This is a genomic window from Gemmatimonadota bacterium, from assembly GCA_016714015.1.
Classification (GTDB): Bacteria; Gemmatimonadota; Gemmatimonadetes; order Gemmatimonadales; family Gemmatimonadaceae; genus Pseudogemmatithrix.
On the sequence record JADJNZ010000010.1, the window covers coordinates 1 to 56,932 of the forward strand.

The 56,932-nt window shown below is 68.7% G+C and carries 51 protein-coding genes and 1 tRNA gene (1 of these 52 cut by a window edge); 30 read left to right on the top strand and 22 right to left on the bottom strand.

Features of this window, described 5'->3' with window-relative positions; genetic code table 11:
• From IPJ78_17350 to IPJ78_17360, 3 genes are all read right to left on the bottom strand, one after another.
• On the bottom strand, positions 1–1,132 hold a 1,132-nt coding region (locus IPJ78_17350), incomplete at its 3' end, for a class I SAM-dependent DNA methyltransferase (GenBank protein MBK7908309.1).
• A gap of 170 nt (positions 1,133–1,302) precedes the next feature.
• Positions 1,303–2,439, bottom strand: coding sequence for a site-specific integrase (locus tag IPJ78_17355; GenBank protein MBK7908310.1), 1,137 nt, complete (start codon positions 2,437–2,439; stop codon positions 1,303–1,305).
• Positions 2,440–3,068: 629 nt separating this feature from the next.
• Positions 3,069–4,004 (bottom strand): DUF1738 domain-containing protein, encoded by a 936-nt coding sequence (locus IPJ78_17360; protein ID MBK7908311.1) that lies wholly within the window; start codon positions 4,002–4,004, stop codon positions 3,069–3,071.
• A 606-nt stretch (positions 4,005–4,610) separates the two neighbouring features.
• Here IPJ78_17360 and IPJ78_17365 point away from each other — a divergent pair.
• From IPJ78_17365 to IPJ78_17385, 5 genes are all read left to right on the top strand, one after another.
• Complete coding sequence (locus IPJ78_17365; protein ID MBK7908312.1) at positions 4,611–5,072, top strand: hypothetical protein; 462 nt, start codon at positions 4,611–4,613, stop codon at positions 5,070–5,072.
• A 357-nt stretch (positions 5,073–5,429) separates the two neighbouring features.
• The gene (locus IPJ78_17370; protein MBK7908313.1) at positions 5,430–6,248 is read left to right on the top strand and encodes a hypothetical protein; all 819 of its coding nucleotides are present in this window, start codon (positions 5,430–5,432) and stop codon (positions 6,246–6,248) included.
• A 54-nt stretch (positions 6,249–6,302) separates the two neighbouring features.
• Complete coding sequence (locus tag IPJ78_17375) at positions 6,303–6,590, top strand: hypothetical protein (GenBank protein MBK7908314.1); 288 nt, start codon at positions 6,303–6,305, stop codon at positions 6,588–6,590.
• Between the two features lie 30 nt (positions 6,591–6,620).
• Positions 6,621–6,959, top strand: coding sequence for a type II toxin-antitoxin system PemK/MazF family toxin (locus IPJ78_17380; protein MBK7908315.1), 339 nt, complete (start codon positions 6,621–6,623; stop codon positions 6,957–6,959).
• Positions 6,960–7,662: 703 nt separating this feature from the next.
• Positions 7,663–7,736, top strand: a tRNA-Pro gene (locus tag IPJ78_17385).
• A 173-nt stretch (positions 7,737–7,909) separates the two neighbouring features.
• On the opposite strand, the gene IPJ78_17390 is transcribed toward IPJ78_17385, so the two are convergent.
• Entirely contained in the window at positions 7,910–8,644 is a 735-nt protein-coding gene (locus IPJ78_17390) for a hypothetical protein (protein ID MBK7908316.1), read from the bottom strand.
• Here IPJ78_17390 and IPJ78_17395 point away from each other — a divergent pair.
• The 4 genes from IPJ78_17395 to IPJ78_17410 all read left to right on the top strand — a co-directional run bounded on the left by IPJ78_17395 (position 8,643) and on the right by IPJ78_17410 (position 12,550).
• On the top strand, positions 8,643–9,500 hold the full coding sequence (locus IPJ78_17395; GenBank protein MBK7908317.1) for a metallophosphoesterase: 858 nt from the start codon (positions 8,643–8,645) through the stop codon (positions 9,498–9,500). The genes IPJ78_17390 and IPJ78_17395 overlap by 2 nt on opposite strands.
• Positions 9,501–9,594: 94 nt before the next feature.
• Positions 9,595–9,948, top strand: coding sequence for a bacillithiol system redox-active protein YtxJ (gene ytxJ, locus IPJ78_17400; protein MBK7908318.1), 354 nt, complete (start codon positions 9,595–9,597; stop codon positions 9,946–9,948).
• Between the two features lie 105 nt (positions 9,949–10,053).
• Positions 10,054–11,883 (top strand): NAD(P)/FAD-dependent oxidoreductase, encoded by a 1,830-nt coding sequence (locus IPJ78_17405; GenBank protein MBK7908319.1) that lies wholly within the window; start codon positions 10,054–10,056, stop codon positions 11,881–11,883.
• Between the two features lie 94 nt (positions 11,884–11,977).
• On the top strand, positions 11,978–12,550 hold the full coding sequence (locus IPJ78_17410) for an MFS transporter (GenBank protein MBK7908320.1): 573 nt from the start codon (positions 11,978–11,980) through the stop codon (positions 12,548–12,550).
• Between the two features lie 12 nt (positions 12,551–12,562).
• Here the strand turns inward: IPJ78_17410 and IPJ78_17415 are convergent, their stop codons facing one another.
• A complete protein-coding gene (locus IPJ78_17415) occupies positions 12,563–14,044 on the bottom strand; it encodes an aminotransferase class V-fold PLP-dependent enzyme (protein ID MBK7908321.1) in 1,482 nt (493 codons plus the stop codon).
• A gap of 48 nt (positions 14,045–14,092) precedes the next feature.
• Positions 14,093–14,806 carry a hypothetical protein gene (locus tag IPJ78_17420; protein ID MBK7908322.1) on the bottom strand — a complete coding sequence of 238 codons (714 nt, stop codon included), beginning with the start codon at positions 14,804–14,806 and terminating at the stop codon, positions 14,093–14,095.
• A 67-nt stretch (positions 14,807–14,873) separates the two neighbouring features.
• Here IPJ78_17420 and IPJ78_17425 point away from each other — a divergent pair, with 67 nt between their 5' ends.
• On the top strand, positions 14,874–15,293 hold the full coding sequence (locus IPJ78_17425; protein ID MBK7908323.1) for an SET domain-containing protein-lysine N-methyltransferase: 420 nt from the start codon (positions 14,874–14,876) through the stop codon (positions 15,291–15,293).
• Here the strand turns inward: IPJ78_17425 and IPJ78_17430 are convergent.
• From IPJ78_17430 to IPJ78_17440, 3 genes are read right to left on the bottom strand one after another with little or no spacing between them, the layout of a single operon-like run.
• Positions 15,263–15,802, bottom strand: a complete 540-nt coding sequence (locus IPJ78_17430) for a DUF2878 domain-containing protein (protein ID MBK7908324.1) — start codon at positions 15,800–15,802, stop codon at positions 15,263–15,265. The genes IPJ78_17425 and IPJ78_17430 overlap by 31 nt on opposite strands.
• A gap of 7 nt (positions 15,803–15,809) precedes the next feature.
• Entirely contained in the window at positions 15,810–16,286 is a 477-nt protein-coding gene (locus tag IPJ78_17435) for a cupin domain-containing protein (GenBank protein MBK7908325.1), read from the bottom strand.
• Between the two features lie 21 nt (positions 16,287–16,307).
• Positions 16,308–17,165 carry a sterol desaturase family protein gene (locus tag IPJ78_17440; protein MBK7908326.1) on the bottom strand — a complete coding sequence of 286 codons (858 nt, stop codon included), beginning with the start codon at positions 17,163–17,165 and terminating at the stop codon, positions 16,308–16,310.
• Between the two features lie 42 nt (positions 17,166–17,207).
• Here IPJ78_17440 and IPJ78_17445 point away from each other — a divergent pair, with 42 nt between their 5' ends.
• On the top strand, positions 17,208–18,515 hold the full coding sequence (locus IPJ78_17445) for an APC family permease (GenBank protein ID MBK7908327.1): 1,308 nt from the start codon (positions 17,208–17,210) through the stop codon (positions 18,513–18,515).
• Positions 18,516–18,521: 6 nt separating this feature from the next.
• Here the strand turns inward: IPJ78_17445 and IPJ78_17450 are convergent, their stop codons facing one another.
• The gene (locus tag IPJ78_17450; protein MBK7908328.1) at positions 18,522–19,157 is read right to left on the bottom strand and encodes an NADPH-dependent F420 reductase; all 636 of its coding nucleotides are present in this window, start codon (positions 19,155–19,157) and stop codon (positions 18,522–18,524) included.
• 43 nt (positions 19,158–19,200) lie between these two features.
• A complete protein-coding gene (locus IPJ78_17455; GenBank protein ID MBK7908329.1) occupies positions 19,201–19,746 on the bottom strand; it encodes an arsenate reductase ArsC in 546 nt (181 codons plus the stop codon).
• 76 nt (positions 19,747–19,822) lie between these two features.
• Between IPJ78_17455 and argG the strand changes: the two genes are divergently transcribed.
• Positions 19,823–21,157 (top strand): argininosuccinate synthase, encoded by a 1,335-nt coding sequence (argG, locus tag IPJ78_17460; protein ID MBK7908330.1) that lies wholly within the window; start codon positions 19,823–19,825, stop codon positions 21,155–21,157.
• A 5-nt stretch (positions 21,158–21,162) separates the two neighbouring features.
• Here argG and IPJ78_17465 read toward each other — a convergent pair whose 3' ends face one another.
• Entirely contained in the window at positions 21,163–21,645 is a 483-nt protein-coding gene (locus IPJ78_17465; GenBank protein ID MBK7908331.1) for a hypothetical protein, read from the bottom strand.
• A gap of 257 nt (positions 21,646–21,902) precedes the next feature.
• Here IPJ78_17465 and IPJ78_17470 point away from each other — a divergent pair, with 257 nt between their 5' ends.
• Complete coding sequence (locus IPJ78_17470) at positions 21,903–22,187, top strand: rhodanese-like domain-containing protein (protein MBK7908332.1); 285 nt, start codon at positions 21,903–21,905, stop codon at positions 22,185–22,187.
• Between the two features lie 59 nt (positions 22,188–22,246).
• Complete coding sequence (locus IPJ78_17475; GenBank protein ID MBK7908333.1) at positions 22,247–22,849, top strand: hypothetical protein; 603 nt, start codon at positions 22,247–22,249, stop codon at positions 22,847–22,849.
• Between the two features lie 134 nt (positions 22,850–22,983).
• On the opposite strand, the gene IPJ78_17480 is transcribed toward IPJ78_17475, so the two are convergent.
• Together IPJ78_17480 and IPJ78_17485 are read right to left on the bottom strand one after the other, a co-directional pair.
• Positions 22,984–23,997, bottom strand: a complete 1,014-nt coding sequence (locus tag IPJ78_17480) for a hypothetical protein (GenBank protein ID MBK7908334.1) — start codon at positions 23,995–23,997, stop codon at positions 22,984–22,986.
• Between the two features lie 80 nt (positions 23,998–24,077).
• Entirely contained in the window at positions 24,078–25,904 is a 1,827-nt protein-coding gene (locus IPJ78_17485) for a hypothetical protein (GenBank protein ID MBK7908335.1), read from the bottom strand.
• Positions 25,905–25,980: 76 nt separating this feature from the next.
• Between IPJ78_17485 and dut the strand changes: the two genes are divergently transcribed.
• Genes dut through IPJ78_17500 form a run of 3 tightly spaced genes read left to right on the top strand, consistent with a single transcriptional unit; the run spans position 25,981 to position 29,992 of the window.
• A complete protein-coding gene (dut, locus tag IPJ78_17490; protein ID MBK7908336.1) occupies positions 25,981–26,484 on the top strand; it encodes a dUTP diphosphatase in 504 nt (167 codons plus the stop codon).
• A 44-nt stretch (positions 26,485–26,528) separates the two neighbouring features.
• Positions 26,529–27,881, top strand: a complete 1,353-nt coding sequence (locus IPJ78_17495; GenBank protein MBK7908337.1) for an insulinase family protein — start codon at positions 26,529–26,531, stop codon at positions 27,879–27,881.
• A complete protein-coding gene (locus IPJ78_17500) occupies positions 27,878–29,992 on the top strand; it encodes an insulinase family protein (GenBank protein MBK7908338.1) in 2,115 nt (704 codons plus the stop codon). Before IPJ78_17495 ends, IPJ78_17500 begins: the two co-directional genes overlap by 4 nt.
• 125 nt (positions 29,993–30,117) lie before the next feature.
• Here IPJ78_17500 and IPJ78_17505 read toward each other — a convergent pair whose 3' ends face one another.
• Together IPJ78_17505 and IPJ78_17510 are read right to left on the bottom strand one after the other, a co-directional pair.
• Positions 30,118–32,724, bottom strand: a complete 2,607-nt coding sequence (locus IPJ78_17505) for a zinc-dependent metalloprotease (protein ID MBK7908339.1) — start codon at positions 32,722–32,724, stop codon at positions 30,118–30,120.
• Between the two features lie 85 nt (positions 32,725–32,809).
• Positions 32,810–34,027 carry a DNA polymerase IV gene (locus IPJ78_17510; protein MBK7908340.1) on the bottom strand — a complete coding sequence of 406 codons (1,218 nt, stop codon included), beginning with the start codon at positions 34,025–34,027 and terminating at the stop codon, positions 32,810–32,812.
• Positions 34,028–34,097: 70 nt separating this feature from the next.
• Here IPJ78_17510 and IPJ78_17515 point away from each other — a divergent pair, with 70 nt between their 5' ends.
• From IPJ78_17515 to IPJ78_17530, 4 genes are all read left to right on the top strand, one after another.
• Positions 34,098–36,164, top strand: a complete 2,067-nt coding sequence (locus tag IPJ78_17515; GenBank protein MBK7908341.1) for an acetoacetate--CoA ligase — start codon at positions 34,098–34,100, stop codon at positions 36,162–36,164.
• Between the two features lie 290 nt (positions 36,165–36,454).
• A complete protein-coding gene (hppD, locus tag IPJ78_17520) occupies positions 36,455–37,579 on the top strand; it encodes a 4-hydroxyphenylpyruvate dioxygenase (protein MBK7908342.1) in 1,125 nt (374 codons plus the stop codon).
• Positions 37,579–38,769, top strand: a complete 1,191-nt coding sequence (locus IPJ78_17525; protein MBK7908343.1) for a homogentisate 1,2-dioxygenase — start codon at positions 37,579–37,581, stop codon at positions 38,767–38,769. Before hppD ends, IPJ78_17525 begins: the two co-directional genes overlap by 1 nt.
• A complete protein-coding gene (locus IPJ78_17530; GenBank protein ID MBK7908344.1) occupies positions 38,769–39,440 on the top strand; it encodes a flavin reductase family protein in 672 nt (223 codons plus the stop codon). Before IPJ78_17525 ends, IPJ78_17530 begins: the two co-directional genes overlap by 1 nt.
• A 425-nt stretch (positions 39,441–39,865) precedes the next feature.
• Here the strand turns inward: IPJ78_17530 and IPJ78_17535 are convergent, their stop codons facing one another.
• Positions 39,866–40,255 carry a carboxypeptidase regulatory-like domain-containing protein gene (locus IPJ78_17535; GenBank protein ID MBK7908345.1) on the bottom strand — a complete coding sequence of 130 codons (390 nt, stop codon included), beginning with the start codon at positions 40,253–40,255 and terminating at the stop codon, positions 39,866–39,868.
• 181 nt (positions 40,256–40,436) lie between these two features.
• Here IPJ78_17535 and IPJ78_17540 point away from each other — a divergent pair, with 181 nt between their 5' ends.
• The 5 genes from IPJ78_17540 (at position 40,437) to IPJ78_17560 (ending at position 45,893) form a co-directional block, all read left to right on the top strand.
• Positions 40,437–41,615: an aminotransferase class I/II-fold pyridoxal phosphate-dependent enzyme gene (locus tag IPJ78_17540; protein MBK7908346.1), complete on the top strand. Its 1,179-nt coding sequence runs from the start codon at positions 40,437–40,439 to the stop codon at positions 41,613–41,615.
• Positions 41,615–42,244, top strand: a complete 630-nt coding sequence (locus IPJ78_17545) for a hypothetical protein (GenBank protein MBK7908347.1) — start codon at positions 41,615–41,617, stop codon at positions 42,242–42,244. Before IPJ78_17540 ends, IPJ78_17545 begins: the two co-directional genes overlap by 1 nt.
• Positions 42,244–42,900 (top strand): hypothetical protein, encoded by a 657-nt coding sequence (locus IPJ78_17550; protein ID MBK7908348.1) that lies wholly within the window; start codon positions 42,244–42,246, stop codon positions 42,898–42,900. Before IPJ78_17545 ends, IPJ78_17550 begins: the two co-directional genes overlap by 1 nt.
• A 58-nt stretch (positions 42,901–42,958) precedes the next feature.
• Positions 42,959–43,648, top strand: coding sequence for a hypothetical protein (locus IPJ78_17555; GenBank protein ID MBK7908349.1), 690 nt, complete (start codon positions 42,959–42,961; stop codon positions 43,646–43,648).
• A 115-nt stretch (positions 43,649–43,763) separates the two neighbouring features.
• Entirely contained in the window at positions 43,764–45,893 is a 2,130-nt protein-coding gene (locus IPJ78_17560; GenBank protein MBK7908350.1) for a S9 family peptidase, read from the top strand.
• Between the two features lie 18 nt (positions 45,894–45,911).
• Here the strand turns inward: IPJ78_17560 and IPJ78_17565 are convergent, their stop codons facing one another.
• Both IPJ78_17565 and IPJ78_17570 read right to left on the bottom strand, forming a co-directional pair.
• Positions 45,912–47,210 (bottom strand): amidohydrolase family protein, encoded by a 1,299-nt coding sequence (locus tag IPJ78_17565; protein ID MBK7908351.1) that lies wholly within the window; start codon positions 47,208–47,210, stop codon positions 45,912–45,914.
• Between the two features lie 14 nt (positions 47,211–47,224).
• Positions 47,225–47,860: a DUF502 domain-containing protein gene (locus IPJ78_17570; GenBank protein MBK7908352.1), complete on the bottom strand. Its 636-nt coding sequence runs from the start codon at positions 47,858–47,860 to the stop codon at positions 47,225–47,227.
• 4 nt (positions 47,861–47,864) lie between these two features.
• Between IPJ78_17570 and IPJ78_17575 the strand changes: the two genes are divergently transcribed.
• Positions 47,865–50,741, top strand: a complete 2,877-nt coding sequence (locus IPJ78_17575) for a S9 family peptidase (GenBank protein ID MBK7908353.1) — start codon at positions 47,865–47,867, stop codon at positions 50,739–50,741.
• A 27-nt stretch (positions 50,742–50,768) separates the two neighbouring features.
• On the opposite strand, the gene IPJ78_17580 is transcribed toward IPJ78_17575, so the two are convergent.
• The gene (locus tag IPJ78_17580; GenBank protein MBK7908354.1) at positions 50,769–51,671 is read right to left on the bottom strand and encodes a c-type cytochrome; all 903 of its coding nucleotides are present in this window, start codon (positions 51,669–51,671) and stop codon (positions 50,769–50,771) included.
• A 130-nt stretch (positions 51,672–51,801) separates the two neighbouring features.
• Here IPJ78_17580 and speA point away from each other — a divergent pair, with 130 nt between their 5' ends.
• The gene (gene speA / locus IPJ78_17585) at positions 51,802–53,790 is read left to right on the top strand and encodes a biosynthetic arginine decarboxylase (GenBank protein ID MBK7908355.1); all 1,989 of its coding nucleotides are present in this window, start codon (positions 51,802–51,804) and stop codon (positions 53,788–53,790) included.
• Between the two features lie 195 nt (positions 53,791–53,985).
• On the opposite strand, the gene IPJ78_17590 is transcribed toward speA, so the two are convergent.
• Together IPJ78_17590 and IPJ78_17595 are read right to left on the bottom strand one after the other, a co-directional pair.
• Positions 53,986–54,594, bottom strand: coding sequence for a superoxide dismutase (locus tag IPJ78_17590; GenBank protein ID MBK7908356.1), 609 nt, complete (start codon positions 54,592–54,594; stop codon positions 53,986–53,988).
• 98 nt (positions 54,595–54,692) lie between these two features.
• Positions 54,693–55,322, bottom strand: a complete 630-nt coding sequence (locus tag IPJ78_17595) for a VTT domain-containing protein (GenBank protein MBK7908357.1) — start codon at positions 55,320–55,322, stop codon at positions 54,693–54,695.
• A gap of 37 nt (positions 55,323–55,359) precedes the next feature.
• Between IPJ78_17595 and IPJ78_17600 the strand changes: the two genes are divergently transcribed.
• Both IPJ78_17600 and IPJ78_17605 read left to right on the top strand, forming a co-directional pair.
• Complete coding sequence (locus IPJ78_17600; GenBank protein MBK7908358.1) at positions 55,360–56,115, top strand: tRNA (cytosine(32)/uridine(32)-2'-O)-methyltransferase TrmJ; 756 nt, start codon at positions 55,360–55,362, stop codon at positions 56,113–56,115.
• Between the two features lie 125 nt (positions 56,116–56,240).
• A protein-coding gene (locus IPJ78_17605) for a cytochrome c3 family protein (GenBank protein ID MBK7908359.1) crosses the window boundary here: on the top strand, positions 56,241–56,932 show its 5' portion. Its footprint extends 34 nt past the window's final position; only the first 692 of its 726 coding nucleotides appear in the window; it begins with the start codon at positions 56,241–56,243; its stop codon lies beyond the right edge, outside the window.

The following is a 56,932-nucleotide window of genomic DNA, read 5'->3' on the forward strand; positions in this document are numbered from 1 at the left end:
CGCGGCGTGCGTTGAGCTCTGCTTCCAGTTGACGCATTTGTTTGTACGCGATCACCAGAAAATTGCCGCTTCCACACGCAGGGTCGAAAACTCGCACCCGGGCAAGGCGCTTCCGAAGGTTCAGTAACTTCACCTTGTTCTCGCCAGCGGTCTCGAGCTGGGCTCGCAGATCGTCAAGAAATAGCGGGTTCAAGACCTTCAAGATGTTCGGGACGCTCGTGTAGTGCATGCCAAGCGCACCGCGCTCTTCGTCGTCGGCCACAGCTTGGATCATTGAACCGAAGATGTCCGGATTGATTGACCGCCAGTTGAGCTGTCCCGCCTGGAAGAGGTATGAGCGCGCGGAGCGCGTAAAGCGCGGGACCTCAATGCCGTTTCCAAACAGGCCACCGTTCACGTAAGGAAAAGCCTCGGCCCAGCGTGGAAGCCCGGCAGCCTTCCGATCGTCGCTTCTGAGGTTCATCGCCCTAAAAAGGACGGAAAGCACGTCGTGAACATTTGAGCCATCGCGCTCGCTCAGCTGGTCAATCGTGCGCGTAAAGAGGCCGTCGCCTGCAAAGATGTCAGTGTCTTCGGCGAAGAAGCAGAAGATGAGGCGAGCCATGAAGTGATTCATGTCCGCGCGCCGATCCGGATGCGCCCAGTCCGGGTTCTCACGGAGCAACTCTATGTAGAGTTTGTTCAACCGACCTGTGGCTCGAACGTCGATCGGGTTGTCTTTGATCTCCGTTACTGTAGAGATCCCCGCGAGCGGCAGAAAGAAGCCGAAGTGATCTGGGAAGCTCGAATACTCACAGGCAAGCACCTCGCCGCCGGACAGCTCTTCCGCCTCGAACGTGGCGCCGTCTGTGGCGACAATGAACTTGGCCTTGGCTTGGGCCGTGCGGTGACTATTCCGGAGAGCGGTGAGAGTATCACCGACCATTCCCGCATCGGCTACGCCGATGTGAATGTGGTTTCGCTGGAGGACTGCCCGGGGAACGTCAGACGCGTTCGTGTCTCCCTGTCGCAGTCGCCTAAGCGTGGTCTCCTTGTTCCCAAACGCGGAGAGGAAGGCGAAGGGGAACTCCTGTGAGTCGAAGGGCTGCAGCGCGAGGTCGGAAAGCGCTTCTTCAATCTCGACGGCATTCATGCGAATGGGTGTCTCTTGGAGGTTGAGGGGGAAGTTAAGGTCCGTCCGCACACCGCAGAAGGGCGACCGGTGGGTCGTAGCGCCTCGTTTCCGGCGTGTTCGCCTTCGAGCGCGGATATCGGTGTCGGCATTCCATCGGCCGACTCGGGTTCGTGCGACACCGGCATCACTCACTCAGCGGGACTCGCCGGAGCCGTCGTCGCAGGCTGAACCGTGCCGAGCAAGTGAGACAGCGCTCCTGTCGTGGCCTCCTGCTGATTCGGGAGCACGTGCGTGTACGTGTCGATCAGGTACGCTGCGTCTTTGTGACCCAGCCGCTCCTTGAGCGCCGTCACCGTCGCGCCGGAGAGCAAGAGCAGGGTGGTGCCGGTATGCCGGAGGTCGTACAGCCGGATCTCAGGCAGCCCAAGCCGTTTGAGCATCCTCGGAAACCGACGACGGCTCAAGACCTTCTGGTTGAGAGGGCCACCACTCGCGTTGCAGAACACGAGGTGCGGAGGCTCCTTGAATGGCGATCGCTGCCAGTGCGCCTGCAGCAGCCTCCGGACAAATGGGTCAATCGGAATGGACCGGTAGCCCTGCTCGGTCTTCGGCTTGTCGATGATGGGGCCGGTGGAACCCCACGTAAGCGAGCGACGCACATGGACCTTCCCGTCTGCAACGTCATCCCAAGTCAGCGCGAGCGCTTCAGAGGGGCGCAGCGCGGCCGTCAGAAGGAGCCCCCAGAGCGCGCCGAGAGGTTCAGCGGGGAGCGCGGCCAGAAGCACCTTCGCCTGGTCGACGGTCAGGGGTGTGATGTTGGGCCGACGAACCTTCGGCTTCTTCACGCCAGTGCACGGATTGGCGGCCAGACGTTCGTTCGTGACGAGGGACGCCATGGCCCCATTCAGCACCGAGAAGACGTGCCGAATGGTACCGGCGCTGAGCTTCCGCTCGCGCAGGTGCGTCACCCAGCGCTCGACATCGGCGCGAGAGATGTCTTGGACCGCGTGTTCGGCGAAGAACGGGTAGATGTAGCGCTTGGCAAGATCGCGATAGGTATCAAGCGTGCGCTGCCTCACGGTGGCTGCAACGACTCCCGTGAGCCACTCGTCGAGCCACTCGCTCACGGTGAGGGACACGGGGCTGAGAAGCGTGCCGCGATCCCGCTCGACAAGTAGCCTCCGCATTTCCTTCCGGGCGTGTGCTGCCGTGCAGTTGAGAGTGATGGCGTATGTACGACGTGCGAACTGCTTGCCGCGGAGCGCAATCCGAATCTGGTACTTCCCGGGCCCCTTCTTGATGATCTGGCCTTCGTTGCGTGGCATTCTGGACTCCAATCGGATGCTCGAGGGCTCACGAGCAGCCGCCCGTGAGCCCCCGAAAGGGTTTTGGGTTGTTTGGGCTACTTGACCGCTACGCCGAAGCGTGTTTGCACACGGGAGGCGCTACGGGCCCGCGCAGGATGAGCTGCGGGCAGTCGCACATGCGGAGGCGACGAGGTGTCAGGCTGGATCGTGCTACTGGCGATGAATGCTTGGACATCCGCGAGCCGCCAGCGAATCCGATTCTTGCTGATCCTGACTTTGGCAATCGGAAGTGCGTAGACCTTCTTGCCGTTGATGCGCAGTATCTGAGCGACCTCCTTCGCAGTGAGGAGTCGCTCGAGCGTGGAATCCACTGCTCAGCCGGTTACGGAGGGCCGAGCGTTGGAGGAAGGAACCGTGTCAGCATACTTGCGCTACCTCGTGACGAAGTGGTGCGCCGGATGGACAAGGGCGGTCGTGCCGCACCTCGGCGCATGAGTGTTCTGGTCCGCCCGTAACGCCTGGACGCCACCAGCCACGCGCAACCAGAGGTGCGCGGCGGGAATGGCTCAGGTGTTGTGGAGTGCCTTCAGGCAGAAGCGCCCGCGGCTCAGGCTGGAGTAGCCGGGCGGGCGTGCAGGCAGAACAACTCAGGCAAGGCTGACAAGCTCGGGATGTCGGGCTGCGTCCTCGACTCCAAGTTCGGTCGCAGGCACAACGTCGGGGACCCACTCACCAAGCAGATAGTCTGCAGCCAATTGACCTTCGCGGGCAGCGACGTAGATCGCTCGGCAGTCGCCCTCCAAGAGGCGGAGCCAGCCCTCTAGATAGCTAGCTGAGGACCCGATGGTATTCAAGCCCAGCTCCGAGCAGAGGAATGCCGAGGCCAGTTCGGCGATCAGTTCCTCGGCAGCGTACTGCGGCTCCCCGAACCGGCCGTCGAAGGACCGGTTGAGACGCGACTGGTGGCCGGTCCAGTGCGCCAGCTCGTGCATGGCCGTGGCGTAGAAGCCCTCGGCGTCCCTGAACTTGGCACGGGGCGGCAGGTAGACCGTGTCCTCCTCCGGGGCGTAGCAGGCGCGGTCGCCCGCGTAGACGATGTGGGCACCGGAACGGGTCAGCACCTCCTCGGCTCGCTCGAGTGGCGGCTGGGCAGAAAAGAGCCCCGCGAGCGATGCTCGCAGGGCGCCGAGGCCTTCAATCTGGTCCAACGCGAAGAGGAAGTGGTGCCGAGCGAGGTACACGTACTCGTGGTCGACTTCCTGATCCCAGCTCGCTGCCTCGGTCCCTCGCTTCGGCCTTCGCTCGAAGTAGATGATGAGCGTGCCAGTCTCGCCTCTGCGGACGTGCCCTCCGAGCCGCCGAGCGGCGTTGAATGTCAGCCAGCCGGATGATTCGTATCCCCGCTGGAGCGCCGTGAGTTCGAGCAGCACACGATTGATGCCACGGTACCTCCTTCCCGATTCTGCATTCCTTGGTGCTCCTGAGATCCATGGACGCTCCCACGGCACGACGCCGTTGTTGAGGGATTCGAGGATGCGGTCCGTGATCTCCAGATACCGGGGTCCATCTGTCTTCCTGGGCATGGTGCCCTCCAGCGATGGGTGGAAACGAAAACGGCCCCCAGCAATCGCTGGGGGCCGCAGGGACCCGCCTTCTTGGTGAGGCGGGGTAGGGGGGCTTCCGAGAGAACTCATTCGTCCGGAAGCCGTCAGGATGGGTAGCCCCGTCCGAAAACGGAGCTCGAGAGCGTTAGGCGCAGGGGAGGGATCTCCGAGAGAGTGGAGGGGATGAAATCGTGCCCCTCCTGTGATCCGTCTGGGGACGAGGGGGATCCAACGGGCAGGAATCGCGCTCACGTCGGCGGATTGGCCTCAGGGGGGACTCGGCAGACGCAAGCCATTGGTTTGGGTATCGCGACAAATGGGAGCGTTCCCTCGGCGTCACCCTGGGTCCCTAAGCGTCACGAATTCAGGCCGACTTTGCGTTTGAGAGCTGCTCGCGACGACTCCTTAGTGCAGGCACATCGAGGAGGAATCGGGAAATGGCTCCTAGCGGCCTTGTATCACGGGTTTGCCCGTAGGTCAGCTGGCCTTAGGGATCGGCAGAACCCGCTGGAGTTCTCTCCGCCCCCTGCAGGCGGCTGATAGTCTCCTCCGAACACACAACGGCCGACGAGGAGGGCAATAGCGATGGAACGTGCGACTGCGAACAAGTACCCGGTGCTGGGAGAGGAACGCCAACGGGATGAGTTGGCGCGCTGGTTCGACGGCTACGAATGGCAGTACTTCGTGACATTCACATACCGCTTCCCGAGCGATGGGGAGAGGGCGTTCAAGTCTTGGGCGCGCAAGGTAGAAAAGCTCACGGGACGACCGGTGAACTTCGCAGTCTTCACGGAGCGGTCAACGTCGGGGATGGTGCATCACCACGCACTCGTTGCTGGCGTCGAGGCCCTGTCCGTCACGGCGCTCCGGGGCGCGTGGTCACATGGGCATAGTGACGCGCAGCGGTACGATCCGGGTAAGGGCGCCGCGCACTACGTCAGCAAAGGCTATGGGAGCACTCGGCTGGTGTCCTGGGACGTGAGCGAGAGGTTGCCGCCAGAGGCTTCGGAGCTTACGGAGGCGCACGCCGCTCATCCGCGTTCATGACTTGCGGTCTCAAGGCGCACCCGACACCCGGCCGTGTTCTGCGCCTGAAGCCCGCACGCGGAACCGGTCGAGGGACTCGGGCCTGACGATGTCGGGGGCGGTGCGAACCCGGCCGTCCCCGAGCATTCGTCTTCCCGTTGGCGGCTCCGGGATCCGGGGTCACCGGTACTGGACGAGCGGTGCGTAGTCTGTTAAGTGGTTTATTTGAAACGACTTATGGGATCATGTGAGAGCGCGAGCTGATTGCCCCTAGCGGCCCGCGTCGCCCGGTGACACCTTCGCTCGTCATTAGGTAGCTCTGCGGGTAGTAACCTTGACTGGCCCGCGATCGGTCCTTTGTGATAATCTTCACAAGCCATGAACTCTGAGTCGCTTCAAGTCCGCCGAACAGCAATCGCGTACGTCTTCCCAAGCGCCGTGCGGCTCGAGCGCAGGGACAATCTCGCGTTCTACGACGACGTCACCGGGAGCGGGGTCGAGCTGCCCGAGCTTCAGCAGTTGCCGCAGGAGCTCGTAATGCTCCATCGCAAGGCTCCCGAGTACCTGCTCGAGGTGCGGGTTGGTGCGATGAACGTTCCCCTGCAGCCGCCGGCGGCAGGAGGACTGCCCTTCCGCTTCTTGGTGGCCGAAGCGGGTTCAGGGAAGCCGGTCAAGTTGTTCAATGACTTGGCCGATTCTTGCTACGGTGCCTTCGAGAAGGTCTGGGGAGCGCGACACGGCACGGCGCAGATGGTCGAGGTTTCCATCATGAGCACGCTGTCGTTTGATACCGCTGGTGGTGCCCGCGGCTTCCTCCGCGAGAAGCTGCTGCGCAACAGCGACTCCCTCCGAAACCACCTCGGACGCGACGTGTCAGAGTTCGCGTTCAAGTTTGGATCGGGAATGATTCTCGCCGGTGACCCGAACTCGCCTGTGCCAATGGCGAATGCGCAGCTGGATCTCGTTCTTGAGACCGTGCCTCAGGACCAGCGAATCCTCGTAGTGAACCTCACCGCCAAATGGCACGGGGTTCAGATCCCTGTGGCGGAGCTGCCTGAACCTGCCCGGGCCAGTCTTGGGGGGCGGCAGATGCTTGAAGTCAACAGGAAGTCGCGGCAACCGAGTGAGTACGTCGATGAGACGTATGGGTACCTGACACGGCAGGTGATCGCTTTTCTCTCTGACGTTGCCCGATAGATGAGCCACATGATGCTAGAAACGTTAGACCCCCTCTCGCAGTCGAGTCTAGACATGGCGAATCTCACCTTGTCCCCCACGACGCGCACCCTAAGCGCGTCTGCCCTGACGTGCCTGCTTTCCATTCCGGGTGTGTCGGCGACGCAGTCGAACCTCTTCATCCCTGCTGGCAGCGAGGCACGGGCGCGGTACGCCATCTGCGTCGAGATGTCGGAGTCACTGACTCGTGGCGCCGGAGAGTTCACGGATGAGCAGATTCAAGCGGCGCGGCGCGACATCGAGGCGATGAGCGAGAGTGCGACTGCTTCTTTCTTTGCCTTCGAACGCTCGCTCGAAGGGTGATTGGCTCTGCGACGCGGCGATGTTGTTTGGGTGAATTTCCCGCCGCCGAGCGCTGAACGCGGAAGCGTGCAGAGCGGACGACGGCCGGCAGTCGTCGTCAGCGCGAATGAGACGCTCCTGTCGGTTCCGGTGGCGCTCGTCGTGCCTGGAACGACGAAGCTCGCGGCGACGAGGTTTCCTCACACAGTTCGCGTGGACCCGTCGGCGACCAACGGCCTCACGCAGCCGTCTGTATTCATCGCGTTCCAGCTACAGGCAGTGAACCCGAGCCTGATCGACGCCCGCCCGGTTGGGGTGCTGGATGAGGCCGAGCTGCGTCAGCTTGAGGATGCGGTGTTAGGTGCGCTCGGGTTCGATCCCCCCGAGTAGGAGCCGCTGGCCCGCTGTGTCCACTGCATTGGCGTGGCAAACCACGACCTACGCTGAGGCGCGTGGGATGCGTCGTCGCATCGACGTGCTCATCGAACGCGATGACGGGTCGACGTTCGACACCTCGAACCCCGCAGCCGGTACGTACCTCCTATCCGCAAAGTTCGTCGAGCCCGGCATGTCGGAGGCGCGAGCACTGGACATTTGCTTCGAAGTCCTCGACACGACTCGAGCTCTCTCGCAAACGATGTTTGCGGAGCCGTGGGCACGCGGATTCGGGGTTCCGGAAGCTTGCCTGATCGTGATTCGTCGTTTTGTCGGAAGACCGCTTTACAGCTCATGCAACGACTCGAGAGAGTGGTGGCTCCGCTCCGAGTTGATCACACCTGCTGCGCTCAAGGTGTGGAGCAGACTTGTAGCTCGTGGAATCGCAGCCCCAGTTGGATCTTCTCAACGGATCAGAATCCCGTAGTAGACCAGCAGCTCTGTGTGCGAGTCGTGTGCGAACTGCGAGAAACCGACGGGTACCAGCGGAGATTGCGGGCCTCGTTGGGAATGGATCGGGAAGACCCGTCCCATGTTCCGGGCACCTGGACGCTGACCTCTCCGCCCGCACAAGACGTTGTCCGACTAGGAGATAGGGGGCTTGGCATTTCGGCGGGCGATCGACTACCTTCTTCGTCTGTCCGTGCAGTACAACGGACGGGACGTAGCGCAGCCCGGTAGCGCACCTGAATGGGGTTCAGGGGGTCGCGGGTTCGAATCCCGCCGTCCCGATGAGTGCCAATGCGGCCCACGAGCGAGACGCGCTCGTGGGCCGCGTTGTTCGCGTGCGGTACCGAGCTCCGGATCCTCCGGTTCGTGGGCCATCCCCCGATGGTGCTTCCCGCGGATGCGCACGCTCGGCCAGCTGATCGAGCGCCTCGTCGCGTCCGCGATGATCGAGCGCATCAGCCGGCGTTCGCGTGGAGTGCGGTCATCCATGTGCCTCGGCGGACCGCTCCCTGCACCACCGTGCCGACCATTCCACGAAGAGGATCCGCCGGTGCGAGACGCGTGACCGCGGCTGCGACAAGCGTGACCGCGGCTGCGACAAGCGTGACCGCGGCTGCGACAAGCGTGACCGCGGCTGCGACAAGCGTGACCGCGGCTGCGACAAGCGTGACCGCGGCTGCGACAAGCGTGACCGCGGCTGCGACAAGCGTGACCGCGGCTGCGACAAGCGTGACCGCGGCTGCGACAAGCGTGACCGCGGCTGCGACAAGCGTGACCGCGGCTGCGACAAGCGTGACCGCGGCTGCGACAAGCGTGACCGCGGCTGCGACAAGCGTGACCGCGGCTGCGACAAGCGTGACCGCGGCTGCGACAAGCGTGACCGCGGCTGCGACAGGCGTGACCGCGGCTGCGACAAGCGTGACCGCGGCTGCGACAAGCGTGACCGCGGCTGCGACAAGCGTGACCGCGGCTGCGACGAGCGTGACCGCGGCTGCGACAAGCGTGACCGCGGCTGCGACGAGCGTGACCGCGGCTGCGACAAGCGTGACCGCGACTGCGGCAAGCGTGACCGCGGCTGCGACAAGCGCGACCGCGACTGCGAGAAGCGTGACCGCGTAGGCTCGACCGACGCCGAGTCGAGACGAGCCCCCCTCTGGCGCGCGTCCGCGATGCGCCAGATTGTCTCCCATGGACCGCCGCCGCTTCCTCCAGCTCTCCGCCCTCGCCACCGCCGCGTCCGCGGGCGCGGGGACCGTGGGATATACATTGGGCGTCGAGCCCCACTGGCTGGAGATCACCACCCGCGACCTGCCCGTCGCGAACCTCCCGGCCGCGCTCGACGGCGCCCGCCTCGCGCACCTGAGCGACCTGCACATCGGTCCGCAGGTCGACGACGCCTACCTCATCGCGTCGTTCGACCGCCTCCGCGCGCTCGCGCCCGACATCGTGGCCATCACCGGCGACTTCGTCAGCCATCGCCCCGAGCGCGGCGAATCGCAGTTCGTGCAGCTCCGCGAGGTCCTCTCGCACCTCCCCCGCGGTCGCCTCGCCACCGTCGGGATCCTCGGGAACCACGACTACGGTGTCGCGTGGCGGCAACCCGAGGTCGCCGCGCGCGTGGTGAGTGAGGCCGAGCGCGCCGGCGTCCGCATGCTGCGCAACGAGACGCAGTCCGTCGCCGGCCTCGACATCATCGGCGTCGACGATCTCTGGGCGCGCCGCGGCGATCCGGCGCGGGCGCTCCACGCCCGCACCAGCGATGCCGCCCTCGTCCTCGTCCACAACCCCGACGCTGCCGACCAGCAGCGATGGCCCGGCTACACGGGGTGGATGCTCGCCGGCCACACGCACGGCGGGCAGTGCAAGGCGCCCTTCCTGCCGCCGCCGCTCCTGCCCGTGCAGAACAAGGACTACGTCTCGGGCGCGATCCCCGTCAGCGGCGATCCGGCCCGTGCGCTGTACATCAGCCGCGGGGTGGGACATCTCATCAAGGCCCGGTTCAACGTGCGCCCGGAGATCGCGGTGCTCACGCTGCGGCGGGGGTAGGGACCTCCGGCGCGGGGCGCATCGGAACCCGTGCGCCCCGCGCCGTGTTGGTCACCCGGACGTCTCCGACATCTCCCGCCGCACCGATCCTCCCATGCCCATCCTCCCGCTCGCCGTCGAGAACGCCGACGAACTCGCCCGGCGCCCCGGACGCACCATCGTCTTCAAGGACAGCCTCACCTGCGATCTCTCGCAGTGGGCGGCCCTCCAGATGGCCCGGCTGACGGAGCGGTACGAGGACATCACGCTCTACCGCGTGGACGTGCGCGCGCAACGGCCGCTCTCGCAGGACCTCGCGGCGCACTTCGGCGTGCGCCATGAGTCGCCGCAGATCCTCATCATCGAGGACGGCAAGGTCGTCTGGCACGCATCGCACCGTGCCGTGTCGGCCGATCGGGTGCGGGCGGCGTTGGACGGGGCGGGCGAGCAGGTCGGCGCGCGGATGTGAGCGGGCGGATCGGCGCTCGCTCCGCCGCGGGAACGGCGCTATCGTCCGTGGACCGCTGGCCGAGCCGAGGCCCGCGCTGCCGATCCCGCTGCTGGAGGAAGGTCCATGTCCGACGGCGTCACGAGAAGGGACTTCCTGAACGGGGCCAGCGTCGCCCTCGGCGCCTCGTTGCTCGCGCCCTGGGCCGATCTGCTGGCCCAGGGATGGGACTCCGGTGCGGACTACTATCCGCCGGCCAGGACCGGGCTCCGCGGCACGCATGACGGCGCGTGGGAGACGATGCATGCCCGCGTCGCCGGACGCACCTGGCGCGCCGGGCCTCCCGAGGAGCGGTACGACCTCGTCGTCGTCGGTGCCGGCATCAGCGGACTCGCCGCGGCCCACCTCTACCGCGAGCGAAGGCCGAACGCGCGGATCCTCATCCTCGACAACCACGACGACTTCGGCGGCCACGCCAAGCGCAACGAGTTCTCCATCGACGGCACCACGCGCATCGGGTACGGTGGCACCGAGTCCATCGACACGCCGTCGGCGTACTCGGACGTGGCCAAGCAGCTCCTCAAGGACATCGGGATCGACACGGCGAAGTTCTACGAGGCGTTCGACCAGACGCTCTACGCCAGGCTCGGGCTCGCGAAGTCGATCGTGTTCGACCAGGACAACTTCGGCGTGCGGAAGCTCGTGACGGGGTACGGCCAGAAGTCGTGGGAGGCGTTCGCCGCCGAGGCGCCGCTCAACGAACGGGCGCGACGCGACCTCATCCGCGTGCAGACCGAGACGCGCGACTACCTCCCGGGGCTCTCCCGCGAAGCGAAGTACGAGGTGCTGCACCGGACGAGCTACGAAGCGTGGTTGCGCGACACCTGCCAGGTGGACCCGCAGCTCCTCGAGCTCTATCGGAAGTGGGGGATCAGCTTCTGGTGCGTGGGGATCGACGAGATCCCGGCCAGTGCCGTGCTCGATTACGACGGCGGGATGCCCGGCCTCGATCACACGATGCCACGCTTCGGCTCGCGCGGCGACGAGCCGTACATCTTCCATTTCCCGGACGGCAACGCCTCGGTCGCACGCCTGCTCGTCCGGAAACTCCTCCCGGCCGCCATCCCCGGCACGACCATGGAGGATGTGGTGACCGCTCGCGCCGACTACGGCGCGCTCGACCGTCGCGGCTCGGCCGTGCGCATCCGGCTCAACAGCACGGCGGTGCACGTCGCGCACACCGGCGGTGACCGGGCGGTCGACGTGACCTACGTGAACGGCAGCACCGCGCACACCGTGCGCGGCGCCAACGTGATCATGGCCTGCTACAACATGGCCATCCCGTACCTCGTGCCCGATCTGCCGGCGGCGCAGCAGAAGGGCCTCAGCTACGGCGTGAAGGTCCCGCTCACCTACACCAAGGTGCTCATTCCCCACTGGCGGGCCTTCGCGCAACTCGGCACCGACTTCGTCTACTACACGAAGGACTTCTTCAAGCAGGTGGAGCTCGACTACCCGGTGTCGATCGGTGACTACAAGCGCTCGCAGACGCCGGACGAGCCGATGGTGCTGCACATGTGCCATGTGCACCATGACGGCGTGACCAAGGGCCCGGAACAATGGCGGGAGGGTCGCCGCCGACTGATGACCACGTCGTTCGCGCAGTTCGAGGGGCACGTCCGCGACCAGCTCGATGCGGCCCTGGGCGGCGCCGGCTTCGACGCGGGCCGCGACATCAGGGCCATCACGGTCAACCGGTGGCCGCATGGCTACGCCTACTCGCCGCACCTCCTGTGGGAGCCGACGTATGCCACGCCGGCGGACCAGCCGTGGGTGATCGGGCGCCGGAGGTTCGGACGCATCGCGATCGCGAATGCCGACTCGGACGCGAGCGCCGACACGAATACGGCGATCACGCAGGCGGCGCGCGCCGTGGCGGAGACGCTCGGCGACTGAGGCGCCGCTATCGGCCGTTGGGGATCCGCCGGAGCCGCGGGGGAGGCGGCGAACGATCGGCCGGGCCCGGCGTCCAATGGATGGAGGCCCCACCATGCCGCGCCGCATCCCGCTCCTGCTCCTGTCGTCGAGTCTCTGGTACTTCAGCGAAGGCCTGCTCGGGCCTCTCTTCGCCGTCTTCAGCGAACAGGTCGGCGGCGACCTGCTCGACATCACCGCCGCCTGGGCCACCTACCTCATCGTCAGCGGGATCGCGTATCCCGTCGTCGGCCGACTCCTGAACGGCACGCGGTGGAAGTTCCGCATGATCACCATCGGGTACGCGCTCAACACGCTCTTCACCTTCGCGTACCTGCTCGTCTCGAACACCACCGAGCTGCTGCTCGTGCAAGTGGGACTCGGCATCGCCGAGGCGGTCTCGACGCCCTCGTGGGACGCCTACTACGCCTCGCAGCTCCGCGACAGCGACAGCACCGACGACACCTTCTTCTGGGGCATCGCCAGCGGGCACACGCAGTTCATTTCCGGCGTCGCGATCGCCGTCGGCGGGCTCATCGCCAACTTCGTCTCGTTCCAGGCGCTCTTCGTCACCATGGGCGTGCTGAACCTCCTCGCGACGCTCGTGCAGGCGCGGGTCACGTGGCTCGATGAGCGCGTGCCGGCCTGACGCGGCCGCGCGTCACCCCAGCGCCCCCGCATACCACTCCGCCACCCGCGCACCGAGCGCTGCATCCCCCGCACGGTGCGCGTACTCGTTGCTCGTCGGCGAGTACACGTAGTCCTCGGCCCACGTCGCGCCATGCCGCACGACCTGCTCCACCGCATCGAGCGCGTGCAGCAGCTCCGCCTGCGTCGTCGTGGGATGGAACGAGAGCCGCACCCACCCCGGCTTCTCCGAGAGGTCGCCGCGGTCGATCCGGTCGGTGATCGCCTTCGACCGCGACGGGTCCACGTGCAGCAGGTAGTGCCCGTACGTCCCCGCGCAGGAACAGCCGCCGCGCGCCTGCACGCCGAACCGGTCGTTGAGCAGCCGCACGACGAGGTTGTAATGCAGCCCTTCCACCCAGAACGAGAGCATCGCCAACCGGTGCCGCACCGCGGGCGCGAGCAGGTGCACCCCGGCGATCGCGTTCAGGCGGTCCATCGCGAGCGGTACCAGTTCCTCCTCCCGCGCGCGCATCGCCTCCACCGTCATCGCATCCTTGAGCGAGATCGCCAGCGCCGCCTTGATCGCCTGCAGGAAACCCGGCGTCCCCGCATCCTCGCGTGCCTCGATGTCCTCGAGGAACGCGTACTGCCCCCAGGGATTGGTCCACGCCACCGTCCCGCCGCCCGCCTCGTCCGGCGCCGAGTTGTGGTAGAGCGCGCGATTGAACACGAGCACGCCGGACGCGCCGGGGCCGCCGAGGAACTTGTGCGGCGAGAAGAGCACCGCGTCGAGCGCCGCCTCGGGATCGCCGGCCGGATGCATGTCGATCGCCACGTACGGGGCCGAGGCCGCGAAGTCGATGATGCTGATCCCGCCCGCGCGGCGCACCAGTCGCGCCATCTCGTGATACGGCGTGAACACGCCCGTGACGTTGGAGCACGCGCTGAACGCACCGATCTTGAACGGCCGGTCGCGATGCGCGTGCAGCTGCTCCTCGAGCGCCGCGAGGCTCACGACCCCCTGCGCGTCGGGGGGCACCACCACCACGTCGGCGATCGTCTCGTACCAGCTCGTGTGGTTGGAGTGATGCTCGAGGTGCGTGACGAAGACCACGGGCCGCTCGGTGGCCGGCATCACCAGATGCCGGCGCAGTCCCTCCGGCGCCTTGAGCCCGAGGATGCGCTGCAACTTGTTCACCGCCGCCGTCATCCCCGCGCCCGGCGTGAGCACGACGTCGTCCGGACCCGCGTTCACGTGCCGCCGGATCCGCGCGTGCGCCTCGTGGTACGCGATCGTCATCGTCGACCCCGTCACCGACGACTCGCTGTGCGTGTTCCCCACGTACGGCCCGAAGCGCTCGGCGAGCGTCGCCTCGATCGGCCGGTAGAGGCGGCCGCTCGCCGTCCAGTCGGCGTAGACCAGCCGTTGCTCGCCGTAGGGTGTGTGGAACGTGAGGTCGTGCCCGATGGTCCGGGCGCGGAAGGGGGCGAAGTGCCGTTCGTGGTCTGCCATCCCCGAAACCTGCGCCCGTTCGGGCACGCGGAAAAGGGCCGCGGTGCGCTAGGGCGTGCCGCAGCGCCGGTCGAACACGAAGACGTGCGCCGCCACGTCGTCCCATCGCATCCGCGCGCCGGAGAATCCCTCCACCATCGTTGGGCAACTGCCGTACAGCTCGGTGAAGTTGTCGGCGTAGCTCGACTTCTTCACGAGCACCGTCCGATCGTCGGGGAGCACGAAGAGGAACGACTTGTCCTCGCCGCCGGCCAGCCGCACCCCGCCGAGCGAGAGGCCCAACGTCTTCCTGGCATTGGGGTCGGCGAAGACCTTGATGCGCCCATCGAACCCCGGGTTGAGGAGCTGCATGAGACGAATCGTCCCGGCGCGGTTGGTGCGGCGGGCGGGCTCGAAGATGATGAACTCGCGCTTCGCGATCTCCTCGAAATCCGCCCCGGCGATCTCACGGATGGAGTTCGCGGAATTGGCGGTCATCTCGAGCCGGGCGAGCGTCGACGGACGGATCGAGAGGCGCGCGATCTCCTCCGGCTTGATCCGGAGCACCTTGCCGCTGTCCGTGCGGAACACGACGGTCCCCATGTAGCCGTCGGTGAGTCCGGCGCCCTCGAACCGGCCGATGAGTGAGTCGCCGGTGGCGAGTAGCACGATCGCCGGCCGTCGCGAGAGCATCGTCAGGTCGTCGACCGACGCGATGAACCCTTGGCCGTGCGCCTGTGATGCGCAGGCGACCAAGGCAACGGAGAGAAGGAAGGGTCGCATACGCTCGAAGATGTGGTCCGGTCACGCGATGTGCCAGCCACCCAGACCTCGCTAACTTTCCCGCATCATGCCGCATTCGAGACTGCTCGACGAGCTCCGCCACAAGACCTACGTCGCGATCCGCCCCTCGACCGTCGCCGGTATCGGCGTCTTCGCCGTCCGCCCCATCCCCAAGGGTTGCCGCGAGATCTTCTCGCCGCCGCGCGGCGGCACCGAGGGCTTCATCGCCGTGCCGCGCGCCGAGATCGACGCCCTCCCCGACCACGCGCGCCACCTCGTCGAGACCTACTGCCTCTACGACGAGACGCACTACCATCTCCCCGAGGACGGCTTCAAGAAGATGGACCTCGTCCACTTCCTGAACCACGCCGAGCAGCCGAACGTCCGCTCGATCGACGACGGCGCCTGGTTCGAGGCGCTCCGCGACATCGCCGTGGGCGAGGAGCTGTTCGTGGACTACGGGACGCTGGTCGACGGCGACGACTGACGCCGCGCGATCTCCGCGCAGGCCCAGAGGGCGATCCCCCACGTGAGCCCGAGCCGCAGGTAGGCGGCCCAGAGCGGCGCCGCCAGCGTCACGGCGCCGAGTCGCTCACCGGCCCAGAACGCGATGGGCCCGCCGGCCGCGCCGAACAGCGCCGCACGCACCGGCCGCAGCATGATCCCGCGCAGGCTCCACCGGAACGTCGTCGCGAACTGCGCCCACATGAGCAGCAGCCAGGGCGGCGACATCCACGCCACCACGCTCCCCGACGTGAACGCCGCGTAGGTCCCGCGTTGCGCCTGGTAGCCCTCGACGACCAGGCCGAATGCGAGGGCGACGCCGATCAGCCGCAGTTCCGTCGCCCGCTCCGGCGCGAGCAGCACGTGCACCGCGATGAGTGCCGTCGCGATCGCCGCCCCCATCCACGGCCAGCCCCACGCCGCGCCGAGGATGCAGGCGAACCATCCGACCTGGTAGAGCGCGTAGTTGAGACCGCGCGAGTAGGCGTTCACCCGCGGCTCAGATGAGCGCGGCCAGCGCCGGGAAACGCGCACGGACGAGCGCCTGATCCTCCGCGCCGTCCATGAACGTGAAGTCGGCGAAGTCGAACCCCGGGCCCACCATGCAGCTGCAGAGCGAGAACGCCCCCACGGGGCGCGCGGCCTGCCACCACTCCGCCGGCACCGTGTGGAAGGGCACGTGCCCCTCCTCCAGCCGCCCGAGGGTGATCGTCACCGCTTCGCCGAGGTCGGGGGTGAGCAGCAGCAGCTCCATCGGCGCGCCTGATGAGAAATGCCAGACCTCGTCCGAGCGCACGCGATGCCAGCGCGACTGCTCTCCCGCCGCGAGGAGGAAGTGGATCGCGGTCAGCGCGGCGCGCGCCGCGCGTCCGTCGGCGGGGTGCACGGCGAGGGTGCTGCGGAACACCTCGCGATAGTGCCCGCCCTCCGGGTGCGGCGTGAGTCCCAGCCTCGCGATGAGGTCGGTGGCGTCCATCAGGTGTCCCTCACATGTCCCTCAATCGATCGGCAGGTGCTTCTCGTGCCCGAGCACCGTCTCGGCGCGGCGGGACCGGAAGAGCGGGAAGAACATCTGGTGATACCAGCGCTCCGGGCCATGGCGCCGGTCGTCGTTCAATCCGTAGGCCGGCGGGTACTGCCGCGTGATGCGCGCCGTGCCGAAGAGCACGTCCCAGAGGAACAGCAGGTTGCCGTAGTTCCCCATGTAGTGCCCGATGCCGTCGTCCTGCGTGAGCGCGTGGTGCGCGAAGTGCGTGGCCGGCGTGCTGATGGTCCGCTCCAGCACCCACGCCAGCGGCCGCAGCGGACGGTACCGGTAGAGCCACTGGTCCCAGCGCACCGCCGAGTGCGCGCCGATGATCACCGCGAGCTTCACGACGCTGTAGCCGACGAAGACCCAGCCGAAGCCGAGGTAGAGCAGGGCGCCGCTGAACCAGAGGCCGGGCATGAGCGCGTAGTAGAACGCGTTGTTGCGATAGACCACGCGCACGCTCATGTACGCCGCCGAGTGATGCGCCCGGTGCAGCGGCCACATCACCGACGTATGCGAGAGCCGATGCCACCAGTACTGCGTCAGGTCGTCGGCGACGAGGAGCACGAGGACCATCTGCCACCACGGCCAGTCCGCCCAGGCGTCGCGCATCTCGGGCATCAGCACGGCGCAGAGCGCCTTGGAGCCGGCGAACACCGCCCCGGAGATGACGGGGAACGTGACGCCAACGGCGACGTCCAGCCGATTGTCCTCGGCCGAGGCGGCGTGCGGGAAGAAATGCCCCAGCGCGAGCTCCGCCACGGCGAAGAGCGCGAAGATGACCGTGACGGCGAGAAGCTGGGCGTTCTGGAGATCGATCGGCATGGGGCCTGACGGGAGGGAGGCGACGGACTAGAATATGCGCCAATGCTCCGGCGCTCGCTCACGACGCTCTCGCTCGTCTTCATCATCTTCTTCAACGTCTCCGGGGGCGCGTTCACCCTCGAGGGACTCGTCGCCGGCACGGGCCCGGGGCTCGCGCTCGCGATCCTGCTCGTGATCCCGCTCGTCTGGTCGCTCCCCGAGATCCTCATCATCGGGGAACTCGCGAGCATGCTCCCGCAGGAAGGCGGCTACTACCGCTGGGTGCGCCGGGCCTTCGGCGATTTCTGGGCCTTCCAGAACGGCTGGTACACCTGGCTCTACTCGCTCGTGGACATGGCGATCTATCCCGCCCTGTTCAACCAGTATCTCGCGTACTTCGTCCCGGAGATGTCGCAGGGGACCCGCTGGATCGTGGCGCTCGCCGTGATCTGGGGCGCGACGGGGATCAACCTCCGCGGGGCGCTCCCCGTCGGCCGCGTCTCGGTCGCCATCGGCACGTTCGTGCTCGGCACCTTCGCGCTCGTCGCGCTCTTCGCGATCCCCAACATCACCCATGCGCCTTGGGCGCCGTTCTCCAAGCCGTCGCAGGGGATCAGCACCGGGCTCGTCGTGGGCCTGAGCACCGCGCTCTGGAACTACTTCGGCTGGGACAACGCCTCCACCGTCGGCGAGGAGGTCGTGGACGCGAGTCGCACCTACCCGCGCGCGCTCGCCTTCGCGTTGCCGGTCGTCGCGCTCGGCTACTTCATCCCGCTGCTCCCGGCGCTCGGTGCCACCGACTGGACCACCTGGCAGGAGGGCGGTTGGCCGGCGATCGCCGAGGCCGCGACGGGCTCGATGGGCGTCATCCTCGCCCCGATGCTCGCCCTCGCGGGCATGGCGAGTGCGCTCGCGCTGTTCAATGCGCTGCTCCTCGTCTACACGCGCATCCCGCTCGCGATGTCGCTCGACGGCCTGCTCCCCAAGGTCTTCGGTCGCACCGACGACCGCGGCACGCCCTGGGTCGCCGTGCTGCTCGGGGCCTCGATCTACTCCGTGTTCGCGTTGCTGCCCTTCGGGAACCTCATCGTCGCCGACGCGATCTTCTACGCGGCGGCGCTCATGCTCGAGTTCGCCGCGCTCGTCTGGTTCCGCGCGAAGGAGCCCGCGCTGCGCGGCCCCTTCCGCATCCCCCTCGGCACCGTGGGCGTGGCGGTGCTGGCCTTCATCCCGTTCGTGGTGTTCTGCACCGTGATCGCCATCTCGTTCCTCGATGGCGAATACGGCAAGGCCTCCGCCGGGGCGGCGATCGGCGCGATGCTGTTCGGGGTGCCGTGGTACTTCGTCGTGCGCCGGGTCAGCGCGCGCTGATCGCCGTCAGCGCGCGAGGCGCGCCCAGGTGAGGTGTGGCGACTGCTTCCCGGCGCGCACCATCCGCACCCACAGCAGCGTCATGTGCTCCAGGTGCAGCGCCTGTACGAGCCCGCCCACATCCACGGGCTCCCATCCGAGCGCGGCGATGAGGCCGCCGACCGTCGCCTTCGCGTCGGCGTCGTCGCCGCAGAAGAGCATCGCCGGCCTGACGTTGGCCGCGGGGAATCGGTTGTCCTCGAAGTTCTCGTAGCCGTAGATGCTGAACGCCTTCACCACGCGCGTCGCCGGGAGCAGGGCCTGGATGGTCTCGCTTCCCGAGCGCTTGCTCTCGAGGCCGTGCGTGAGGCCTGGACCCACCGGATTCACGCAGTCGATGAGCGTCTTCCCCGCGAGCGCGTCACGGAGCGGCGCGAGCGTCGATTCGAGCGCCTTGAACGGGATGGCGACCACCACCACGTCGGCCGACCCGATCGCATCGGCCGGCGCGGCGATGCGCAGCCCCGGATTGCGCGCGACCAGGGCGCGCGCCGTCTCCGAGTCGGGGTTCGCCGTCGCGAGGGTGACGTCATGTCCGAGCCGCTGCCACTGGTCGGCGAGCGGGCCGCCGACGTTGCCGTAGCCGAGGAAGGCGATGCGCATGGTCACTCCGAGACGCGTGAGGGGGACAGCGGCGAGGACGTGCTCACGACGGCCGCCGCAGCCGCGCCGACGAGCGGCGCGCCGGTGCCGTCAGGGTGTCATGGATCGCCTGCGCCTCGACGGTCAGCTTCACCGCATCCATCTCCTCCAACGGGAGCCGCAGGAGGCGATTGACGCGCTGGAACAGCGCCTCGTAGGTCTGCGCGAAGGCCGCGCGTGCCGTCGCCGGGGAGATATGCTCCGCCGGGTCGGTGAGGCCCCAGTGCACCTGCGCCTTCGCGCCGGCGAAGAAGGGGCAGGCGTCGCGCGCGTGGTCGCAGACCGTGATCACCAGGTCGAACTGCTGCCCGGCGAGCGAGTCGATGGACTTCGGGGTGCGGCCCCGCCATTCGATGCCGTGGTTCTGCAGCGCGACGATCGCATACTCGTTGACCTTGGCCGCGGGCTTGGATCCGGCGCTCTCGGCGACGACCTGGCCCAGCGGGCGCTTCAGGCCGCGCGTCGCGATGATCGCCTCGGCGATCTGGCTGCGCGCGGAGTTGCCGGTGCAGAGCACCAGGATGCGGAAGGGCGGGCGGGCGTCGGACATGCGCCGGAAACTATGGGAGTGCGCCCGGACCGACTAGCTTTCGCCGCGACCAAACCGCCCGCGTCGGAGAGACAGAGTGGCCACCATCCTGCAGCGCCTTCCCGAAGGACAGAACGTCGGCATCGCCTTCTCGGGCGGGCTCGACACCAGCGCCGCGCTCCACTGGATGCGCGCCAACGGGGCGGTCCCCTACGCGTACACCGCGAACCTCGGACAGCCGGACGAGTCCGACTACGAGGAGATCCCGCGCAAGGCGATGGGCTACGGCGCCGAGAAGGCCCGCCTGATCGATTGCCGGCACCAGCTCGTCGCCGAGGGGATCGCGGCGATCCAGAGCGGCGCCTTCCACATCTCCACCGGCGGCCAGACCTACTTCAACACCACGCCGCTCGGCCGCGCCGTGACCGGGACGATGCTCGTCGCCGCCATGCGCGAGGACGACGTCCACATCTGGGGCGACGGCTCGACCTTCAAGGGGAACGACATCGAGCGGTTCTACCGCTACGGGTTGCTCACCAACCCCAACCTGAAGGTCTACAAGCCCTGGCTCGACCAGCGCTTCATCGACGAGCTCGGCGGCCGCAAGGAGATGAGCGAGTACCTCATCGCCAACGGCTTCGCGTACAAGATGAGCACCGAGAAGGCCTACTCGACCGACTCCAACCTCCTCGGCGCGACGCACGAGGCGAAGGACCTGGAGTTCCTCGACAAGGGGATGCACATCGTCCAGCCCATCATGGGCGTGGCCTTCTGGAAGGACGAGGTGGCCATCAAGCGGGAGACCGTCAGCATCCGCTTCGAGGAAGGCGTGCCCGTCGCGCTCAACGGCCGGACCTTCGCGAGCGCCCTCGAGCTGTTCCTCGAGGCGAACGTGATCGGCGGGCGGCACGGGCTCGGGATGACCGACCAGATCGAGAACCGCATCATCGAGGCGAAGAGCCGCGGGATCTACGAGGCGCCGGGGATGGCGCTGCTGTTCATCGCCTACGAGCGGCTCGTCACCGGCATCCATAACGAGGACACCATCGAGCAGTACCGGCTCAACGGCCGGAAGCTCGGGCGGCTGCTGTATCAGGGGCGCTGGCTCGACAGCCAGGCGCTCATGCTGCGCGAGAGCGCGCAGCGGTGGGTCGCGCGCGCGGTCACGGGCGAGGTCACCCTCGAGCTCCGGCGCGGCAACGACTACTCCATCATGGACACGACGAGCCGCAACCTGACCTACAAGCCGGAGCGGCTGACGATGGAGCGGGGCGAGGCGTTCTTCACGCCGCTCGACCGGATCGGGCAGCTCACGATGCGGAACCTCGACATCATGGACACGCGCGACAAGCTGGTCGAGTACACGCGCACCGGGCTGCTGCGGCAGGCGTCGGAGACGTCCGTGCCGCAGCTCCCGGCCGCGAGCGACTGAACCGACTAGAAGCGGAGCCCGATCCCGAGGCCGAACCAGTTGGCCTTGGGGTCGGAGTTCACGATCGTGTACGAGCCCATGATGTCGAGCTTGCCGAGCCCGATCGAGACGCTCGGCACGATGCCCATCTTCTCGAAGTTGCTGAAGTAGCCGAACTCGAGCCCGGCGTCCACGAGCGGCAGCGAGAGGTGCGGACCGACCGCGATGCCGAGCACCGACTCGTCATCGAGACCGACCGGCGTGCCGAGGATGTCGACCGTCTTGCCCGGCAGCATCGTGTAGGTCAGGGTGCCCATGAGCTTGATCATGCCGAGCGGGATGCCGACGCGGCCGTACGCCCCGTAGCCACCCTTGTAGAGGTCGGCGAGGTCGCCGGTGGGCATGACGGCCTGCGCCCCGACACGGATGTCGAGCACGGGGATCTGCGCGGCAGCGGGAGCGGCGAGCACGGTCGCGAGGCCGAGGGCGAGCGCGAAACGACGGATCATCGGGAATCTCCGGGATGTGGAAAGTCGCCCGGCCACTCGGCCGGGAGTCCTCGTGAGATGACGCCCCGTTCGCGAGGCGGGTCACCGTCGAGGGCGGGGGACGATGACGAAATGCCCCCGAGTCTCATACCCCGTTCGCGCGTTCCGGGGCGCTCGTGCCGCGGTGGTTGCGGGTCGATCGGCGAGCGTCTATATTCCCGTATAGTTATCGACCGTTCCGACGGTCCGTGCGCCCATGTCCTCGCCCTGGAGCCTCAATGGCCCGTTTCCGGAATCTCCCCGTCGATCACGTCATCGATGTCCGCTCGAAGCTCGAGTTCTGGCTCGGCCACCTGCCCGGGGCCGTGAATGTGCCGCTCGATGCGCTCCCGAACGGCCTCGAGGACGTCGACGGGCTCACCACCAAGAGCAGGATCCTCGTCTATTGCGCGAGCGGCATGCGGTCGGCCCAAGCGGCCGCCCTCCTCGGCCGCGCCGGGTACGCCCGGGTCACGGACGGCGGCGGGATCTCCCAGGCCAAGGCGGAGTTCGAGGCGGCCTGAGCCGTCACGGAGTGCGCGCAACCCGTTGAAACGGCGAGGTTTCGGCGTTCTATTTCACCATGCTCTGCGCTGCCTGCAACAAGGAGAGCAATAACCGGCGAGTCTGCCCCTATTGCTTCACGCCGTACCCGCCGGAGGGCGCGCAGTCGCGCCAGTCGACCTCGATGGGCCGCGCCTCGGTCTCGATGTCGGCCAAGTCGGCCAAGTCGGCCAAGTCGGCACCGGGCGTCTCGCTCGGCCCGCTCGAGCCGGTGCGTGACTGGTTCACCAAACAGTCACCGATCGTGAAGTGGAGCTCCGCCGGCATCGTCATCGTCGGACTCATCTGGCTCTTCACCGGCGGTGAGGACCCTGTGCGTCCCGGCCCCGCGACCACCCCAGCCGGTGTCGAAGCGCCGGCGATGTCACGCGAGGAAGCCGTCGCGATCCTCAAGCGGACGCGCGAGAGCGCCCTCGTCGAGGAACAGTCCGACGAGGTGAGCGTCAGCTATCCCGCGGCGACCTTCCCGGTGCAGCCCGAGGGGCAGGTGATGCTCGCGATGCAGTTCGCCCGTGCCGACGAGGTGGTGAACAACCGCAAGCGGCGGATCTTCTTCCATACGCCGAGCGGCCGGATGTTCGCGCAGTCGGATGGGGTGACGGGGCTGACCGTCGTGAAGTGAGCGCGAGGCGTGAGATCAGGCGGATGAAGGCGGGAGGGTGAAGGGTGAAGGGTGAACGACGAAGGCAGCCCCCCGAATCCGGGAGGCTGCCTTCACTTTCATCCTTCACCCTTCCGCCTTCATCGCTGCTCAGGTCACTGGTACTGGATGTACAGCACCTTGGGATTCAGCCGCAGGATCTCCGCGATCGTCGTCCGCGGGTTGTCGTTCCGGCTCTTGTAGAACTGCTTCCAGCCCACGAACTGCACCGGCTCCGCCTTGATGAACGAGCGGAACGTGCTCCGCTTGAGCGTCGGCGAGCCGAAGCCGTCCATGTGCATCACGATCTGCACTTCCGGCCGGAGCGTGATGTTCCGGTAGTTCGTCACGCCACGGCGCGTGAACCGGTGCACCACCAGCACCTTCGGCGGGATCTTGTGGTTCTGCACGAGCCCCTGCAGGAACTCCGTCGCGTAGTTCACGTCGGCCGCGTCGAAGGTGCCGATCCGCTGGCCGGGGAGCCCGCCGTTCTTCATCGAGAACTCGGGGTCGATGCCCAGATGGAAGTTCGGCCGCGCGAGGAAGCTCGCGAGCCGCGGCAACTCCGCCTGCAGCGTCGAGAGCCCCACTTGCACGTCGAGGAACACGAGCGCGTTCCGCGTGGCGGCCCAGGTCGCCACGCGCTCGATCAGCGAGTCCGTCATGCGGAGACGGTACTTCCCGTCGCGGCCCGCCGAGCCCTGCGCGACCACCGCGATGAGGTGAAGCGCCGGCTGGACCGGCGTCGACGGGTCCGCCTTCTCCCACGCCTCCACCTCGGCGTCGAGCATCTTCAGCATCTGGTCCGACGGATACTCGCCGAGCACGCCCATCCGCTGGCTCAGCGGGTTCCCGTAGTAGGCGATGATCCGCTTCTCGGGGAGGATCGCGCCCGGGAGCGGCTCCGGTCCCTGCACGGGCCAGAGCGCATCGAGCGCCGAATCGCGCGAGGCGAGAGTGCGCTCCTCGGCGGTGCGCGCCGGCCGGCCGGCGGAGTCGCGACGGGCGGTGCTGTCGCGGCGGGGGCGGAGCGTGTCCTGCGCCGGCCGGGCGATGGTCGTGGCGCGGAAGGGACGGGCAGGGGAGGCCTGTCGCACCACGAGCGGAGCGACGAGAAGGGAGGCGGTGATGGCGAGCGCGAGACGCACGTGGGGGGAGCTACAGGGGGAATGCGCCCGCGCCTACACGGCGCGGGCGACCGGCAATCTAGTCAGCGAGAAGGGACGACCGTGATGCGCCGGTCGGCACGGATCACGTACTGGCCGGCGACGTCCACCTCGAGTTGGACGAGGTAGTCCCCCGGCGTCAGCGTCGAGATGTCGAGCTGCACCGCGCGCGGTGACGTCTTCGCCCCCCGGACCGACTGGTCGTTGATCGTCACGCTCACCGGCGATGTCCCCCGCGCCAGCCGCAGCGCACGCGCCGCTCGGGTCATCCGGCCCGGCTCCTCGTCGTTGTCGGGCGCGACGACGAGCGAGATCGTCATCCGCTCGCCGGCCGGATTGGTGTTGTACGCCTCCCAGTAGACGCCCAGCGGCTGGTCTGCCCGCACCTTCTGCGTCGAGAGCATGTGCGGGAGCACCTCCTCCACGCTCGCCGGGAACCCCTCGTACGGCGTGTAGAACAGCAGGTCGGAGAGCGAGACGCGCGCGCCGATGGCGAACGGCGGCCGTATGCCGTACCGCGCCCGCACCAGCGTCGACGCCGAGTCCGCGGCGATCTCGGCGCTCATGAGGAGCGGGCCCCAGGGCGCCCGCACGGTGATCGTGCCCTTGGGTGGCGCGTTCCGCACGCGCGTCCCGGTCCCGCTGGGCGTCGTCCCCGGCGTCACCACGAGGGCCGCCTCGAGGTTCGCGCCGTTCATGCCCCGGACCTTGGTCACGTCGTAGGCGAGCACGATGATCGCGGTGTCGCCCCGACGGAACAGCCCCTGCTGGTGCTCCAACATGAGCAGGCGCGAGGCATAGATCGGGTGGTATCGCGCGACCACCGGCGGCAGCTGCACCGCCCAGTCGAGCGAGTCGGAGCTCGCCGGGCTCGTCAGCACGTCGGCGGGCGGGATGAACCGATGGGCCGGCGTCGCCTCCTGGCCGATCACGTTGACCATCATCGAGCGGTCCATCGTCGGCTGGCTGCCGTCGGGATTGGCGCGCATGTAGTCGCCCGGCGGCGGACGTTGCTCGCCGTGCTGCGCCCACTGCCGCGACCACCCGAAGCGGATGAGCATCTCGCGTTCCGACTCGTCGAAGGCGCGCACGTAGGCCGAGGCCGCGTCGCGGAGGATCTCGACGTACACGAGGCGCGAGAAGTGCTCGGTGCGCGAATCGTTGCCGGGCATGCCGTAGCGCGTACGGGCGAACCACCAGGCGCGGGCCTCGAATGCCGCCCGCTCGGGGGTGCCGCACTGGTACCGGATGTACTGGCGCCGCGTGTCCTCGTCGAGGTACGGCGTCATGTCGAGCCAACTGCACCGTTCGCGCGGCGCCATCTGGGCGAGGACCTTCTCGAATCGCGCCTCGGCGTCGGCGTACCGCCCCATCTCGTGCAACGCCAGACCGGCGAGGCCGTCGCACCACCAGCCGAACGACCGGCAACGCTCGACGACCTTCAGGCCGTCGGCGGGGCGGCCGGCCTCGATCAGGTACCGCACCTGCTGGCCGCTGATCCAATTGTCGCCGGGGTTCTCGCGGCCGAGGGTGTCGAGGAGGGCGAGGAGTTGCTCGCGCGCCGCGCGCACGGTGTCGCGCTCGGGCTCGAGCTTGGAGTCCTCGTCGTACCAGTAGCACCAGTTCAGTCCCACCGGCTCCGGGCACTGCCGTCCGGACGGCACGCGCCCGCGATACGGCGGCAGGTTGAGCCGCCGGAAGCGCTCGAACGCGGCCTGCGCGTTCTGCGCGATGAGCCGCGGGTCGCGTGGGGGTGCGGCGGGGATCGCCTCGACGATCGGCTCGGCGCGGGTGGTGTCCTGGGCGCTGGCCGGGGAGGTGGCGAGGGAGAGGAGGGCCGCGAGGCCGAGGGGGCGGAGGAGACGGGTCACGCGAGGATGATACACGCCCCGGGGCCGGAAGTGTCGACCACCCACCTTCCCCGGTGAGAGATTAGCTTTCCCGCCCATGCCCCAGATCATCTTCGAGCCGCTCCATGGCGGGGTGGACATCCCGGCGCGCGCGACCGCGGCCAGCGCGGGCCACGATCTCGCGCTCTGCCTGAAGGGTGGGACGGTCCGAGTCTACGTCGGCGGGCAGGTCGAGGAACGCGCGGTCGAGCGGACCGACGGCGGCATGAGCATCACCCTCGCCCCTGGCGAGAAGGCGTTGCTCCCACTCGGCTTCCGGGCGCGACTCCCCGAAGGATACGAGGCGCAGGTGCGGCCCCGCTCAGGCACGTCCCTCAAGACCGATCTCGTGATCGTGAACAGCCCGGGGACGATCGACGCGGATTACCCCGACGAGTGGTGTGTCCCGGCGAAGAACGGCGGGACCGCCCCGCTCACCGTGCGACACGGCGAGCGGATCGCACAGATGGTGCTGGCGAGGTTCGAGACGCTCCCCTTCATCCTTGGCACGGTCCAGCGCACGACGGACCGCGCCGGGGGCTTCGGTTCCACCGGCCGCTGAGCGGCCGTCCCTTCCTGTCGGACCCCACACCCCGGAGTCACGCGATGCGCTCGCGCGGTACGATCCCCGGTCTCCTCCTCACGCTCGCCCTTGCCGCGGCCACGCCGATCGCGGCGCAGGCGCCGAGTCCCGTGAAGGTCGAGTCGTTCACGCTGCCCAATGGCCTCAAGGTCCATCTCGTCGAGGACCACTCGGCGCAGGTCGTCGCCGTCAACGTCTGGTACGACGTCGGCTCGCGCAACGAACGCGCCGGCCGCACCGGCTTCGCCCACCTCTTCGAGCACATGATGTTCCAGGGCTCGGCGAACGTGAAGAAGACGGAGCACAACGCGTACATCGAGCGCGCCGGCGGCTATCTCAACGGCTCCACGCAGCCCGACAAGACGGACTACTACGAGGCGTTGCCCTCCAACCGGCTCAACCTCGCCCTCTGGCTCGAGGCCGATCGCATGCGCTCGCTCGCGATCAACCCCGAGAACCTGCGCAACCAGCAGGAGGCGGTGAAGGAGGAGCGGCGGCTCCGCTTCGACAACGCGCCGTACACCGGCTCGTTCGTCGACTCGCTGCCCACGATGTTCGACCGCGAGACCTGCTTCGCGTACGCGCACTCGATCATCGGCTCGATGGACGACCTGAACGCGGCGACGGTGACCGACGTGAAGGCCTTCTTCGACCTCTATTACGCGCCCAACAACGCGACGCTGGTGATCGCGGGCGACTTCCGCCCCGCGACCGCTCGCCAGCTCGTGCGCGACTATTTCGGCGGGATCCCGCGAGGCCAGACGCCGCCGCCGGTGCAGTGCGCGCCGCAGGCCGCGACCGGGCGCGAGCAGGTGAAGCGCGTCACCGACAAGAACGCCAACCTGCCCGCGGTGCTGCTCGCCTATCGCTCGGTGCCGCCGGCCCATGCCGACTATCCCGCGCTCGAGCTCCTCTCCACCATCCTCGGCGCCGGCGAGAGCTCGCGCCTCAACCGCGCGCTCGTCCGCGAGAGCAAGGTCGCGGTGGTCGCGCAGGCGCTCTACAATCCCTTCGGTGCGATGCGTGGCGCGGGGATCTTCGGCGCGCTCGCGATCGCCAATCAGGGAGTCGACGCGGACACCCTCCGCGCGCAGCTCATGCGCCAGATGGCGACGGCCGCGAACGGCATCACCATGGAGGAGCTCACCAAGGCGAAGAACTCGCGCCGGTCGAGCACCATCTTCGGACGGCAGACGGCCATGGCCACCACCGAGGCCGTGCACTTCGCCGCGATGTACCTCGGCGGCCCCGAGGCGGTCAACACCGACGCCGCGCGCTACGAGGCGGTCTCCCTCGCCGACCTGCGCCGCGTCGCCGGCACCTACCTGCGACCCGACAACTCGCTCACGCTCGTGATCGTCCCGGAGGCCAAGTGATCCGCTCCCTCGTCCGCGTGTCCGCGCGCACGGTCGCCGCGGCCGGCATGCTCGGCCTCGTCGCGCTCCCGCTCGCGGCCCAGGCCGCCCCGGCGGCCCCGTTCCCCACGCGTCCGCCCGCGCCGCTCCCGCTCGAGCCCGCGCAGTTCCCGCCCTTCGCCGAGACCATCCTGGCCAACGGCATGCGCGTGATCGTCGTCGCGAGCCAGAAGCAGCCGGTGCTCTCGCTCACCCTCGCCGTGCCTGGCGGCTCGTTCTACGATCCCGCCGGCCGCAGCGGGACCGCGGAGATGGTCGCCGGGCTCCTCACCAAGGGAGCGGGCAGCCGCACGGCGGACCAGATCTCCGCCACCATCGAGGGCGTCGGCGGCTCGCTCGGCGCGTCGGCGGGCGATGACTTCCTGACCGTCAGCACCGCGGTCCTCACCAACGACAAGCGCGTGGCGTTCGAGCTCCTCGCCGACGCCGCGCTCCGCCCCACGTTCCCGACGACCGAGCTCGAGCTCCTGCGCACGCAGACGCTCTCGGCGCTCGCGCTCGCCAAGTCGCAGCCGGCCAGCATCGCCGAACGCGCCTTCGCCAAGGGGATCTACGGCGATCACCCGTACGGGCGGTCGTCCGACGAGACCAGCGTGAAGGCGATCTCGCGAGACGACCTGCTGGCGTTCCATCAGGCGCGCATGCGCCCCAACCAGGCGCTGCTCGTCATCGCCGGGGCGATCGACACCGCCGAGGCGCGCGCGCTCGCCGAGGAGACGTTCAGTGCGTGGGGCGGCGTCGGCGCCGGCGCGCCGGTCACCCGCGCCGCACCGCAGCGCGCCCGCACGGAGATCCTGCTCGTGCATCGCGCAGGCTCCGTGCAGTCCAACATCGTCGTCGGCAACACCACCTGGATGGCCACGGATGCGCGCGGCTATGCGCTGTCGATCGCCAACCAGGTGCTCGGCGGCGCGAGCGACTCGCGGCTGTTCACCATCCTCCGCGAGCAGAAGGGGTGGACCTACGGCGCCTATTCCGGCGTCGACCGCCGGCGCGGACTCGGCTCGTTCAGCGCGACCGCCGAGGTGCGCACCGAGGTGACCGACTCGGCGCTCGTCGAGCTGCTCGCGCAGGTGCGCCGCATGGGTGGCGAGGCGATCCCGACCGACGAGTTCGAGCGGCAGAAGCAGACGATCGTCGGCCGCTTCCCGCTCCAGGTCGAGACGGCGGACGCCGTGGCGGCGCAGGTGGCCAACGCCCGTCTGCTCGGGCTGGCCAACGATTACGTGCAGACGTATCGCCAGCGCGTCTCGGCGGTGACGGCCACGCAGGCGCAGGCCGCGGCTCGACAGGGCATGCGCGCCGATGCGGCGCTCATCGTGGTGGTCGGCGACGCGACGAAGATCGCCGAGAAGCTGAAGGCGATCGCCCCGGTGTCGATCGTGGACCTGGACGGCAAGCCGGTCTCGCTCGACGACCTCGGCCCCAAGGCGATCGCCCTCGACCTCGATCGCGCGCGCCTCGCGCCCGCGTCCGATTCGTTCGCCGTGCTCGTGCAGGGGAACAACTTCGGCTATCAGGTGGCGTCGCTGGCGCGCGAGGGCGACGGGTGGGTCTACCGCGAGCGCTCGCAGTTGGCGACGGTCATCTCGCAGCAGAGCGAGGTGCGGCTCGGCGCCGACTTGGCGTTCCGCGGCACCACACAGACGGGCAAGTTCCAGGGCCAGGACATGCGCCTCACGGTCACCGTCGCCGGCGGCAAGGCGACCGGCGAAGGCATGACGCCGGGGCCGCAGGGCATGACGCCGGTGAAGTACGAGGGCGTGGAGCTCCCGGCCGGCACGGTCGACGACAACGTGATGCAGGGGCTGCTCCCCTACTTCAAGTGGGCGCCGGGCGCGAAGGTCCAGGTGTCCGTGCTGCAGACCGGGAAGGGGACCGTCGCCGTCTACACGTATGAGGTGGTGGGCGAGGAATCGATCACCGTGCCGATGGGGACGGTGGAGACGTACAAGGTCTCCTTCACGGGGGGCGAGGCGCCGGGGACGTACTGGATCGAGAAGGCGCCGGCGCACCGGGTCATGAAGTTCGGGCCGGCGGGGCAGCCGGTGGAGTTCGCCAGAGTACGATGAAGGTCGAAGGTGGAAGGACGAAGGCGGGACCGCGGTGAACGGCGATGCGGGCTGCGAGGAACACCTCGCAGCCCGCATCGTCGTTCACCCCTTCGACCTCCATCCTTCAGCCTTCATCCGTGACGCTACTTCGGCTCCAGCGCCTGCTTGATCTGGAACCTCGCCTCCGCGATGTGCGCGCGGGTCACCGCATCCGCGGCCTTCGCCGCCGCCGACGCCAGCTGCCCGTCGAGCGTGCGGAGTTCCTGCCGCACGAGCGCCTTCACGTCGGTGCTCGGCCGCGCGGCCGCCGTGTAGACCTGGCCCGTCTGCGCGCTGCTGGAGATGCGCGGGGTGGCCGACGGCGTCGCGTTGAGCTTCGCGATCGTCGCCTCGAGATAGATGCGCTGCAGGCCGCGGCGGTACGCATCCACGCGCACCGAGCCGGCGCCGAGCTCGCTCCAGATGCCCGTGCGGATGTCGGCGAGGTACTCCGACAGCGCGTAGGTGCCGCTCGCGCCCGGCAACGCCTCGTACTCCATGAGGCGGGCCATGCGCTCGTCGTTCATCAGGGTGACGAGGATGCCGCGCTGCGCGTTGTTGATGCGCGCCACCGCGCCCTCCGGCTCGAGCCGGCGCAGCAGCGCGGGGTCCAGCAGCCAGGTCGGCGTGGTGAAGAGCTGGTCCTGGACGAACTTCACCGCGGCCTTCTGCTGCGCACGCGGCATCGGCGTGAAGCGCGGGCCCGGCTGCGACCCGTACTTCTCCTGGCCGGTCGACGAACCGGGGATGGTCGCCACGTGGCGCATCTCGGTCACGAACTGGCCGACGAGGCGATTGTACGCCTCTTTCGTGAACGAGATGTCCTCCGTCGCCTGGGTCGTCGCCGGGAGGATCATCGGCACGAGGCGCTTGAGGTTCCGGATGCCGAGCTCGGTGCTCTTCACCGCATCGGCGTCACCCACCGCCTCGGAGTACGCGGTGAAGGGGATCGCGCCGAAGTCATCGGGGATGCCGTAGCGGAGCCACGGCGTGCTGTCCTGCTCGCGCGCGATCGCGTCGAGCGCCGCGCGCTCGTCATCGGGCGTGCGGGCGCCGGGGATCGGCATGTAGCCCCACCGGATGGCGTACTTGTCGTGCACGCCCACGGTCGGGATGAGCTTGTCCACCGGGATGTTGTCCTCGGGCTGCGCGACGTAGTTGAAGCGCGCGTAGTCCATGATCGTCGGCGAGTGCCCCATCCGCTCCACCCACGTGCGCGAGCGCACCGAGTCGGCCGGGTACTGGCTCGAGGCGAACTGGTTGTGCGGGAGGCCGAGCGTGTGGCCGACCTCATGCGCCACGACGAACTGCACCAGGCGCCCCTGCAGCGAGTCGGGCAGCGGGAGCCGGGCGGCACGCGCATCGAGCGGGCCGACCTGCGTCCAGTACCACCACGTCTGCAGGTTCATGATGTTGTGGTACATGTTGACGTCGGCGTTGAGGATCTCGCCGCTGCGCGGGTCGGTGTCGCTCGGCCCGTTCGCGTTCTCGATCGTCGACGGCAGCCACCGGATGCTGGAGTAGCGCGCATCCTCGAGCGAGAAATCGGGGTCGTCCTTCGGGACCTCGCGCGCCACGATCGCATTGCGGAAGCCCGCGGCCTCGAACGCCGCCTGCCATTCCTCGACGCCCTTCTTCACGAACGGCACGAGCCAGGTCGGCGTCGCCGGGTCGATGTAATAGACGATCGGCTTCACCGGTTCCGAGATCGCGGCGTTCGGGTCCTTCTTCTCCAGGCGATAGCGGGCGATGAAGTTGCGCTGCTGCGCGCGCTGCTCCGGACGGCTGAAATCGATCGTGCTCGTGTAGAAGTAGCCGATGCGCGAGTCCCGGAGCCGCGGCATCATCGGCCGCTCGGGGAGCTTCACCATCGACCAGTGCACGACGACCGACTTGGTCGACGTCGGCGTGCCCGGCGCCGGCTGGGCCGGCGGGAGCCCGGGGAAGAACGACTGCGCCTGCGGCTGCGCATTGATCGTGAGCGCGGCCTCGACCTCGATGTTGGTCGGGTAGGCGGCGACGCGCTCCATGAAGCTCCGCGCCGCGTCGAGCTGCCCGCGGATCGCCTGGATCGCGCTCACCTCGTTGGGCGGCGACGTGTAGAGCCGCGTCACGTCGATCACCGGCGCCGAGTCGGGGCCGTAGGCCGCGACGGGGAAGACGGCGAGGATCGCGTCGAAGTTGGAGTTCCGCACCGCCTCGGCGATCGGCGCCGACGGGTCGGACATGATCGCGTACGAGACGTTCCGGAAGAGCACGCGGTTGCCGCGACGTTCCCAGCGCACGACGCGCGTGTCGATCGGCTCGCCGCCGTAACCATCACCCTCGTTGTTCTTCGCGATCTGCGTGACGAGCAGCATGTCCTTGCCGAACTCGCCGGCCGGGATCTCGTAGTAGAGCGAGCTCCCGATCATGTGCGTCTTGAAGAGTCCGGACTTGGTCTTGACGTCGCCGCGGATGACCTGCGCGTACGCACGCGGCGCGGGCTCGGCCGCGGCGGCACCGGGGCCGCCGCCCTGCGCATTCGCGCCGGGGCCGCCCGGCGCGCCGGGAGCCGGAGCGCCCGGCGTGGTCGGGGTCGGGGCACTGGGAGCCGGGGTGCCCGCAGGGGCGGGCGTCGGCGCCGGCGTCGTGGTGGGGGCGGCGGGCTGGCACGCGAGGGCCAGCACGGCGAGCCCCGCCGCGATCGTGATCGGACGAGTGGGCTTCATTGGTGATGATGGGTTGAGGAACGACGGACTGGGACGGTGGGAGCGTCGCGGAAAAGATGGGCCGCGCGCGGCCGTACCGCCACGGCTACGCGCGCGGCGCCGCGCCCGTCCGGATGGCCTCGGAGCCGAACCGCTCCCGGACCCGGTCCACCGCGCGCGACACCGCGCGGTCCTGCGGCCGCTCCACCGCCGTCGCCGGCGAGGCGAACAGCCCGAGCTGCTCCGCATCGCGTGCCGCGACCAGGTTGCCGAGCGCCACGCCCACCAGGCGCGCCGAGACGGGGCGCGCCGCGCGCAACTTGCCGAGCAGTCCCACGGCGACATCCGCCACGGCGCGATCGCTCTCGAGCGGCTCCGGCAGCGTGCGGCTCGCCAGGCGCGTCGTGAAGTCGGCGTCCTTGAGCTTCACGGTCACCGTACGTGCCGCCAGCTTGTCGCCGCGCATCGACGCGGCCGTCTTCGCCGCGAGCCCGCGCAGGATCGCCGCGATCGCCGCCGTGTCCTGCACGTCGCGGCTGAACGTCGTCTCGTGGCTGATCTGCTTGGCGCTCGCGCGCGCCTCGACCGGCGTCGTGTGGATCCCGCGCACCCGCGCCCAGAGCCACTCCGCCGGTCGGCGACCGATCCACCGCGCGAGCGTCGTGCGGTCGTGCGGCAACACGTCGTCCACACGCACCATCCCCAGCGAGGCGAGCTTCGACTGCAGCTTCGGCCCCACGCCCGGCAGCTCGGCGAGCGCGAACCCCCGCAGGAACTCGGCCTCGCCGCCGTCCGGAACGATCCGCACCCCTGTCGCGCCGGTGCCCGGCCGTGGCTTCGCGCGCTCGGCCGCGAGCTTCGCGACGAGCTTCGACGGGCCGCCGCCGATCGAGAGCCACATCCCCGTCTCCTTGTGGACGGCCTCACGGATGCGGCGCGCGGACGCCTCGAGCGGTTCGTGCTCGTACAGCGCCTCCGTGCCCGTGAGGTCGAGGTACCACTCGTCGATGCTCGCCCCCTCCACCACCGGGGTGTATCGCGCGAGGACGGCCCCGATCGCCCGTGACGTCGTTCCGCACGCTTGCCGGGGCACCGGGACGCACATCGCCTGCGGGCAGAGCCGCAGTGCCTGCGCGATCGGCATCGCCGATCGCACGCCGAAGGCCCGCGTCTCCCACGAGGCGGAGCATACCACGCCCCGAGATCCCGGACGCCCGCCCACGATGAGCAACGTCGCCTTGCCGGCCCCTTCGGGATCCGCCATGCGCGCCACCGCCACGAAGAAGGCGTCGGCGTCGGCGTGGAGGATGCGGCGGGCGGTCATGCGTGGAACGTATCTCGCGCCGTGCCGCGCGGCGAGCGTCCCCGGCGACGGCTCCCTATAATTCCGCCCCATGACGCCGGAACGCGCCTTTCCCCTCTGGTTGCCCGATCCCGAACGCGCGGCCGACAGCGTGATGCAGCGGTTCTTCCGCTCCGCGAGCACCCGGCCGGGCGCGCCCGCGCCCGATGCGCCCTACACTGCCTGGCACGCCTGGTCCGTCGCGCACCCCGAGCACTTCTGGCGGGCGCTCTACCACTTCGGGCAGGTCCAGGGCGAGCACTATCGGCCCGAGACACCGAGCGAGCGTATCAGCAGTGCCGACTTCGGGCCCGAGGACATCCTCGAGCGCGGGGACCTCATGGCGCCTCCCGCCGCCGCCGGGCGCCCGGGGCCCCGCTGGTTCCGCCGCACCCACCTCAACTATGCCGAACGCGTCATCAGCGCGGATGGCGACACGCTCGCGATCGTGGCCCGCGACGAGACGGGGCGGCGGCGCCAGCTCACGCGCACGGAGTTGTCGGACGCGGTGCGCCGCTGCGCGGGCGCGTTTCGCGCCGCCGGTGTGGAGCGCGGGGACCGCGTCGTCGGGTTCCTCCCCAACATCCCCGAGGCGGTCGTCGCCGCGCTCGCCGCCGCGAGCATCGGGGCCGTCTGGTCCTCCTGCTCCCCCGACTTCGGTGTCGGTGGCGTGCTCGACCGCTTCGGGCAGATCGCACCCAAGGTGCTGATCGTCGCCGACGGATATCGCTACGGGGGCAAGCGCATCGATTGCATCGCGCGCACCGCCGAGATCGTCGCGGCGCTCCCGTCGGTCGAGCAGCTCGTGGTCGTCCCGTTCCTCGGCGACGCCGCAGCGACCGCCGCGCGCGCGGAGCGCCTCCCGACGAGCACCACGTGGGATGCCTTCCTCGAGCGAGGCACGGACGCGCCGCTCGTCTTCGAGCGCGTGCCCTTCGATCATCCGCTGTTCATCATGTACAGCTCCGGCACCACCGGACTGCCCAAGTGCATGGTCCATGGGCACGGCGGCACGATCCTCCAGCATCTGAAGGAGCATCTCCTCCACGGGGACCTGCAGTTGGGTGAGCGCATCTTCTACTTCACCACCTGCGGATGGATGATGTGGAACTGGCTCCTCTCCGCGCTCGCGGCCTACGCGACGATCATCCTCTACGACGGGGCGCCGCTCCCCGACGCGAACCCGGCGATCCTCTGGGACCTCGCGGCCGAGGAAGAGGTCGCGGTCTTCGGCACGAGCGCGAAGTTCCTCGCGATGTCGGAGAAGCTCGGCCTCGCACCGGCGCGCACGCATGACCTGCGCGCGCTGCGCATGATCCTCTCCACGGGAAGCCCGCTCGCCGAGCATTCGTACGACTACGTCGTGCACGACGTGAAGCCGGGCGTGCACCTCGCGAGCATCTCCGGCGGCACCGATCTCATCTCCTGCTTCGCGCTCGGCAACCCGCTGCTGCCGGTCTGGCGCGGCGAGCTCCAGTGCCTGGGACTCGGGATGGCCGTCGAGGTCCTCGACTCGGATGGCGATCCGGTGCGCGGCGAGGCCGGCGAGCTGGTCTGCACGCGGCCCTTCCCGTCGATGCCCGTCGCGTTCTGGAACGATCCCGATGGCGCGAAGTACCGCGCGGCGTACTTCGACGTCTTCCCCGGCGTGTGGCGGCACGGCGACTGGGCCGAGATCACCGCGCACGACGGGCTCATCATCCACGGCCGGAGCGACGCGACGCTCAATCCCGGCGGCGTGCGCATCGGCACGGCGGAGATCTACCGGCAGGTCGAGCAGCTTCCCGAGGTACTCGAGAGCGTCGTGATCGGGCAGGACGTGGGGAGCGGGACGGAGAAGGATGTGCGCATCGTGCTCTTCGTCCGGCTGCGCGACGACCTCCTCCTCGACGACGCGCTCCGCGCGCGCATCAGGGCCGCGATCCGCGAGGCGACGAGCCCGCACCACGTGCCCAAGGTCATCGAGCAGGTCGCCGACATCCCGCGCACGATCAGCGGCAAGATCTCCGAGATCGCGGTGCGTGACGTGGTGCACGGTCGGCCGGTGAAGAACACCGACGCGCTGGCGAATCCCGGTTCGCTCGCGCTCTTCCGGGACCTGCCGGCGCTGGTGGTCTGACCGGGCGTGCGCGGGCCGGCATGACCGACCTGCTGGACGCCCCGCCGCCGGCGCAGGGTATATTTGGGTGATGACCGGACCCGTCCCCTGCGCGGAGCATCGCATGCGAGTGCCAGACTGGTCGACCCACAGCGTCTGGGGACGCTGGTGGACGAGCGCCCGCACGGGCGCGCGCGCGAACTGAGTCGAGGATGAAGGGAGAAGGAGGAAGGGTGAAGGACCGGCCTTCTTCCTTCCTCCTTCTCCCTGCTCCCTTCGCTCGCCTTCCTCCTTCAGCCTCCATCCGTCCCATGGCCACCGCCACCAAGCCGTCCGCCGAGTCCGCCCACGACACGTTCCCCATCAACGGCACCGACTACATCGAGTTCTGGGTCGGCAACGCCAAGCAGTCGATGCTCTTCTACCGCGCCGCCTTCGGTTTCCAACTCAAGGCGTACCGCGGTCCTGAGACCGGCGTGCGGGACCGCGCCTCGTACCTGCTCGAGCAGGGCAAGATCCGACTCCTCCTCACCTCGCCGATGGGCCCCGAGGGCGAGATGGCGGCGCACATCGCGCTGCACGGCGACGGCGTGAAGGATCTCGCGTTCTGGGTCGACGACTGCCGCGACGCGTACGCCAAGGCCCTCGAGCGAGGCGCCGTCTCGGCGCGCGCTCCGGAGGTGCTCAAGGACGAGCATGGCGAGATCGTCGTCGCCGCCATCCGCACCTACGGCGACACCATCCACTCGCTCGTCGAGCGCCGGAACTACCGCGGACTCTTCATGCCGGGCTACCGTCCCGCCGAGTCGCCGTTCATGCCGGCGGATGTCGGCCTCAAGTACGTCGACCACTGCGTCGGCAATGTCGAACTCGGCCGGATGAACCACTGGGTGGACTTCTACTCCAAGGTGCTCGGGTTCTACAACCTGCTGTCGTTCGACGACAAGACGATCAGCACCGAGTACTCGGCGCTCATGTCGAAGGTGATGAGCAACGGGAACGGGCGGATCAAGTTCCCGATCAACGAGCCGGCGCAGGGCAAGAAGAAGTCGCAGATCGAGGAGTACCTCGACTTCTATCGCGGCCCGGGGGTGCAGCACATCGCGGTCGCCACGGACGACATCATCACGACGGTGCGCGCGCTGAAGGCCCGCGGCGTGGAGTTCCTCTCCATCCCCAAGTCCTACTACGAGACCGTGCTCGACCGCGTCGGGAAGATCGACGAGGACATCGCGCCGCTCGCCGAGCTCGGGATCCTGGTGGACCGGGATGACGAGGGCTACCTGCTGCAGATCTTCACCAAGCCGGTGCAGGACCGGCCGACGCTCTTCTTCGAGATCATCCAGCGGAAGGGCGCGAAGAGCTTCGGGGCCGGCAACTTCAAGGCGCTCTTCGAGAGCATCGAGCGCGAGCAGGCGCTCCGGGGCAACCTGTAATGCCGTTCTATCACACCCTCGGCCAGATCCCGCGCAAGCGGCACATCGCGTTCCGCAAGCCCGACGGGTCGCTCTATCATGAGCAGCTCGTCGGCATCGAGGGCTTCACCGGGCCGTCGGCACTGCTCTATCACGTGCATCCCCCCACGACGGTGAAGTCGGTCCGGCGCCTGGCCGAGACGCCGTACGAGGAGGACACCGACCGCACGCTGCGGCACCGGCACTTCCGCACCGCGCCCATCGCGCGCGGCGGGAGTCCGACACTCGACCGCGTCCCGATGCTCTTCAACAATGACATCGCGATGCTGTACGTGGCGCCCGACAAGCAGGACGAGCACTTCTACCGGAATGCGCAGGGCGACGAGGTCGTGTACGTCGCGGAAGGCGAGGGGACCCTCGAGACGCAGTACGGCGACCTCGAGATCCGGCCGGGGGACTATCTCGTCATCCATCGGCACATCCTGCACCGCTATCGCTTCACCAAGCCGGCGAAGCTGCTCGTGATGGAGAGCCGCGGGCATGTGCGCCCGCCCTCGCGCTACCTCAACAACGTCGGGCAGGTGGTGGAGGGCGCCCCCTACAGCGAGCGCGACTTCCGCATCCCGCGCACGTTGCGCACGCATGACGAGAAGGGCGACTTCCCGATCGTCATCAAGCAGTACAACGGCCTCAACGAGGTCGTCCTCGACCACCACCCGCTCGACGTGATCGGATGGGACGGGCAGTTCTACCCGTGGGCCTTCAACATCCACGATTTCGAGCCGATCGTCGGCAAGGTCCATCAGCCGCCGCCGGTGCACCAGACGTTCCAGGGTGACGGCTTCGTGATCTGCTCGTTCTGCCCGAGACCGTACGACTTCCATCCCGAGGCGATCCCGGCTCCCTACAACCACAGCAACGTGGACAGCGACGAGGTGCTCTTCTACGCCTCGAGCGAGTTCATGAGCCGGAAGGGGATCGAGTACGGCAGCATCACGCACCATCCGGACGGCATCCCGCACGGCCCGCACCCCGGCCGCTACGAGGGGAGCATCGGGATGACCCACACGAACGAGCTCGCGGTGATGATGGACTCGTTCCGCCCGCTCAAGGTGGCGAAGGCGATCCTGCCGTTCGAGGACAAGAAGTACCAGTTCTCGTGGATCGAGGGGGGTGGGGAAGGGCCGGGCTTCGCGCCGCCGACGTCCTGATGATCATCCGTCTCGCCGATCTCGATCCACCGAAGCGCCACGCCTGGCTCACCCCGCTCATCGCGCCGCGTCCCATCGCGCTCGTGAGCACGGTGAGCGCGGCCGGCGTGGGCAACCTCGCGCCATTCAGCTTCTTCGCGATGGGCGGACAGAATCCGCAGTCCGTCGCATTCTGCCCGGTGGCCGATCGAGACGGGAATCCCAAGGACACGCTCCGCAACCTCCTCGAGACCGGCGAGTTCGTCATCAACGTCGTCTCGCGGGCCATGGCCGAGCGGGTCAACCAGGCGTCGGCGCCGTATCCGCCCGACGTGGACGAACTGGATGCCGTGGGATTCACCCGCGCCGCCTCGACCGTGGTGCGGCCGTGGCGCGTGGCGGAGAGCCCGGCGCAGTTGGAGTGCCGGGTCTTCCAGGTGGTGCCCCATGGATCCGGGCCGCAGCACAGCACCTGGGTGATCGGCGAGGTGCTCGTCGCGCACGTCGATGACGCGGTGCTCGGCGAGGACGGACTCCCCGACACGGCGAAGGTGAATCCCGCGGCACGCATGGGGCGACAGGAGTGGTCGCATGTGACGGCGGAGAGCATGTTCATCCTCGCGCGACCCACGACCGTCAGTCCCGGGCCGACCACGGGCCCGCCGCCGCCGCGGCGCACGCTCGGCCAGTGACAGGCGCCCCCGCGCGTGCATCGGGCGGGGCGGCGAAACGGGGGGACGCACGGAGGGCCGAGACACGATGGTCTCGGCCCTCGTAGCATCGTCCTCGGAGGAGCACGGCGGCATGGCCGGGGAAGCACGGATGGCTTCCGATTGTCCGAGTCGATGTCGGTGGGTGCGTTGCCTGCCACCACACCGTGCTGCCCGCACGGCGGCGGGTATGAAGCAGCGGGTCCACGCACGCTCGCCTTGGCGCTTTGCTCCGTCCGGGGACGGAAGGTCGGGACCAGGTGCCCGATCCGCTTCAGGCATCGCGGAGGCGTCGCCCTCGCTCTGCACGGTCACTATTCACCTCGCCGACGGCGCGCGCAATGGCGAGAATCCCGACAGCGCCGTCATCCGGCCTGTGTAGGCACAGGCGCGTGACAGCGATCCCCTTACGGCGCGATCGGGGTCGCCGGACGAAGTCGCGGATTGAACGCGTATTCGCCGCCGGTCAACGGGATCAGCGTTCGCGCGGTGTCGTAGCCGACCTTCACGGTCTCGATCGTCGCCGCCTGCAGCAGCAGGTCGGAGATGGTGAACGCGCCGTCGGCCCCACTCACGGTGCTCTTGCCGTCGATGGTCACCGAGGCGCCAGCGATGGGCGCGTTGGTCGTCGCGTCCACCACGACGCCCCGCACATGCGTCGTGACCCGCTCGCGCGGGCCGGTGAGCGTTGGCGGGCCCTGGTCGACGTAGCCCTCACGGTGCCCGCCCTGCGGGCCGATGCAGGCCGACGCGAGGAGGAGCAGGAATGCCGGGACGGGGGCGACCGCACGATGCATGGATGGACGCTAAGCGACCTCGGCGTACGCGGCAAGAAGAAGGTCGGCAGAGGCCGCCGAGAGGGAGAACGGATACCTTTGACGCATGGCGCGGGCGACGTCACGTCTCCCCCTCCGCATCCCGCGTCGCCCCGCATCGAGCATCACACCGCCTTCTTCCTTCGGCCTTCTGCCTGCTGTCATGCCCTTCACGAATCGCTTCGATGCGCTCCCGCTCTATCTGCTCGCGACGATCCCCCAGAAGAAGCGCGACCTGATCGGGCGTGGCGTCGACGTGATCGACCTCGGCGCTGGTGACGCCGACCTCGCCGCCCCGCCGGCCGCGATCGCCGCCCTCAAGGCCGCCGTCGACGATCCCGGCATGAGCCGGTACGGGTTCGGCCTCGGCCTTCCCGCATTCCGCGACGCGGTGGCCGCCTGGATGCAGAAGCGCTTCGGCCATCGCTTCGACCCCCTCAAGGAGATCGTCCCGCTCATCGGATCCAAGGAGGGCATCGCCCACCTCTGCTTCGCCTACCTCCAGAAGGGCGATGTGGCGATCATCCCCGATCCCGGCTACCTCGCCTACCTGGGCGGCACGCTGCTCGGCGAGGCCGAACCCTACCTCTACCCGATCACGCCGCGCACGAACTTCCTCGTCGACCTCGACGAGATCCCCGAGGACGTGCTCCGGCGCACGAAGTTGCTGTTCCTCAACTATCCGAACAATCCCACCGCGGCGATCGCGCCCGTCGAGTATCTCCAGAAGGTCGTGCGCATCTGCAGGGAACGCGGGATCATCCTGGTGTATGACAACGCGTACTCGGAGATGACCTTCGACGGCTACGTGGCGCCGAGCATCTTCGACATCCCCGGGGCGCGCGACGTGGCGATCGAGTTCCATTCGCTCTCCAAGACCTACAACATGACGGGTTGGCGCTGCGGATGGGCGTGCGGCAACGCCGCCGTCGTCGGTGCGCTCGCCAAGGTGAAGAGCTTCCTCGACACCGGCCAGTTCATGGCGGTGCAGAAGGCGGGCATCGCCGCGCTCGAGTCGTGGGAGTCGTGGGTGCCGGGGAACGTCGCCGTCTTCAAGGAGCGCCGCGACGCCGCGGTCACCGCCTTCCGTGCGAACGGATTCCCGGGCGTGGAGGTCCCCAAGGCCTCGATGTACCTCTGGGTCCCGCTCCCCGCCGGCGTGCCGTCGATGGAGTTCCACGAGCGCTGCATGCAGGAGGAAGGCGTGATCGTCCTCGCGGGCGCCGCGCTCGGCGCGGGCGGCGAGGGCTTCTTCCGCATCTCGTTCATCACGAGTCCGGCCCGCATCGCCGAGGCGGCGGTGCGATGCGGGCGCGTGCTGAAGAAGATGACCGGTGCCTGATGCGCCTCGGTCTCGCGTCGCTGCTCGTGGCCGCTGGGTGCGCCTCGTTCGTGGCGCGCGATCCCGCGCCACTTCGGTCTCGGCAGGTGCGCCTCGATCATGGCATCACGCTGCCGGTCGCGCCGCTTCTCCTCACGCTCCCCGAGATCGCGACGTTCCGTTTCGTCGCGCCCGACTCGCTCGCCCTCGGGCTCACGGCGGAGGATGCGACGAGCGTCGGTCTCCGGGAACCGCGCGAGTTGCGTGAGGCCGTCGGGACGGTCCTGCTCGGACTCGGCTGGGAGGTCATTCCCGACTCTGCCGCGTTCGAGCTGGCGCTCTTCATGACCGCACGCACGGTACGACGGACGGAACAGCGGACGGAATCGTACCCCGATCCGAACGCGACGCTCCCGCGATGCGGCTACACGCGCGAGGATCGACCGGGCGTGAACTGTACGAAGGATCCGAACCCGGTACGCACGGTCAATGTCCCGGTCGTCGATGTCGAGCGCCGCCTCATGCTGGTGCTGCGCCGCCGCGTGGATGGCGCGCACCATTGGTGGAGCTATGCCCCCGCGGATCTCGAGGGAGTGAAAGCCGCGGTCGCGCGAGACCTGCTCCGGATGCGGCTCACGCCCGCGCCGTGATGTTCGTCGTCCGAGTCCCCATCATCGCGATGCTGCTCGTGGCCGCGGGCTGCGGAAGCAGGGTGGGGTCGCGCGGTCCGCGAGACGACGGCGCCCCAGTCGTCACGCGCCTGATCCCGCTCGGCGCGGGCATCGCCCTCCCCGCCGGGGAGATCATCGCCGCGCTGCCCAAGGACGCGCGATATCGCTTCGTCGCACCGGACTCGCTCGTCCGTGGCGCGACCCGCGACGACCTGGCGGATGGGGCGACGGCGCGCGCGCTCCGTGCGAGCATCGGAACCGTTTTGCAGAGCCAAGGCTGGCGCGAGTCCCCCGACTCGTCGGGCTATGACCTCTCCGCCTTCGTCGCGACCAGGACGGTGACGCGCACCGAGGAGCGTCACGAGAGCATCGCCCCGCCACCGACGGGCGGACTCCCCCGCTGTGATCCGTCGCGCGGGACGAACCAGCCGCGGTGCACGAGCGAGCCGGAGCGACCGCGCACGCGGACGGTCCGCGTTTCGGTGCCGGTGCCGGTGATGCGCGTGGTCGTGATCATGCGCCGCAGGAGTGACGGCGCGGTCCGGTACTGGATCCAGGAGGACCAGAGCCGTCCGTCCCTGGAGCCGCTCGTCGCGCGTGATCTCGTGCGCCTGTTCGCGCGCCGTGTCGACTGACGATCCGCGATCCTCCCGCGCGGTCGCGCTCGCCGCGCCCGGACGCTACCTTCTCGCGATGCAGGCGACCCGCGGGGAGCACGTCGCTTCGATCGAGCGTGATGTGCGCGCGATTCTCCGGCGGCGCGCGCTCGTCATCGGAACGCTCGTGGCCGCCGCCACCGCGGCCTGCGCGACCACCGGCGGTCGGACCGCCACGCGCGAGTTCGTGGGTGGCACGGCCCTCGCGCCCGGCGCGGCCCTCACCTCGCTACCGGACAGCGGCAGCTACGCGTGGATCGATGCGTCCGCGAGCATCCTGCACGCGACCGTGGCGGACGACCGACGGAGCGAGGACCCAGGGATGCCAGGGCTGCGCGAGGACGTCGCCATCGTCCTGCGCGCGCGGGGCTGGCGCGAGGTGCCGGCGGACGAGGCGGGGTACCGCCTCACGATCGCGCGCATCCATCGTCCCGATCCGGCGCGCAATCCGGCGCAGAACAGCGGCCTCCTCCCCAACGCCGCGATGCCGCGCTGCACTGGCGCCGTCGGCGAGCGTCGCGACGTGAACTGCACCACGCGCCCCGACGACGTCCGGAGTGGGGATCCGATGACGATCGATCGATACGGCTCTTGGGTGGTCCTCGTGATGCGCCGACGCGACGGCGCACTGTATACGGCGAAGCGGACATTGGTGTGGGATCAGCAGCCCGCCGACGTCGATTTTGCCGAGCCGGTGTTCCTCCTCCTGCGCGCGGCTCGCCCATAGCGGTCGGCCGCGCCTGCGTTCCGCAGCCGCTTCGCGTAGTTTCCCGGCACGCGCCCCGCGGTGCGTGCGCGCACGGTCTGCGCGGCCACATCCCTTCTCGCGAGCCACCGATCCGATGCGACGTTCGCTCTCCTTCCTCGCCCTCCTGATGCTTCCCGCCGCGCTCCCCGCGCAGCGCGCGATGCTTCCCAACGACTGGCACCGCGTCACCACCCTCTCCGCGCCGGCGATGTCGCCGGACGGCAAGCTCGTGGCCTTCACCGTCACGACGGTGAACGAGCGCGAGAACCGTCGGCACAACGAGGTATGGGTGGTCTCGACCACCGGCGGCGATCCGATGCGCTACACGGCGCCGGCCACCGAGAGCAGCAACCCGCGGTTCTCGCCGGACGGCAAGTGGCTCTTCTTCTCGTCGCAGCGGTCGGGCGGCACGGGCAACACCTGGGCGATCCGCATGGACGCCCCCGGCGGCGAGGCCACGCAACCGGCCGACTATCCGGCGGGCTCCTGGCCGCGCGACGGCAAGTTCGCCGCATTCAGCGCGACGGTGACGACGGAAGGGCAGGGCGGACCGCGCGCCGACAGCTCGCGCGCCGACCCGTATGCGAAGATGGCGCCGATGGCGCGTCCGCCGTACGGCGCGATCACGCGCCCGGTGGACCCGTCGCGCTTCGATGGCCGCCACATCACCGAGACGCGCTACAAGGCCAACGGCCAGGGGTTCCTCCCCGGACCGCGCGAGGCGCGCGTGATCCGGCCGGAGCAGATCTTTACGCAGGTCCCGGGCGCCAAGCGCGTGCAGGTCACCGACACCCGCTACTCGCATCGCTCGGTCACCGTCTCGCCCGACGGCAAGTGGATCGCGTTCATCGCCGACGTCGACCTCCGGTCGGATTCCGTCGTCGCGCGCACCGCGGACTCGCTCGCGCTGCTCCCGTACGATGCCGCGCGCGACGAGGTCGACCGCAATCTCAATGACATCTATGTGATCCCGGTCGCGGGCGGCACGCCGCGCAAGGTCGCGACGATCCCCGGCGCCGAGTCCGACCTCGCGTGGTCGCCCGATGGCCGCCGGATCGCGTTCATCCATCGCCCCGGTCGCGTGAAGCAGGCGCACCTCGGCGTCCTCGACGTCGCGAGCGGTCAGGTCACGCCGCTCGCGCCGGACTGGCGGTACGAGCCGAACGGCCTCGAGTGGCTCCCCGCCGGCGACATCGCGGTCTGGGCCGACATCGGTGGATCGAGCGGTCTCTTCATGATCAACCCGCGCGACGGGCGCCTCCGCGAATCGCTCGGCGGGCGCCGCAAGATGAGCGGCTTCACCTTCGACGGCGCGGGTCGGCAGGTCGCGTACGTCGCGACGAGCGTGAACGCGCCGACCGAGTTGTTCATCGCCGGCGCCGACGGCAAGGGGGAGCGCAAGCTCACCAGCTTCAACGACGCGCTCAACCGCGATGTCGCCTGGTCCGGGGCGGAGCGCTTCACCTATCGCTCGGTCGGCGACCTCGAGATCGAGGGCTGGCTCATGAAGCCGTTCGGCTACGTCGAGGGCCGGAAGTACCCGCTCGTGCTCTACATCCACGGCGGCCCGCACAGCCAGTATGGCGAGCAGTGGTTCGACGAGACGCAGAACCTCGCGGCCGCGGGGTTCATGGTGCTCTACACCAACCCGCGCGGCTCCAGCGGGTACGGCGCGGACTTCACCTACTCCACCCGAGGCCGCTGGTTCGCCGAGGACTTCCAGGACCTCATGAAGGCAGTGGACATCGCCGCGGCGCGCGCCGATGTCGACTCGACCCGCATGGGGGTCACCGGCGGCTCCTACGGCGGCGTGATGACGGCTTGGATCACCACCAAGACCGACCGCTTCAAGGCGGCGCAGGCCGATCGCATGATCAGCAACTGGTGGTCATGGTACGGCACCTCCGACGCGCAGGGCCTCACCGAGTTCGAGTTCTACGGCCGGCCGCAGGACAACCCGGCGATGTACGACTCGCTCTCGCCCATCCGGAACGTGCGGCGCGTGCGCACGCCGACGTTCATCCTCCAGAGCGAGGAGGACCACCGGACGCCGATGACGGACGCCGAGCAGTGGTTCGCCGCGCTCAAGCGGCAGGGCGTGCCGGTGGAGTTCGTGCGCTACCCGCGCTCGACGCACGACCTCTCGCGCACGGGCGAGCCCTGGCTGCTCGTCGACCGCCTCGGGCGGTTGCGCGACTGGTTCGGGTACTGGCTCAAGCCCTGATCGATCGACGCCCGCCCGTCAGCGCACGACGGCGCCGCCCTTCATCACGAAGCGGATGCGCCGGAGTGCGCTGATGTCGGCGGTCGGGTCCCCCTCGACCGCGACGAGATCGGCCAGCAGCCCGTCGCGGATCGAGCCGAGCTCGCTGGACAGCCCGAACAGCCGCGCATTCCCACTCGTCGCGGCGCGGAGCGCTGCTGGGGCGCGCAACCCGTACGCGACCATCAACTCGGCCTCCCATGCGTTGGTGCCGTGCGCGTACACCCCCGCGTCGCCACCCATGCAGAGCGGGACGCCGGCCTCGATCGCGAGGCGGAACGACGCGCGCTTCGCGAGCATCCGTGCGGTGGGCGCCTGTCCCTCCCGCCATCCCGCGTGCCGCGCCGTCGCCTCGACGGCCGCGAGCGTCGCGCAGTATCCGACGCCACGCGCGGCCATCAGGCGGAACGTCTCCGCGGTGCCGCCGTCGCCGTGCTCGATCATCGCCACGCCGGCGCGCACGGCGCGCTGCATCCCCTCGTCGGTGGCCGCGTGCGCCACGACCTTCCGCCCGCTCGACGCGGCGACCTCGACGAGCGTCCGCAACTCGGCTTCCGTGAAGGTGGGTCGTGCCTCGCTGTTCGGGCCCCACCGGTAGTCGGCGTAGACCTTCACCCAGTCGGCCCCGTGGCCGATCTGGTCGCGCGCCGCACGCGTGAGCCCTTCGGTGCCATCCGCCTCCGTCGCGCCCTGCGGCGCCTCCCATTCGCTCGCGAAGCCCTTCGGGCCGTACGACCCCGTCGCGACGATCGCCTTCGACGAGATCAGCAACCGGGGGCCCGGGATGATCCCCTGGTCGATCGCCTGCTTGAGCCCGAAGTCGGCGTAGCCGGCGCCCTCGGTGCCGAGGTCTCGCGCCGTGGTGAAGCCGGCCTCGAGGGTCGCGCGCGCGTGATTGACGGCGCGCGCCGTGCGCAGGCTGAGCGGCTCCTTCAGCACCTGGTCGTTCCAACTCGTCTCGTCGTACGGATGGAGGAAGAGGTGCGTGTGGCCCTCGATCAGCCCGGGGATGAGCGTCGTGCCGCGCAGCTCGCGCACGGTCGTCCCCTCGGGTGCACGCACTTGTGCGCGCGGGCCCACCGCCGCGATCCGTTGTCCGCGCACGAGTACGACCCAACCCGTACGCGCCGAGTCCTCGGTCCCCAGGAAGACACGGTCGGGCACGAGCAGCGTCAGCGCGTCCTGCGCCGCCGCCTCTCCCGTCGCGAAGGGGTTCGCCAGCGCGAGGGCCACGGCGAACGCCGCCGTCGCCAGACGCGACGACGCTCCGGGGTGCATCCGACGGTCTCCGCTCATGTCCGTTGCTCCGGCACGTCGGTGACCCCGCCCGACACGATGAACGCCAGCACATCCGAACTCGGCGCCGTCAGTCGCGTCACGCGGTCGCCCGGGACCACCACCAGCTGGCCCGCGAAGTTGTACGACTGGGGGAAGTAGACCGCCACATCGCCCGGCAGCCCGAGCGTCGTGAGCGACGATTGCGTGATGAATCCGAACGTGCGGACCGCCTTGTCCTGCGAGAGCGCCACCAGCACCGGCTGGTCGAAGCGGCGCTTCTCGCCCACGAACGCGTTGAGCAGGTCCTTCGTCGAGGAGTAGAGCAGCCGCACGAAGGGCAGCCGGTTCAGGAGCTCCTCCATCCAGCGCTCCGCTTGCGCCCAGAGGAAGGTCGTGCCGAGGAACCCGACGAGCGTGATCCCGGCGATCGTGATCGCGAACCCCGCGCCGGGGATGGGCAGCCCGAGCCAGCCATCGACGCGGGTCAGCACGATCCAGCAGACGGCGATCGTGACCACGAGCGGCACCGTGAGGACCAGGCCGCGCAGGAAGTACGTGAGCAGCTTCTTCATGGGCACACAGCGGGAGGGGAGGATGATGCGTAACTTGTGAGCCGTTGGCAGAAGATAACCCCCGACCCCGCACCCCATGGTCATGCGCGCCCTCCGCCTCCTCGTCCTGCTCGCCTTCGCGCCGCTTGCCCTCTCGGCCCAGGCCGCCCGGAAGCCGCTGACGCAGGACACCTACGACCTCTGGCGGTCGATCCTCCAGCCGACGCTCTCGGCCGACGGGAAGTGGGCCGTCTATACGCTCTCGCCCACCCTCGGGGACGGCGAGCTCGTCGCGCGCGCCACCACCGGCACCACCGAGCACCGCGTCGCGCGCGGCTGGACCGGACGGCCGCTGATGAGCGTGACCGGCCAGCCGTTCAGCGCGCAGGCGGCCACCGTGACCGCCGATTCGCGCCACGTGCTCTTCCTCCAGTATCCGACCAAGGCCGCCTCCGATTCCGCGCGCGGTCGGCGCGGGCGCGCGGCCGAGGCTCCGAAGAACAAGCTCGCGATCCTCGCGCTCGCCGACGGCAAGGTGACCCTCGTCGACCGGGTGCGCGGCTTCCAGGTCGCGCGCGACGGCGGCCGATTCGTCGCCTACCAGATCGACGCGGATACCACGCCTGCCGCCGGCGCGCGCGGGGCGAACGGGCGTGCCGCGGCCGCGGAAGGGCCAGCGCGCGACTCCGCGGCCACACCGGCCAAGCGCAAGGATGCCGGCGCACCACTGGTGCTCCGCGAACTCGCGACCGGCGCCGAGGTGCGGATCGAGGGCGTCACCAACTACACGATCGATCGCGGCGAGCGCTATCTCGTCTACAGCGTCACCGGCGCCGACTCGCTCGGCATCGACGGCGTCTACGTGCGCACGCTCGCAACGGGCGCCGTCACGCCGCTCAAGGTCGCGACGGGGAACTATCGAAGCCTCGTGGTCGACGAGGCCGCGACGCAGGTCGCGTTCGTGACCGACGCCGACGAGTGGAAGAACGAGAAGGCGCGCGTCACGCTCTATCATGCCTCGCTTGCCGGCACGCGACAGAAGCCGGGGGTCCAGCCCGCCACGATCGCGGTCGCTGCAGGTGCCGCCGGCGAGGGCCTCAAGATCGCCGACCGTGGCGCGGTGGAGTTCGTGCGCGGTGGTGGCGTCCTCCGCTTCGGCATCGCGCACGTCGCTCCCGATTCCATCCCCGCCGACTCGCTCGCCGAACGTGCGATCGTTGACCTCTGGCACTGGCGTGACACGCGTCCGCAACCGATGCAGCGGCTGCAGGCGGGGCAGGACCGCGGTCGCAGCTATCCGGCGGTGTTCCACGTCGCGACGCGCAGCTTCCGTCGGATCGCCGACGACTCGATGCCCACCGCGCAGTTCTCCGACGATGGGCGCACGGCGGTCGCGACGACCGACGTGCCGTACGAGCTCGACGCGATCGCGGGCGAGGGCGGCAACGACATCCGCGTGATCAATACCGTCACCGGCGTCACGCGCCAGGTCGCGACGAAGGTGCGCGGCAACGGCCAGTTGTCTCCCGCCGCGCGCTTCGTCATCTGGTGGGAGAAGGGGGCGTGGCGCGCGCACGACATCGCCGCCGACCGCACCCGCGACCTGACGAGCGGCATCAGCGGCGTGAAGTTCGACCAGGAGACGCACGACACCCCGGGCGACCCGAGCCCGTGGGGTGTCGGCGGCTGGACCAAGGACGATGCGCGCGTGCTCATCTACGACCGCTTCGACATCTGGGAGATCGATCCGCTCGGGATCGTGGCGCCGCGCAACCTGACGGACGGGGCAGGGCGCCGGGGCCAGCTCACCTTCCGCCTGCTGGACCTCGATCCCGAGGAGCGCTTCTACGATCCGACGCAGCCGTTGCTGCTCCGTACCTTTGACAACGTCACGAAGCACGCAGGCTTCTATCGCGACCGCGTCGGCGTCACGGGTGGGCCCGAGCGCCTGCTCATGGCGCCCAAGTCATTCCCGGTCGTGCAGAAGGCGCGCAAGTCCGACCAGCTCCTCGTCGCGCGCGCCGACTACCGCGAGTTCCCCGACCTCTGGACCGGCACGACGTTCGATGGCCTGACGCGGATCACCGATGCGATGCCGGAGCAGGCGCAGTACTCGTGGGGTGATGTCGAACTGGTGAAGTGGGACAACAGCGACGGCGTGCCGATGGAAGGGCTGCTCTACAAGCCCGAGGGCTTCGATCCCTCCAAGCGGTACCCGATGATCACGTACTTCTACGAGCAGCTGTCCGACGGGCTCTACAACTACAATCGCCCGGCGGGCCGCAACGTCATCAACCCGGTCGTGTACACGAGCCTCGGCTACCTCGTGTTCATGCCCAACATCCACTACACGCCCGGCTATCCCGGGCCCAGCTCGGTGAAGTCGATCGTGCCCGGCGTGCAGTCGCTCATCGCGCGCGGCATCGCCGATCCCCGGCGTCAGGGGATCAGCGGACAGTCGTGGGGTGGGTACCAGACCGCGTACATCATCACGCAGACCAATCTCTTCGCCGCCGCCGTGCCCAATGCGACGGTCGTGAACATGTTCTCGGCGTACGGCGGCATCCGCTGGGAGTCGGGCGTGGAGCGCGCGATCGTGAACTACGAGCGCGGGCAGAGCCGGATCGGCGGGTCGATCTGGGAGTATCCGGAGCGCTACGAGGAGAACTCGCCCCTCTTCCGCCTCGACCGCGTGACCACGCCCGTCCTCTTCATGGCGAACGACAATGACGGCGCGGTGCCGTGGTACCAGGGCATCGAGTTCTTCATCGCCATGCGCCGACTGGGCAAGGAGGCGTACATGGTGAACTACAACGGGGACGCCCACAACCCGCGGAAGTACGCCAACCAGAAGGACATCGACCGCCGGATGCAGCAGTTCTTCGCGCACCACCTGCTCGGCGCGCCCGCGCCCGAGTGGATGCAGCGCGGGATCCCCTTCCTCGAGAAGGGCCGCGACCAGATGCCGGCGCGGCCCTAGACGAACGACGACCTCAGTCCGGCGGGGTCAGCGCGACCCGAACGGCCTCGCCGGCAACGTCCGGAGGTACTTGTAGACGGCGACGATCTCGACATCGGTCATCTGTCGCGTCGCCGCGATCGGCATGAAGGGATCGATCTCGGTGCCGTCGGGCCGCTTCCCGGTCCGCAGCGCGGAGACGAAACCCTCCTGCGTGTAGTGCCCGATCCCGGTCGGCGTGAGGTTGGCCGGCTTGGGCCAGTCCGGCGGGCCTCCCGGGATCGCGCCGCCGCCGTAGGTGACGCCGTGGCATCCGCTGCAGCCGACGTCGCCCAGATACTTGCCATACGCCGCGGTCGAGTCGATCGCGACCGACGGCACGACCTCATCGCCGTGCGTCACCGCCTTCGCCGGGAACATCGGGAAGACGCCGCCCGCGTAGAGGGCGCGCGCGAGCGGACCGACGCGCTGCGTGGGGCCGGTGCGGTCCACCGCGGGCACCGTGCGCAGGTAGGCGATGATCGTGCCGAGGTCCTCGTCCGAGAGGAACTGGTATTCGTTGGAGGGCATGACGACGAGCCGGCGCCCATCGGCCGCGAGGCCGTGGCGGATCGCCGCCTCCCACTGCGCGTCCGTGTACGTCCCGCCGATGCCCCCCGCGCCGCGCGTGAGGTTCGGCGAGTAGATGAGCCCCATCGCGGGATCGTTGAGCAGCGTGTCGCCGCCGAGATCCTGTCCGTGGCAGTCGCCGCACTTGCCGATCGCGCGGACCACATGCTCCCCGCGCGCGACGCTCGCGCTGTCGGTCGGGGCGGTGAAGGCGTGTCCGGGGAGCGGGGACTTCGCGGTGAGCTCGTTGCTGGTCCAGGCGTAGAGGCCGGCGACACCGACGATCGCCAGGAGGACGACCGCGCCGGCGAGAATGCCGGCGTACTTGAGGATCCTGCGCATGCGACGCTCCTCGGGGGCGGAGGTGAATGGAGACGAAGGGACTTACGCTACCGCGCGCCGCGGGTTTCGGCGAATGGCGCCGCGGCACGCTGAATACCGCGCACGACCCCGAGCCCCTACTATTCACGGCATGACGTCCTCCCCGACCTCCGAGCACGCCGCGCCCGCCGTGGCGCCGACCCCCGCCGCGAAGGATGCGGTGGCCACGCCGTGGACGATCGAGCGCGCGAAGGCGCTGTACAACATCGAGGGGTGGGGGGACGGCTTCTTCGACGTCAACCAGGCCGGGCGCGTCGTCGTGCGACCCGACAAGGACCGCCCCGAACAGACGCTCGACCTCTTCGAACTCGCGCACGACCTCGAGGCCCAAGGGGTCAACCTGCCCGTGCTCCTCCGGTTCTCGGAGATCCTCAAGGCGCGCATCGAGATGCTGCACGCGCGCTTCGCGAGCGCCATCGCCGAGTTCCAGTACGAGGGGAAGTACACGACCGTCTATCCGATCAAGGTCAACCAACAGCGGCACGTGATCGAGGAGATCGTCGAGTTCGGCGAGGCGACCGGTGTCGGGCTCGAGTGCGGCTCCAAGCCGGAGCTGCAGGCCGTCCTCGCCCTCACCGACCGCACCGATCACCTGATCATCTGCAATGGCTACAAGGACGAGGAGTTCATGCGCCTCGCCCTGATGGGCCAGAAGCTCGGACACACCGTGCTCATCGTCGTCGAGCAGGTGAGCGAGCTCGATGTCCTGCTGCCCGTCGCGCGCGAGATGGGCGTGACGCCGACGATCGGCGTCCGCATCAAGCTCTCGAGCGAGGGCTCCGGTCGCTGGGCGCAGTCGGGGGGCGAGAAGTCCAAGTTCGGCCTCACCTCGGCGCAGCTCATGCAGGTCGTCGAGCGGCTCCGGGCCGAGGGGATGCTCGACATCATCAAGCTCATCCATTTCCACCTCGGTTCGCAGATCACCGACATCCGCTTCATCAAGCGCGGGCTGCAGGAGGTGAGCCGCTTCTACGTCGAGCTGCGCCGCCTCGGCCTCGATATCCGCTACGTCGACGTGGGCGGCGGCCTCGGCGTCGACTACGACGGCTCGCAGTCCACCGCGCAGGCGTCGATGAACTACTCCGCGCAGGAGTACGCCAATGACATCATCTACACGCTCGCCGAGACCTGCCGGGAGGAGGAGCTCCCGATGCCCGACATCATCTCCGAGTCGGGGCGCGCGCTCACCGCGCACCACGCGCTGCTGCTGCTCTCGGTGATCGACGTCGAATCGGCGGCCGAGCCCGTGGTCCCGGTGCTCTCCGAGGAGGACCATGCCCTCCTGCACGAGATGGCCGACGACCTCAAGACGGTCAGCCGCAAGAACGTCGCCATGCGTCGCGTCCGCGAGATCTTCCACGACGCGACCTTCGACAAGGAGCGCGCGCAGCAGCTCTTCAACTCCGGCGTCCTCTCGCTCCGCGAGCGCGCCATGGCCGAGACCTTCTACCTCTGCACGTTGAACGCGGTGTCGCGCCTCATCGGACCCAAGCGCGACCATTTCGACGACATCATCAAGGATGTGGACGCGGCGCTCGTCGACCGCTACTTCGCCAATTTCTCGCTCTTCCAGTCGCTCCCCGACAACTGGGCCATCGACCAGCTCTTCCCGATCATGCCGATCCATCGGCTCGACGAGGAGCCGTCGCGGCGCGGGACGATCCAGGACGTCACCTGCGACTCCGACGGGAAGATCGACCGCTTCATCGGGGGGCGCGACGGCCAACCGTCGCTGCCGTTGCACGTCTTCCGTGACGGCGAGGCGTACATCCTCGGCATCTTCCTGACCGGCGCTTACCAGGAGATCCTCGGCGACCTCCACAACCTGTTCGGCGACACCAACGCGGTGCACCTGCGCCTGCAGGGCGATCACTACGAGATCACCCACATGGTCCACGGCGACACCGTGACCGAGGTGCTCAACTACGTGCAGTTCCGCGCCTCGGACCTGCTCGCGACCTTCCGTCGCAAGGTCCAGAACAGCAAGGACCTCTCGCGCGAGGAGGCGAACATGTTCATCGCCGAGTACGTCGCGGGGCTCGAGGGCTACACGTATCTCGAGGGCGAGGCGGCGCGGTAGGGCGGGAGGATCGAGGCTGAAGGAGGAAGGTGGAAGGGATCGGGAAGCGGGCCGCGGCCTGACCGGGGAGCGCGAAAGGAGGGCGAGGGAGCCTCGACATCGGCTCGCCTCGCCCTCTTGTCATGTCCAGCACCCGTCGTTCACCGGAAGGTGCACCTCATCGCGCCCCGACCCTCCCACCTTCATCCTTCCTCGTTATCGCGCGTCGTACCGCTTCGCCACCTCGCCCCAGTGCACCACGTTCCACCACGCGTCGATGTAGTCGGGACGGCGGTTCTGGTACTTGAGGTAGTAGGCGTGCTCCCAGACGTCGAGCCCGAGGATCGCGTGCCGCCCCTCCATGAGGGGATTGTCCTGGTTCGGCGAGCTCTCGATGGACAGGGTCCCGTCCTTCGCGGCCACCAGCCAGGCCCAGCCCGATCCGAACCGCCCAACGGCCGCCGCCTTGAAGGCGTCGCGGAACTTCGCGAAGTCACCGAACGACTTGTCGATCGCCGCCGTGACGTTCCCGGTCGGGGCGCCGCCCGACTTGGGGACCATGCAATTCCAGAACAGCGTGTGATTCCAGTGTCCGCCGCCGTTGTTGCGCACCGCGCCGCGCACCGGTTCCGGCACCTTCGCGATGTCGCGGCAGAGCTGTTCGAGGCTCCACGACGCCAGCTCGGGCGCCTTCTCGATCGCGGCATTGAGGTTGTTCACGTACGCCTGATGATGCTTGCCATGATGGATCTGCATCGTCTGCGCATCGACGTGCGGCTCGAGCGCGTCGAAGGCGTAGTAGAGCGCGGGCAGCGTATGGGCCATCGGAACTCCGTTTCAGGGTCAGCTACGTTGCAAGACAATATAGGAGGGCACACCGCCACGCGCCCGGCACGTCCGCTTCATCCTTCGTCCTCCATCCTTCATCCCTTCTTGCGCCCCTTCCACCACCCGTACACCCCGGGCAGCACGCTCACGACGATGATGCCGATCGCGAGCTTCTCGACGTTCGCCTCGAGTCCGGGCACCATCCGCACCACGTAGAACCCGATCAGCAGCATCGACCAGATCCAGGCGAGGCCGCCGATCACGTTGTAGAAGACGAAAGTGGGGTAGTGCATCTTCGCCGCGCCGGCGACCACCGGCGCGAAGGTCCGCGCGAACGGCATGAAGCGGGCCATGATGATCGTCTTCCCGCCATGGCGCTCGTAGAAGTCGTGCGCCGCGCGCAGATGGCTCTGCTTGAACCAGCGCGAGTCGGGGCGGTTGAAGAGCGCCTCCCCCGACTTGCGCCCGATCCCGTACGCGATCTGGTCGCCGAGGACCGCCGCGATGGAGCAGAGCACGCCGAGCCACCAGACGTTGAGCGTGACGATCTGGTTCGGGGCGGAGGCGAAGACGCCGGCCGTCACCAGCAGCGAGTCGCCGGGCAGGAAGGGGAAGAGCAGTCCCGTCTCGATGAAGATGATCGCAGTGATGCCCGCGTATCCGGCGGTCGCCACGAGCCCATTCAGGTCGCGCAGCTGGTGGAACAGGTCGAGGAGGAGGTCCATGGGGCCGGAATCTAGCCGACCGGACTAACTTCCACCCATGTCCGCCCTCGACCAGGTCGTCATCGTCTTCCACAAGCCGCAGGACCCCGTCAACATCGCCGGCGCCGTCCGGGTGATGAAGAACATGGGGATCCACGACCTGCGCCTCGTGCAACCCGTCGCGTACGACCCCTGGCGCATCGAGGGCGTCGCGCACGGGACCCGCGACGTCGTGGAGCGGATCCGGCACTTCGACACGCTGCAGGAGGCGCTGGCCGATTGCGTCTACGTCGCGGCGTTCGCGGGGAAGCGTCGCGCGCACCGCTGGCCGCTCACCACGCCGCGGGAGCTCGCGCCCGTCGTCCTCGAGAAGGCGGCCGACGGCCGCGTCGCCCTCCTCTTCGGGCAGGAGGACCACGGCCTGCCCAACGAGGCCATCGACCAGGCGCAGACGCTCTGCACGATCCCCACCACCGAGCACAGCTCGCTCAACATCGCGCAAGCGGTGCTCGTCGCGGCGTACGAGCTGCATCTCGCCGCCGGCGATGCCACGCGCACCATCGCGCGTCACAAGCATCACGCCGCCCTCCCCAAGCACGACGAGTGGGAGCGCGCCCTCGCCGACATCGATCGCGCCCTCGCGGCCATCGCGTTCTACCGGACGCGCAACCCGGAACACATCATGCGCTCGGTGCGTTCGCTGCTGAATCGCGCCGGCCCGGACTCCCGGGAGCTCACCCTGGTCCGCGCGATGGGTATCGAGGTGCTGCGTACGATCGACCGCGTGAAGCGGGGGCTGGACGAGAGTGCGTAAGGCCATTCCTTGCGCGCACTTGCACACAACCCCGACGCGGGTCATTTTTCCGAGGCTCTGCGGCTTGTGAAATCGTTCACAAGCCGAGTGTCCCATTCGGAATTCCCTCCATCCGAGTCTCGCGCATGACCGGTCGCAGGAAGTGGGTCGTCATCCCGGGGTTGGTCGCCATCGCGTTCGCCGCGACCATGATGTCCGCCTATGCGGGCTCCCAATCCGCCGCTCCGCAGGCACCGGCCGCTGGTACGCCGGAGACCGCGACCGAGGCGGCCAATCGCGAGGCCTTCGGCAAGGCCCAGCCCGGACCGTGGTCCTACAGCGGCGCCTCGGGCTACACGTTCTACGTCGGTGGCGGCATCGGCCGCTCGCCCGTGCAGCCGGTGAAGTTCCCGCACCCGGTGCACGTGAACTCGCTCAAGATGAACTGCGCGTTCTGCCACAACGCGGCCAGCACCTCGCCGGACCCGGGACTTCCCGCGGTCGGCACCTGCATGGGCTGCCATACGCTCGTCGGCGCCGGTCGCCCGGAGATCGCCAAGCTCACGGACTACTGGACCAAGAAGCAGCCCGTGCCGTGGGTCCGCATCCACAAGGTCCCCGAGTACGTGCACTTCCCGCACATGCGGCACGTCAACGCCGGCGTCACCTGCCAGACCTGCCACGGCCAGGTGAACAACATGTCGCAGGTCTTCCAGGCCCAGTCGCTCAACATGGGCTGGTGCGTGACCTGCCACGTCAACGGGTACTCGCCGGCCGAGGGGATGCGCGCCGCCGGCATGGAGCCTGATTCCGCCACGCTCGCGCTCCCGCGCAAGAA

Coding starts and splice junctions, on each gene's coding strand:
- IPJ78_17515 (MBK7908341.1), top strand. CDS start 34,098: ATGACGCCGGAACGCGCCTTTCCCCTCTGGTTGCCCGATCCCGAACGC.
- IPJ78_17440 (MBK7908326.1), bottom strand. CDS start 17,165: ATGCCGATCGATCTCCAGAACGCCCAGCTTCTCGCCGTCACGGTCATC.
- IPJ78_17410 (MBK7908320.1), top strand. CDS start 11,978: ATGCCGCGCCGCATCCCGCTCCTGCTCCTGTCGTCGAGTCTCTGGTAC.
- IPJ78_17465 (MBK7908331.1), bottom strand. CDS start 21,645: ATGATCCGTCGTTTCGCGCTCGCCCTCGGCCTCGCGACCGTGCTCGCC.
- IPJ78_17525 (MBK7908343.1), top strand. CDS start 37,579: ATGCCGTTCTATCACACCCTCGGCCAGATCCCGCGCAAGCGGCACATC.
- dut (MBK7908336.1), top strand. CDS start 25,981: ATGCCCCAGATCATCTTCGAGCCGCTCCATGGCGGGGTGGACATCCCG.
- IPJ78_17555 (MBK7908349.1), top strand. CDS start 42,959: ATGCAGGCGACCCGCGGGGAGCACGTCGCTTCGATCGAGCGTGATGTG.
- IPJ78_17535 (MBK7908345.1), bottom strand. CDS start 40,255: ATGCATCGTGCGGTCGCCCCCGTCCCGGCATTCCTGCTCCTCCTCGCG.
- IPJ78_17540 (MBK7908346.1), top strand. CDS start 40,437: ATGCCCTTCACGAATCGCTTCGATGCGCTCCCGCTCTATCTGCTCGCG.
- ytxJ (MBK7908318.1), top strand. CDS start 9,595: ATGCCCATCCTCCCGCTCGCCGTCGAGAACGCCGACGAACTCGCCCGG.
- IPJ78_17425 (MBK7908323.1), top strand. CDS start 14,874: ATGCCGCATTCGAGACTGCTCGACGAGCTCCGCCACAAGACCTACGTC.
- IPJ78_17530 (MBK7908344.1), top strand. CDS start 38,769: ATGATCATCCGTCTCGCCGATCTCGATCCACCGAAGCGCCACGCCTGG.
- IPJ78_17600 (MBK7908358.1), top strand. CDS start 55,360: ATGTCCGCCCTCGACCAGGTCGTCATCGTCTTCCACAAGCCGCAGGAC.
- speA (MBK7908355.1), top strand. CDS start 51,802: ATGACGTCCTCCCCGACCTCCGAGCACGCCGCGCCCGCCGTGGCGCCG.
- IPJ78_17570 (MBK7908352.1), bottom strand. CDS start 47,860: ATGGGGTGCGGGGTCGGGGGTTATCTTCTGCCAACGGCTCACAAGTTA.
- IPJ78_17365 (MBK7908312.1), top strand. CDS start 4,611: ATGGAACGTGCGACTGCGAACAAGTACCCGGTGCTGGGAGAGGAACGC.
- IPJ78_17505 (MBK7908339.1), bottom strand. CDS start 32,724: ATGAAGCCCACTCGTCCGATCACGATCGCGGCGGGGCTCGCCGTGCTG.
- IPJ78_17445 (MBK7908327.1), top strand. CDS start 17,208: ATGCTCCGGCGCTCGCTCACGACGCTCTCGCTCGTCTTCATCATCTTC.
- hppD (MBK7908342.1), top strand. CDS start 36,455: ATGGCCACCGCCACCAAGCCGTCCGCCGAGTCCGCCCACGACACGTTC.
- IPJ78_17375 (MBK7908314.1), top strand. CDS start 6,303: ATGGCGAATCTCACCTTGTCCCCCACGACGCGCACCCTAAGCGCGTCT.
- IPJ78_17575 (MBK7908353.1), top strand. CDS start 47,865: ATGCGCGCCCTCCGCCTCCTCGTCCTGCTCGCCTTCGCGCCGCTTGCC.
- IPJ78_17450 (MBK7908328.1), bottom strand. CDS start 19,157: ATGCGCATCGCCTTCCTCGGCTACGGCAACGTCGGCGGCCCGCTCGCC.
- IPJ78_17420 (MBK7908322.1), bottom strand. CDS start 14,806: ATGCGACCCTTCCTTCTCTCCGTTGCCTTGGTCGCCTGCGCATCACAG.
- IPJ78_17560 (MBK7908350.1), top strand. CDS start 43,764: ATGCGACGTTCGCTCTCCTTCCTCGCCCTCCTGATGCTTCCCGCCGCG.
- IPJ78_17590 (MBK7908356.1), bottom strand. CDS start 54,594: ATGGCCCATACGCTGCCCGCGCTCTACTACGCCTTCGACGCGCTCGAG.
- IPJ78_17405 (MBK7908319.1), top strand. CDS start 10,054: ATGTCCGACGGCGTCACGAGAAGGGACTTCCTGAACGGGGCCAGCGTC.
- IPJ78_17470 (MBK7908332.1), top strand. CDS start 21,903: ATGGCCCGTTTCCGGAATCTCCCCGTCGATCACGTCATCGATGTCCGC.
- IPJ78_17435 (MBK7908325.1), bottom strand. CDS start 16,286: ATGGACGCCACCGACCTCATCGCGAGGCTGGGACTCACGCCGCACCCG.
- IPJ78_17550 (MBK7908348.1), top strand. CDS start 42,244: ATGTTCGTCGTCCGAGTCCCCATCATCGCGATGCTGCTCGTGGCCGCG.
- IPJ78_17475 (MBK7908333.1), top strand. CDS start 22,247: ATGCTCTGCGCTGCCTGCAACAAGGAGAGCAATAACCGGCGAGTCTGC.
- IPJ78_17360 (MBK7908311.1), bottom strand. CDS start 4,004: ATGCCCAGGAAGACAGATGGACCCCGGTATCTGGAGATCACGGACCGC.
- IPJ78_17415 (MBK7908321.1), bottom strand. CDS start 14,044: ATGGCAGACCACGAACGGCACTTCGCCCCCTTCCGCGCCCGGACCATC.
- IPJ78_17565 (MBK7908351.1), bottom strand. CDS start 47,210: ATGCACCCCGGAGCGTCGTCGCGTCTGGCGACGGCGGCGTTCGCCGTG.
- IPJ78_17510 (MBK7908340.1), bottom strand. CDS start 34,027: ATGACCGCCCGCCGCATCCTCCACGCCGACGCCGACGCCTTCTTCGTG.
- IPJ78_17545 (MBK7908347.1), top strand. CDS start 41,615: ATGCGCCTCGGTCTCGCGTCGCTGCTCGTGGCCGCTGGGTGCGCCTCG.
- IPJ78_17370 (MBK7908313.1), top strand. CDS start 5,430: ATGAACTCTGAGTCGCTTCAAGTCCGCCGAACAGCAATCGCGTACGTC.
- IPJ78_17355 (MBK7908310.1), bottom strand. CDS start 2,439: ATGCCACGCAACGAAGGCCAGATCATCAAGAAGGGGCCCGGGAAGTAC.
- IPJ78_17595 (MBK7908357.1), bottom strand. CDS start 55,322: ATGGACCTCCTCCTCGACCTGTTCCACCAGCTGCGCGACCTGAATGGG.
- IPJ78_17390 (MBK7908316.1), bottom strand. CDS start 8,644: ATGGGAGACAATCTGGCGCATCGCGGACGCGCGCCAGAGGGGGGCTCG.
- IPJ78_17580 (MBK7908354.1), bottom strand. CDS start 51,671: ATGCGCAGGATCCTCAAGTACGCCGGCATTCTCGCCGGCGCGGTCGTC.
- IPJ78_17455 (MBK7908329.1), bottom strand. CDS start 19,746: ATGTCCGACGCCCGCCCGCCCTTCCGCATCCTGGTGCTCTGCACCGGC.
- IPJ78_17395 (MBK7908317.1), top strand. CDS start 8,643: ATGGACCGCCGCCGCTTCCTCCAGCTCTCCGCCCTCGCCACCGCCGCG.
- IPJ78_17495 (MBK7908337.1), top strand. CDS start 26,529: ATGCGCTCGCGCGGTACGATCCCCGGTCTCCTCCTCACGCTCGCCCTT.